Below are 56319 nucleotides of genomic sequence, written 5' to 3' on the forward strand. Positions count from 1 at the left end.
CGTACCACGCACGCTGCTGCTTCAAGAGGCGGTGCTCGATCGCAGCATCGAGAACACGCTGCGGCGCATGGCCGGCGGCAAGCTCGAGGCGATGGGCGTCGGAGATCGCTACATCTTTGAAATCGGTTCGCGCGACCAGATCCACGACGCTGCCGGCATCGGCCGCGCGCAGGTGCTCGATCGCATCCTGCAACATCACGCCGCGCTCGCCTGAGGGGACTGCCATGATCATCTGCCGGACCCCGCTCCGCATTTCATTCTTTGGTGGCGGCACCGACTACCCGGTGTGGTACCGCGAGCACGGTGGCAAGGTGCTCAGCACCTCGATCAACAAGTACAGCTTCATCACGCTGCGCTATCTGCCACCCTTCTTCGACTACAAGTACCGCATCCGCTACTACAAGCGCGAAGAGGTGAATTGCCTCGACGACATCAAGCACCCGGCGATCCGCGAGTGCCTGCGCTACATGGGCATCGAGCGTGGCATCGACATCGTGCACCACGGCGATCTGCCCGCGATGTCCGGGCTAGGATCGAGTTCCAGCTTCACCGTCGGCATGCTGCATAGCTTGCATGCGCTCACGCACAGCATGCCGACCAAGCGCGAACTGGCGGTCAAGGCGATCCACATCGAGCAGAACATCCTGAATGAACAGGTCGGCTCGCAGGATCAGACGGCTGCGGCCTTTGGCGGACTCAACCTGATCCACTTCGGTGGCCAGCAGGAAGTGATGGTCGAACCGGTGATCCTGTCCGCATCCCGCCTCGCCGATCTGCAAAAGCACATGCTGCTGTTCTTCACTGGCCTCCAGCGCCAAGCCAGCGAGATCGCCGCCGAACAGGTCAAGGCGACGCCGAAGAAGGCGAGCGAGCTGTCACGCATGGGCGAGATCGTCGACGAATCGGTGCGGATCCTCGTCGATGTCGAGCGCCCGGTGACTGCGCTCGGGCAATTGCTGGATGAGCAGTGGCAAGTCAAGAAACAGCTTTCGCCACTGATCAGCACGTCCACGATCGACCAGATCTATGAAACCGGTATCAAGGCAGGGGCCGCTGGTGGCAAACTGCTCGGTGCAGGCGGTGGCGGCTTCATGCTGTTCATCGCCGAACCCGAGCGCCACGCCGCCATCCGCGAGGCGCTCAAGCATCTGCTGTGCGTGCCTTTCCGCTTCGACACGCAGGGCAGCCAGATCATCTACTACGCGCCCTTCGACGATGAGCTCTCATGAACTGGCAACACTCGATGCAGTGATTCTCGCGGGCGGACTCGGTACCCGCCTGAGCAGTGTGGTGGCGGATCGGCAGAAAGCCTTCGCCCCGATCGCGGACGAACCCTTCGTCGCACGGATCGTGCGGCAACTGCGCCGAGCTGGCGTGAAACGCATCGTATTCGCGCTGGGTCACATGGCGGACTCCGCGCAACCTGTGCTGGCTGCGTGGAGCAAGGAGCCCGGCCCCGAGATCGTCGCGTCGGTCGAACCCGAAGCGCTCGGCACCGGCGGTGCGCTCAAGCATGCGCTTCCGCTGCTGCGCAGCAATACCGTGCTGGTGCTCAATGGCGATTCCTTCGTCGATGCCGACCTCGCCGCACTCCTCGCGACGCATCGCGCCGCAGATACGCCGATCACGCTGTGCGCAGTACAGGTCACCGACATCGCCCGCTATGGCGCACTCGAATTCGACCGCGATTGCCGCCGTGTGCGCGCCTTCCGCGAGAAACAGGCGAAAGAGGGCTGCGGCTGGATCAACGCCGGCATCTACCTGATGGAACGCAGCGTGCTCGAAGCGCTGCCCGAAGGTCGCCCGGTGTCGCTTGAACGCGAGATCTTTCCGCGCTACACCGACGGGCGCATCGCCGTGCGCTGCGAATCGCGCCCCTTCATCGACATCGGCACGCCCGAGTCCTATGCGGCGGGAGCAGACTTCTTCGCGCGGGTGGCATGAGCAGCCGGGCCGCCCTGTTCCTCGATCGCGACGGCGTCATCAATGAAGACCCGGGCTATGTGCACCGCATCGACGAGGTGCGTTTCATCCCCGGCATCTTCGAACTGGCGCGCGCCGCGGTGCAGGCGGGCTACCGCATCATCGTCGTTACGAATCAGGCTGGCATCGGCCGCGGCTACTTCAGCGAAGCGCAGTTCCAGCAACTCACTGTGTGGATGTGCGAGCAATTCGCCAGCGCCGGTGCGCCGCTCACGGCGGTGTACCACTGCCCACACCACCCCGAACACGGCATCGGCGAATTCCGCCGCGACTCGCACGACCGCAAGCCCGCGCCCGGCATGCTGCTGCGCGCGCGCGACGAGCACGGCATCGCGCTTGAAGATTCGCTGCTGATCGGCGACAAGCCCAGCGACACCGAAGCAGCGCTTCGCGCAGGCGTGCCGATTCGCCTGCTGTACGATCCGGTCGGCAAGGCACCGGATACCGCCAGCGCGACGGCGCACATCACCTCGCTGCACGATGCAATCTCATATCTGACCGCCCCATGTCCAGCCACGCTTCACTCGATCTGAGCGGCCGCATCGCCCTCGTTACCGGCGCCACCGGCGGCATTGGCGGCGCGATTGCGCACACGCTGATCGCCCACGGTGCGCGCGTGGTGCTCTCTGCCCGCAACGCCGAGCGCCTTGCCACGCTATCCGACACGCTGCGGGAAGCCGGCCTGACGCCGCTCGGCACGCTCGCCTACGACCTGCAGGACGCCACGGCGATCAGCACGGCGCTCAAGAGCTTTGCGGCAGAACACAAGCGGCTCGACATTCTGGTCAACGCCGGCGGCCAGATGCAGGATGCACCGCTGGGCATGATCAGCGCAGCGGCAATCGACCAGACCCTGCAGGTCAACGTCGCCGCGACGCTGCACCACATGCAGTACGCCGCGCGCCTGATGGCCCGGCAGGGCAGCGGCAGCATCATCAACATCGCCTCCATCGTCGGCTTGGTCGGCAGTGCGAACCAGACGCTGTACGCTGCGAGCAAGGCGGCCATCGTCGGCGCGACCCGTTCGGCGGCCAAAGAACTCGCGCCCAAACACATCCGGGTGAACGCCCTCGCACCCGGCTTCATCGACACCGCCCTAACCGCCCACTACACCCCGGCGGTGCGCGACAAGGTCATCGCGGGTATTGGCATGGGCCGCGCCGGGACGGCGGAGGAAGTTGCCGACGTCGCGCTTTTCCTCGCATCCGACCTCGCACGCTATGTCACCGGGCAAGTCATCGGCGTGGACGGCGGCATGCTGCTATGAGTTTCTGGGATCTCGGCGCCGATCCGCAGGCACCCGCGCTGCTGTACGGTGACCCGCTCAAGACGGTGCGCTACGGCGAACTGCGACAGCACAGCGACGACTTCGCATCGCAGCTCGGCCCGCGTCGCGGCAAGCGGCTGGGTTTCGTGCTTTGCCGCAACGATCTGCCAAGCGTGGCGGCCTACCTGTCGGCACTGCGCGAGGGTGACTGTGTTGCGCTGCTTCCCGAAGGCCTCGCGCGTGAGGCGCTGGAGGCGCTGATTGCGCGTTACCAGCCAGACTGGCTCCTCGGTAAAAGCGATACCCCGTCACCCGCCTCGGCGCATGCATCCCGGTGGCAAGGTCGCACCCTGCTGCGCTTTGCACACGCTACCGCAACGCCGCTGCATCCGGATCTCGCGCTGCTGCTGTCCACCTCCGGCACCACCGGCAGCCCACGCATGGTGCGGCTCTCCTGCGCCAACCTCGGAGCGAATGCCGAGTCGATTGCGGACTACCTTGAACTCGATGCGCGCGAGCGGCCGATCACGACCCTGCCGATGCATTACTCGTACGGGCTGTCGGTGCTCAACAGCCACCTGCAAGCGGGCGCCGCCATCGCGCTAAGCGACGACGCGGTCACGTCGCGGCCCTTCTGGAACCTCTTCGCCACGGCGGGCGCCACCTCGCTTGCTGGCGTGCCGTTCATCTGGCAGATGCTCGCGCGCCTGCGGCTTGAACGCATGGCGCTGCCGACCCTGCGTACGCTGACGCAGGCCGGCGGCCGGCTCGCGCCAGACCTGATCGCGCACTTCCGCGAGATTTCCGAAGCGCGCGGCTGGCGCTTCTTCGTGATGTACGGCCAGACCGAGGCCACTGCGCGCATCGCCTACCTGCCGCCGCAGCAGCTTGCCGAAAAGTGCGGCGCGATTGGCCGCGCGATTCCCGGCGGTGCGCTTTCGCTATCCGACGATGGCGAGCTGATCTATCAGGGCCCGAATGTGATGATGGGCTACGCCGAGCAGCGCGCAGACCTTGCGCTCGGTGACGAGATGCACGGCCGGCTGGCCACCGGAGACCTCGCCCGCGTGGACGCAGACAGCTGTTACTGGCTGACCGGCCGCATCAAGCGCATCGCCAAACTGTTCGGCAACCGCATCAATCTCGACGAGGTCGAGAGCTGGCTTGAATCGCGTTTCGGTCCGGCGGCCGCGCTCGACGAAGACGACGCACTGCGTATCGTCGTCACTACCCACGCGGATGTCGAAGCACTGCGCATCGCCCTGCGCGAATCCCTTGGCGTTCATCCCAGCGGGCTGCGCATCAGCCAGGTCGAGGCCCTGCCGCTCACCGCATCGGGGAAGAAGGACTACCCGGCGCTGCGTAGCCGCCTTGCCACACCGGAGGCCAGCCATGTCTGAGTGGCCGACCGAGCCGGACTTCAGCGCGCCTTTCGGTGAAACGCAAGCGGCGAAGCGCGCGCGCCTCCTGCCCCGACTGCGCGCGCTGACCCTCGCCCACGCACACGCCTGCCTGCCCTATTCGCGCATGCTTGACGCGCTGCATCCGGGCGCACGCGACGCGACCACGCTCGAATCGCTTGCCTGGCTGCCGGTCGGCGTCTTCAAGCATCTGCGCCTCGCCAGCGTGGCCGATGCCGATGTCGTGCGCGAGTTGCGTTCATCCGGCACCAGCGGCAGCCAACCCTCACGCATCCTGCTCGATCGCGCCACTGCGGCGCGGCAGACGCGTGCGCTGGCCGCGATCGTCGGTGACTTCCTCGGCAAGGCACGCCGGCCAATGTTGGTGATCGATCGCAACGATCTGCTGCGCGGCAGTGAAGCGCTCTCGGCGCGCGCGGCGGCGGTGCTCGGCTTCGCCAACTTCGGCCGCCAGCCGGCCTGGGCGCTGACACCTGACTTGGCGCCTGACTTCGATGCGATCGACGCCTTCTCCAGACAGCACGGCGACCAGCCCGTCCTCGTCTTTGGCTTCACATTCATGATCTGGCGTCTTCTCGACGCGCTCGAAGTGGCCGGTCGTCGCTTGACCCTGCCCCGCGGCAGCATCCTGATCCATGGTGGCGGCTGGAAGAAGCTCGCCGATCTCGCCGTCGACAACGCACGTTTCAAGGCACGTATCGCGTCGCTCACCGGCCTTACCTCAGTGCACGACTACTACGGCATGGCAGAGCAGGTCGGCTCGATCTTCATGGAATGCGAGGCGGGGCGCCTGCACACGCCCCGTTTCGCCGATGTCATCGTGCGCGATCCGCTCACGCTCGCCCCTTGCGCCGCCGGCGAAACCGGCGTGATCCAGGTACTCAGCGAATTGCCCACCAGCTACCCCGGTCATAGTCTGCTGACGGAAGACCTTGGCAGCATCACAGGCGAGGACGACTGCCCCTGCGGTCGTACCGGCCGTACGCTGCACGTCGTCGGGCGCCTGCCGCGTGCCGAGCTGCGCGGCTGCAGCGACACCCGCGCCGGATGAATCCGATGGAATTCCTGATCCCCGCCGCAACGAAGACCCCTGAAGCCGCGCTGGATGCGCTGGCCGACGCGCGCTTTGCTCCTTTCGACCCGCGTGTCACCGCCTTCCTGGCTGACTTCTCGGCCCGCATGCTCGCTGACCCGGTGCTGCGCGCGTTTCCCGAGCTGGTCGCGCTCGGCTACTGGTTCCGCCCGGCCGCCGTGGCGGCGCTGGCGGCGAGGCATCGCGCACTGTCGGATACCGCCCTGCTGCGCCCGCGCGGCGTCGTCCTCCACATCGCGCCGGGCAACGTCGATGCGGTCTTTGTCTATTCATGGCTGCTCGCGCTGCTGTGCGGCAACCGCAACATCGTGCGGCTTTCGCGCCGCGACAGTGCTGCCCGTAGCGCCCTGCTCGCGCTGCTCGCCGTTGTGCTGCACGCGCACCCCGAAGTCGCGGCAGCGAACGTGCTGCTGAGCTACCCGCGTGATGACAGCGTCAGCGCGGCGCTATCGGCACGCTGCCAGCTGCGTGTGGTGTGGGGCGGCAACGATACGGTGCAGCACTTCCGCCGCGTGCCGCTGCCGCCGCTCTCGACCGAGCTGGTCTTCCCGGATCGGCAGGCCTGGGCGGCCTTCCATGCCGGTGCCGTGTGCGCAGCCGACGACGACGCGCTGGCAAGGCTCGCCAGCAACTTCCACAACGACGCCTTCTGGTTCGGCCAGCAAGCCTGTTCATCCCCGCGTGCGGTGCTTTGGATCGGCGAATCAGGCGACATCGCCGCGGCGAAGCGGCGCTTCTGGCCGGCGCTCACCGCTGAACTCTCGCGGCGTAGCGTGCGCGACGAGCCGGCCGAACTCGCCGCCCGGATCGTGGCCGCGCACAGAATGGCCGCAGCAGACGAGATGCGCACGGCAACGCCGCTATCTTCGTGGCCCTTGCGTATCGAAGCGGACAGCTTCAGCGCCGCGGCCCGCGACGCACACTGCGGCTATGGGCTCTTCATCGAAATCGAGCGGCCGGACCTGGCGGCCGCGGCAAGCCTGTTCCGTGACGCGGACCAGACGCTCGCGCAGTTCGGGTTCGACACTCAAACGCTGCGCGCCTGGGCAGCGACGCTCGACGACCGTGCGCTCGACCGTATCGTGCCGCTCGGCCAGGCACTGCAGTTTTCCGACCGCTGGGATGGTCACGACCTGTTGCTGGCGTTCTCTCGGCAGGTGGTGATCGGATGAGCACGCAGGAAACGCGGCTGCGCCGCGCCACAGAGAACGACCTCGCAACGATCCTGCGCTGGCGCAATCACCCGGAAGTGCGCCGGGTGATGTTCACCGATCACGAAATCACCGAAGCCGAGCATCTCGCCTGGTGGTCGCGGGTGCACGACGACCCGGCCTACCGGTTGCTGCTGATCGAACATCGCGACACGCCCTGCGGTGTGGTCACCTTTTCACGCATGGACGTGGCAGCAGCGACCTGGCTATGGGGCTTCTACCTCGACCCCGAGGGTTTTGCCGACGGGCTGGAGCGACTACGCGCCTGGAACGGCATGGAGCTGGCGTCGCTGGCCTGGGCGCGCAGCGAACTCGAATGCGTCGAGCTGCGCTGCGAAGTCTTCGCGTTCAACACCGCAGTGCTACAGATGCACCTGCGTCATCGCTTCATCGAGACCGGCCGCTACATGCGTCAGCGCGGCAGCGAATCGCTCGAGGTCATTCAGTTGTCGCGAAAACCATAGAGCCGTTCGGCGACCCTCTCAGCGCCGCGCCCATCACAGCGCAGCCGCAGCGCGGCGGACATCTGACGCAGGCCTTGACGATCCGACACCAGTTTGCGGAAAGCCGCCGGCAGACGGCCAAGTGCCTCGTCACCAAAGTCGCCCAGGTCAACGCCTTCACCAGCGACCGCCAGGCGCCGCCCCAGTTCGCGCTGGTTATCCGCAATCGCGATCGTGATGCCGGGCAGACCCACGCAGGCACGCTCCCAAGTCATCGAACCGGCGGCACCGATGAACAGATCGGCAGCGCGCATCCGCGCCGCCATATCCGACACCGCCACACTCAGCGTCACGCCCGGCAGTGCCTTGCAACGCTCTGTCAGTGCATCCAGATGCGGATACCCGGCGCCAACGACAACTTCAAAGGCATATAGACGGGTCAATGGCTGCAGGGTCTTGAGCACCCGCGCGGTCGCGTCCGACGCGTCGCCACCGCCAAAGCAGATCAGCACCCTGCGCACCGAGCCATCGCGTTCACGCGGCGACATGGCCGCAAACTCGGGCCTGAGCAAGGCCCATCCGGGCCCGAAACACGCAAGGCATCCGGCGGGCAGCAGGCCGGCATAACGGTGGTGCGGCGCGTCGTGCCAGTTCTGATCAAGGAACATGTCGCAGTGATGCCGGCGGTCGGCGAGGTCGTCGATCGCCATGACCCGACATCCACCCGCCTGCACCGCCACTTCCCAGCGCGCATCGAGCCGGTAGTGATCGACGATGATCCAGTCCGGCAGCGCCGCGCCTGCCAGCATCGCAAGCGTCGCCTGCGCATCTTCGGCAGGTGACGTCACGTACGACGGCAGCACCCGCAGATCGAAACCGGCGGCGCGGATTGCCGCTGCCGCACCATCGCCTTCCGTCGCGCACACGAAGCGGCAGCTGGCACCACGCCGCGCCAGCGCAGTGGCCAACGCCAGGCAGCGCATCACATGGCCGTGGCCGATACGGGTCGAAGCGTCGGCGCGAAAAACGACCCTCATTCGCCGGCTTCTTGCATCGCGCGGAACAGCCACTCGGCGCGACGCCAGTCCTCTTCGGTATCGATGTCCTGCACCCGGTGGCGCGGCAACAGGAACATGCGCGAACGCGGCCCGAACATCGGCACGTTGTCGCGCCAGTGCCGGGCGTCGCCAAAGTAGAACTGGCCGGCGTCGTGGAAGGCTTCGGGCAGATCCTGTGAACGTTTGCCGATGTGCTCCGGGAACATCGGGCCAAGTTCTCCGTGGGCGTCCACCGTCAACGAGCGCAGGATCGGGAACGGAAAGGTGGTGGCAGTGAATACGAAGCAGGCGCCCGACTCGCGCAGCGCCGCGTGGGCGGCGACCAGATCGGCCCCGCGGACGAAAGGCGCCGTGGCATACAGGCAGCACACTTCGCCGGGCATCTCGCCCGCTTCGACGTACCAGTCGATTGCGTGCACGACCACCGGTGCGGTACCCACGTGATCGTCTGCCAGCTCGGGAGGACGAGCGAAGGGCACATCGGCACCCCACTCGCGCGACACCGCGGCGATGCCGGGGTCGTCCGTCGACACCACGACCTGGTCGAAGAGACCGCTTTCGCGCGCGGCGCAGATCGACCAGGCGATCATCGGCCGGCCGCAGAACGAGCGGATGTTCTTGCGCGGAATGCGCTTGCTGCCTCCGCGTGCGGGAATCACACACAGCCTCATGACAAGGCCTCCTTCAGGGCTGCGACAACCTGATCCTGCGACGCATCTGAGAGATCGGCATAGATCGGCAGGGACAGCGTCCGCTCGGCATAGTCTTCGGCCACCGGGAAATCACCAGGCGCGAACCCGAGACGGCGGTAGTAGGGTTGCAGATGCACTGGAAGGTAGTGCACCTGGACACCGATGCCGCTTGCGCGCAGGCGCTCGAAAACCTCGCGCCGTTGCACCTTGTCGCGCAACAACACCGGATACAGGTGCCGGGCAGATACGCCGCCCGGTCGCTGCCATGGGGAGATCAGAGGCAGTTCGGCGAGAAGCGTGTCATAGCGCTGTGCGAGTGCGCGGCGACGGGCCAGAAAGCCATCGATGCGCGCGACCTGGCTGGCGCCGAGCGCCGCCTGGAGGTCGGTGATGCGGTAGTTCCAGCCGAGCGCCTGCTGTTCGTAGTACCAGGCCCCCTCGTCGGGGCATTCGAGCAACACTGGATCGCGTTCGATGCCATGACTGCGCAAACGCCGCGCGGCCGCGGCGAGTGCCGGGTCCGCCGTGAGCAACATGCCGCCCTCTGCCGAGGTCACGATCTTCACCGGATGGAAGCTGAAAACGGTGATGTCAGCGACTGGCAAGGCTCCGACGCGAACATCCGAGCAAGTGGCGCCAATCGCATGGGATGCATCGTCGATCAGCCTGAAGCCGTACTCCGCTTTCAGTTGTGCAATCGCTTGGTAGTCACAAGGCTGCCCGGCGAAATCCACGCTGACGATCACGTCGGGCAAGCGCCCCTGCCCGCTTGCGACTTCGAGGCGGCGCGCCAGATCGTGTGGATCAAGGCAATACGTACGCGGATCAATATCGACGAACCCGACTTCGGCCCCGCAGTATCGCCCGCAGTTCGCCGACGCCACAAAGGTATTCGGAACCGTCCACACCCGACTGGCGGCACCTACGCCCAGCGCTGCGCAGGCCAGATGCAGCGCGGACGTTGCACTATTGACCGCGACGGCATGCGGGGCGCCAACGTAGTCGGCCACCGCCCGTTCAAATCGCGGAACCGCAGGCCCCTGCGTCAACCAGTCGGAGCGCAGCACCGCCTCGACGGCGGCGAGGTCTTCGCCTGAAATGCTCTGGCGGCCATACGGGATCATGTCGCGTGGTCGAACAATCGGCGGATTTCATCGACCGTCAGGAAGCGCGGATTTGTCCCCGAATTGAACTCGAAGGTGTCTGCGACCGCCACGCCGCGGTCGCCGGTGGCGTCAATCGCAAAATCCGGCTCGGTGACAAACTGGATGCTCGGCTGGATCACGTAGTGGTCGGCGAACTCGAGCGTGTGGAAGGCATCGTCGACCGGCACCATCACTTCATGCAGTTTCTCGCCGGGACGAATGCCGATGATGCGGTGGGCGAGGCCCGGCGCGATCGCTTCGGCAAGATCGCCTATTCGCGCAGAAGGAATCTTCGGCACGAAGACTTCACCGCCATGCATGCGGGCGAAGCTGTCGAGCACGAAATCCACGCCTTCCTGCAGCGTGATCCAGAAGCGCGTCATGCGGATGTCGGTGATCGGCACTTTGTCCGCGCCTTCGGCCACAAGTTTGCGGAAGAAGGGGACGACAGACCCACGGGACCCCACGACATTGCCGTAGCGCACCACCGAAAACCGCGTGCGCTGACGCCCGGCGAGGTTGTTGCCGGCAACGAAGAGCTTGTCGGAAGCGAGCTTGGTGGCGCCGTAGAGGTTGATCGGATTGGCGGCCTTGTCGGTCGACAGCGCGATCACCTTCTCGACCTCGTTCGTAAGCGCCGCCTCGATCACGTTCTGCGCGCCGTGGATATTGGTCTTGATGCACTCCATCGGGTTGTATTCGGCCGCGGGCACCTGCTTGAGCGCTGCGGCATGCACGATGAAATCGACATCGCGCGTCGCCTGGATCAGGCGCTGGCCGTCGCGCACGTCGCCGAGGAAGAAGCGCATGCACGGATCGGTAAAGTGCTGCGCCATCTCGTACTGCTTGAGCTCGTCACGCGAAAACACGATCAGGCGGCGCGGCTGGTAGCGCTGTAGTACCGTCGCGATAAAACGCCTGCCAAAGGATCCGGTACCCCCGGTGACCAGAATGCTCTTGTCGTGGAACATCAATCAGCCCTCCGCCTGTTCCGGCAGTTTCCCCGTACTAGCGAGTGCATGCAACGCCACTAGGTTTTCGCGCCCGGCGTTGAGAAAGTCCACAAACAGTTCGAAGACCTCGCGACCATATTCGATCGCAGCGGCTTCATCCTTCATGAGTGCGAAGCAATCGTTGGCGAATCGCCCCATATGTTGCATCGATCCCCGGACGAGAGGGAACACCTGGCTTTCCTGGTGTTTCGTCTCAAAAAGGTAGGCATGCATGTCAGCCAAGCGGACAAACAAATCCGCCTTTCTTCGTAACGGCCGGGCGAAGAGCATCCGAAGGTCAGCGATGACCGCGTCCAGCTGCGCCACCAAGTTGGCGATGTTTGCGGGCATGTCATCCAGCACGCCGCGCATAAACGCCCGATTGACCGCCGCGATCGCCTGCTGGCGCGACTCCAGAGTGGCTTCTACCCTGATATCGTCCGGACGTATCCTCTCGGTCCAGGCGATACGCGCGCCATCGTTCGGGTTATAGACAACCGCATCGGGATGAGCGGCAATCGAAACCTGCAAGATGTCCCGGGAGTATGTCAGTTGGTCGGTAGAAAGTACGGTGTCACAAAAATTGCCGGGCACCGGTTTGCCGCTGTGGTGAAGCCTGTGTGTACCAGCAACAACGCCGGCCAGGTAACCCTCCTTCGCCTCACCGTTGTAGTAGATCGAGTTTTTAGAGTGATGGGCGCCGTCCGGATGAAAACCAAGGTCGACACCGAAGAGAAACACCTTCCTGAAACCCATCTTCAGGGCAAAATCCAGACCGCCATTCGTGCAAGTGGGATTGGTACGAATTCGAGGTAAGCGCCGATCGAAATCAAGCATGTTCGATCCAAAGTCGATGTCCTTGAGGAACATCGCCGGTTGCGGTGACAGATCGAAGACGCCGGGATACATGATCGCCGAGGTCAGCAGCGGAGTACGCGCAAGCACGGCGCGTGTGCGCGGCGTGTCCAGGATTCGGTACGTCGCCGCGGTGCGCTCGATCTCTACGTGGAAGTCAGGATCAATACCGGCATTTGCGAGCGCAGATATCGCGGTGCCACACGAAAAGACCACCACCCGCTCGCGACAATTGCGGAGCACCGGTAACAGCACATCTAGCGAAGGCCCTGCTCCGACCACCACCGCAACCGCATCCGCGGGAACCGAAGCTCCGCCAACGTACACAGGGCGCCGCGCAAGAGCGTTCTCAACCGCGTGCCGCAGCCCGAGAACTTCATCGTCGAAGAAGCCCCAGCCACGAAAGAGCTTGCCCATATCGGCGCTGATCCGCTCCCAAAGGTCACGTACGCGGTCCGAGTCGTAATCGTGAAAAAACAACGCGGCGCCTTGCACCATGTATGGCGCGGCGTGTTTTTGGATTGTTGCGAGCACGCTCGCTGCTAGCAACTCGTTGTCATCATGCAACGCAATCGAGAAGCTGCGGCCGTGACGTTCGAAACGTTGATGCAACGCGATGAAGTCGACGAAATACAGCGACATGTTCAACCGTTCAACGTCGGTGTCCACGATGAACAGGTGAAATATCTCGTACTCATCTACGAGTCGCTCGAGATGCCAGCCGAAACCACTCCCGAAAACGATGACTAGCGGCTGTACGTGATCGCCGAATACCGGACGCCGGTGACGGTGTTCAGGCGTCGGACAGCGCTCCTTGAAGCGTCGGACAATCTCCCCTCGGAAGACGTGCTCGACGGGCCTGAAGAAATCGGGGTTGCTGGCGTAATCGGTGATCTCCGCCGGTTTCTCCAGGTAGCCGGCCTCCACCCACACACGCGTCCCATCGGTGGCGCGTTCGAACTCATGCAACAACACGCGCCCCAGATCAGTGAAGTCCCGAACGCTGCCTGCGTGTTGGCCACTAAAGATCGTCATGCTCCCATCGGCATGGATTTCAAAAGGTGCCCGCAGCTTAGAGGCCATCAAGGTATCGAAGACCGAAGGAAACCTCTCCCGCAGGAAATACAGATTTGCCTGGTAGGTTGCAAACAGCTTCCGGATATAGGCCTCCTGCAGAGGCGTCCAATCAGGGTGCGCGGCGCTTTCCGATTCGTTCATGTTGTTGGCATCACTCCAGATACGCCACGGAATCTGACAGGAACGACACCGTAGCCAGGTCGGATTGTGAGCCAGAACGAGGCATTTGTAATGCTGGATTACGCAGGCAAAGGCCCGGCTTTCCTTGACTTGCTGAGTATCGCCGCCCCTCAGGTCTGTCTGCCCCTAAACCTTGACTGTCGTCGGCCGTAATAGCACTTAATGCGGCGCACAAAGCTTGGTAAGCCGAAGAAATTCCTAAAGTTTTCCAAGCAGACGCCGCTAACAGACACAAGCGCAACGACGCTTGAATCAACCGGCAAAGCCGGTTGCCAAATACATACGGAAACGGAACGACAAGGAGTTTCATCATGGCACTGACGATCAATACGAACGTCTATTCGTTGAACGCTCAACGTAACCTGACGACGACCCAAACCCAGTTGGCCAACCCGCTGCAGCGCCTTTCATCTGGCCTGCGCATCAACAGTTCAGCGGACGACGCAGCCGGCCTCGCAATTTCCGAGCGCATCAATTCGACGATTCGCGGCCAAACGGTCGCGGTGCGTAACGCAAATGACGCGATCTCGATGGTGCAGGTGGCCGACGGTACAGCAGCGAAGATCAGCGACAACCTCCAGCGGATGCGCGAACTGGCCGTGCAAGCAGCCAACGGGACCTACACATCAAGTGACCGCTCGAACATCTCAGTTGAATTCACCGCGCTGCAAAAGGAAATCACCCGGATTGCGCAGAACACCAAGTTCAACAATCTGGCTCTGACGAACTCCTCTGCCCAGACCTTCAGCTTCCAGGTTGGCGCGGCGACCAGTTCGGACAACCAGATTTCGGTCACAACCAAGAATCTGATGGCCAGTAGTGGCCTGTCAGTCGGATCAACCAACATTAACGTGGGTGGCGCAGTGAAGGCCTCGCTCGGTGCAGCGCAAGCGCTCAAAGCGATTGCGGCTATCGACAAGGCGATCAACACCGTTACGACCAACCGCGCAGATTTCGGTGCCGCAATCAACCGCACTCAGGCGGTTATCAGCAACCTGTCGATCGCAATCGAAAACCAGTCTGCAGCACGTGGCCGGATCGTCGACGCTGACTTCGCGGCAGAAACCGCGAACCTGACCCGCCTGCAGATCCTGCAACAGGCTGGCACCGCGATCCTTGCGCAGGCGAATGCGGTTCCGCAGCAGGCACTGAGCCTGCTCCGCTAACCCTGAAATTGAATCTCACCGGCTTGGGCGATCCTGACTGGATCGCCCAAACCGGTCAGGGTAGGAGAAGGCAACATGACGACAATTCCATCGATAGGGTCTTCGCCTCCAGGGGCGCTCCCGCCGTCGTCGGGTTCGCCATTACGGAACACCGCAGAAGCAAGACCCACCGCCCAGGCAAACCCTGCTGGCGGCGTTGTGCCATCGGAGTCCGTCAAGGCTGCGAACGCTGAGAGTGCCGCACAGGCAGCGTCTCAGACACAGGCCGAACAGAAGCAACCTGATCGGCAAGCCGTCGAGCGGGCACTTCAGGAGGTCAAGAAGGCCGTCGACCCGATGGCACGCAATTTGCAATTCTCGATTGACGAAGACACTGGCCGCACGGTGGTTCGCGTCGTCGATACCGCAACCAAGGAAGTGATCCGCCAGATCCCGAGCGAAGAAGTCCTGGCGATCGCTAAGGCGCTCGACAACATGGACGGTGAGAAGAAGGCAAGTGGCGTGTTTCTGAAACAGAAGGCCTGAGGCGCCGAGCCAACGGCTCGGCACTCTGGACAAGGTGAGCAGCATGGCGTCATTCAGTAGTCTGGGAATCGGATCAGGGCTAGACCTCAACACCCTGCTGACAGGGTTGGTGAACGTCGAAAAGCGCCCGATCACGATCCTGCAGAATCAGCAGAGCGACCTGAAATCGCAATTGTCGGCGATGGGGCAGATCAAAAGCGCCGTTTCGTCACTGCAATCTGCCTCCGATGCGCTGAAGACGTCGGCAAGCTTTGCCGCCTACACGGCAACAAGTACCGACAGCTCGGTCGTTTCTGCCAGCGCCACCACCGGCGCAGTCGCCGGTTCCTACAAGGTTGAGGTCACCCAGCTGAGCCAGGCTCAAAAGGTCATGGCTGCGTTCGCTTCCGGCACCACCTTCAGCGGGACGCTCAAGCTTGAACTCGGAAAGGCGGACGCGGCCACAGCGACCGGCTTTACCGCCAACAACTCGGTCGACATCGATTTGACCGGCAAAACGCTTGCCGGCGCCCGCGACGCGATTAATGCGGCTGGTCTGGGCGTAACAGCGACGATCATCAATGACGGATCCGGTACCGGAACACCTTATCGGTTAGTGGTGACGTCACAAAACGGCGGAACCGGAAACCAGATTCGCATGACGGGCGTAGCCGGTCTCAACTACTCCGCCTATGCCGGCACCGGCGGGCCCGGATCGAAGGATGCCAACGTCGCGCAATCTGTTGCCGCGCAGGACGCGCAATTCAGCATCGATGGCGTGACCATGTCACGTTCTGGCAATTCTGTGACAGACGCGATCGATGGCGTGACGCTCAATCTCGCCAAACAGACCACCGGTACGCCGGTGACGGTCACCATCGCAAAGGATCCAAACTCGGTCTCGACGAAGATCAATACCTTCGTCAAGGCATACAACGACCTCAACAAGCTGCTGCACGACGTTACTGCGTACAACGCGACCACCAAGACTGCGGGGGATCTGAGCGGCGATTACTCGGTCAGGTCGATCCAGCAGCAAGTACGTACGGCAGCGATCAATACCGTGTCGGGATCTGCGGGTGGCTATTCCCGTCTCGGTGACATCGGCGTTTCGTTGCAGGCAGATGGTTCGCTCTCTGTCGACAGCACCAAGTTAACGGCTGCTATTTCAGATCCGGCCAAGGACATATCGAAACTTTTCACCGGCGCAAGCGGTGTGGACGGCGTCGCCACTCGGGTTTCCCAGACCGCCAAGGCGTTGCTCGATATAAGCGGATTGGTCGCAACGCGCACCGACGGCATCAACAAAAGCATCCGCTCGCTCGATGACCGGATCAGCGCGCTCCAGGATCGAGTGTCCGCGATCGAAGACCGCTATCGCAAGCAGTTTACGGCGCTCGATACAACGATCGGCCAGATGAACGTGACGAGCCAATACCTCACACAACAGCTTGCTCGCCTCAAGTAGCGGGTAGGCAACACGACGGAACGAAACGAGGATGTATCCCACCATGCAATCACCCGCCAATGCATACAGCCGCGTCGGTCTTGAATCGAACGTGGCCGCCTCGAGTCCGCACCTGCTGATCGTCATGTTGTTCGACGGCGCGATTCTCAACGTGAACAGCGCCGCAGTGTCGATTACGCACGGCGACGTGGCCGGCAAGGGGCAGGCACTCTCGAAGGCGATCGAGATCATCAGCAGCGGACTCAAGGCGAGCCTGGACATGAACGCAGGCGGCGAGCTCGCGCAGCGTCTTGCAGCGCTTTACGACTACATGGTGTCGCGGCTGCTCTATGCAAATCTGCACAACAGCGAGCCGGCACTCAAGGAAGTCGCCACCCTGCTGATGGAACTCAAGGGCGCCTGGGAAGCGATCCGCGACCATGCGGACGCGGCTTGATGGAGGCCGACGTGACGACGCTTGCACTCTACGAAAAGATGAGCGGACTCTCGGCACAGATGGCCGAGGCCGCACGCGCCAACGACTGGGATCAGGTCACCGCACTCGAAGGCGAAATCACCCGCCTGCGCAAGGATCTGCAGGTGCAAGATCCGGTCGAGCGCCCCGCTGCAGCACTGTCTGACGCCGAACGTCGCCGCAAGGCTGAATTGATCAAACGCATCCTTGCGGACGATCGCGAAGTGCGCCGTCACACCGAGCCTTGGCTCGATAGCGTGAAGATGATGCTCGGCGGCACTTCGCGCGGACGCGCCGTGCGCGCTGCGTACAGCGCTGTCGCCGATTAGGGCGCACCGTAGTGGACGCAGGCGCCAGGTTATTGCTGCATGATCCCCAATGACCTTGCCACGCGCCTGAGAGCCTTACTTGATCTGCCCTTGCCGCAGGTCGGCAGCGTCACGCCGACCCGTGCCGTATCCCCTGAGCTATCGCCGGGCCAGCGCTTTACCGCGCAGATTTCACAGCCTTTGCCCGACGGAACCTTCAAAGCCCTGGTCGCCGGGCGAACGCTGACACTATCGCTCCCACAATCGGTCAAAAACGGTGACGTGCTTGAACTGGTCGTTACCCACACGACCCCGCAGGCGGTGTTTGCGCGGGTGCTGGAAAACACGGCGCAAGAGACACCCAAACCGACGCTCTCTGTCAGTGCGCGCCTGATCAGCCAACTCCTTACCGGTCGTGAAAGCGCAGCGGCGCCCGCCGCGTTGAACGAAGGTTCGCCGCTGCTGCCCGGCCCACCGCAAAACGGTGCCCAGCTTGCACCACTGCTGCAGCGAGCGGTCGCACAAAGCGGCATGTTCTATGAAGCGCATCAGGCGCAATGGGTGGAGGGAAAGCTTCCGATTTCGCAACTGCTCGCCGAGCCTCAGGCGAAGCTCCTCAACTCGGGCGCCCCGCCATCGCAAGCTACTAGCCTTGTAATGCCACAGGCTGAGGAACGACTCGCATCAAGAAATCTCGCCACAATTGCCCTGACCGACGCAGTGGATCAGCTCGCGCCTTCGCAAGACCCACGAAGCGACACGGCGACTGCGACGACGGCGGTGCCGGCCGCACCTTCGCAATTGCTGCGCGGAGACACGACAACCGCTTCGACAACCGAACAGGCCACACCTTCGCAATTGCAGCGTGGCGACGCTGCAACCGCTAAGACGCCCGAACAGCCCACAACGGTTGCGAATGCCAACACGGCTCAGAGCAATGAAAAGGGCCTCGTCTCGCAATTGGTCCCACGCGAACTTGCCCCTCTCGTGCTAAACCAACTCGATTCACTCGCGACGCAACAACTCACGTGGCAGGGCCAGATCTGGCCTGGCCAGACAATGCAGTGGACGATTGATCAGCCCCCCGACGACGCCCATGGTCGCGGCGCGCCAGGCGAAGAGACCGAGTGGCGCAGCACGCTGCGTGTAACCTTGCCCTCACTCGGCGGTGTCGAAGCATGCCTGTTCCTGACCCCAGCCGGCGTGGCGATCCGCTTTGCCGCGCAGGACGCGTCTTCAGTTGCGCGGCTGAATGACGCCCTGCCCGCACTCGGCGATGCGCTGGACGCGGTTGGCGTACCGCTGACCGGCGCGGCAGTTGCCCATGAAGCGCCCCACTGACTCCCCCTCGCGCGCGCAAGCGATTGCACTCGCTTACGGGACTGGCGACACCGCGCCGAAGGTGGTCGCCAAGGGCCGTGGCTTTGTCGCGCAAGAAATCATCGAGCGTGCGCGCGAAGCAGGCGTGTTCGTGCACGAGTCACCCGAACTCGTGTCGCTTCTGATGGATGTCGATCTCGACGCGCAAATCCCGCCCAGGCTCTACGTCGCCGTCGCCGAACTGCTGGCCTGGCTTTACCGCGTCGAGCAAGGTGGCAACCCAGCGTCCAAGCCCTGATTACACGCAGGCTGCGTGCTATATTCGAGCATCGAAATCCGCTCCCGGAACCTGTCTCGTGTCGAACTCCGCCAACGTGCGTTTCGAACTGCTCGAAGCCGACCACGAATACAGTCAGTACCTTGTTCGAGATCCCCGCGAGGTGCGCTTCGTCCTCAAGCAACTGGCCGCCAAGCACGCGCTGATTTCCGCCTATCCCGATGATTCGCCGCATTTCGGTCTGGTGTCGGTGCTCGAAGCCGACAAAGACGGGCAACAGTTCGTCATGGACGTCGCCGCCGATGCGAGCATCAACCAGGCGCTCGAAAGTGCCGGGCGGATCATCTGCATCACCCAGCTCGACCGCGTAAAGGTCCAGTTCCAGCTCGAAGGCGTCACGCGGGTGCTGCACAAGAACACGCCCGCTTTTGCCGCTGATTACCCTGAAAGCCTGCTGCGCCTGCAACGGCGCGAGTATTTCCGCTTGGTCGCACCGGTTGCCCATGCGATCACCTGCTTCATTCCGATTCCGGGTGCAGGCGGCGGAGAGCGCATCCACGAGGCACGCGTGCTCGACATTTCCGGCGGTGGTCTTGCCGTGGTGGCGCCACCCAACGGCACGATGCTGCATCCGGACATGGAAATACCGAACTGTCGCCTTGAAATTCCGGACAGCCCGCCGATCCAGATCACGTTGAAGGTTCGGAACATCTTCCGGGTCACCATGCGTAACGGCATTGAAGTGCTGCGGGCGGGTTGCCAGTTTGTCGGCCTGCCGACCTCCACCGCCAACATCATTCACCGCTACATCCTCAAGGTCGAACGGGATCGCGCCTCGCGCGCGGTCCAGTAACGCCCGATGGCCGACATCGCCGAGTCCGAACGCAGCGCGCATCACTTCGCCTGGCTCTCGATCGCTACGGCAATCGCCACGATCGGTTTGAAGACCGGCGCCTGGTGGGTGACCGGATCGGTCGGCCTGCTCTCGGACGCAATGGAGTCGGTGGTGAACCTTGCCGGCGCGAGCTTCGCGCTGTGGATGCTGCTGATCGCCAGCACGCCGCCAGACGATCGCCACCCTTGGGGGCATAGCAAGGCAGAGTATTTTTCAAGCGGCTTTGAAGGTACGTTGATCTTCATCGCAGCGATCGCAATCGCCGCCACCGCAATCCCGCGCCTGCTGCATCCCGAACCGCTGGTCAGTCTCGACATCGGGCTGGCGCTGTCGGTCCTCAGCACCCTGCTCAACTTCATCACCGCGCAAATCCTTGCGCGCGCCGGCCAACGCCTGAATTCGGTCGCGCTGGATGCAGACGCCCGCCACCTGATGACCGACGTGTGGACCACCGGCGGCGTACTGGTCGGCATCGTGCTGGTTCCGGTGACCGGATGGCTATGGCTGGATCCGGCGATTGCGCTGGTGGTGGCGGCGCATATTCTGAAGGAAGGATTCCGGCTGATGCGCGGCGCGGTCGGCGGGCTGATGGACGAAGCGATGGAGCCCGAGGAGCAGGCCAAAGTCGTTGCCGCGCTCGACCGCTTTGGAGGCCATGGCGTGTGCTGGCGGAACCTGCGGACCCGCAGCGCAGGGCGTAATCGCTTCGTGCAGCTGGACCTGCTCGTGCCGCCCGACTGGACGGTTGAACGCGCGCACCAGATGGCCGACGACTTCGAGGACGCCGTGCGCGCCGAGATCCCCGGCGCCCATGTCACAACGCACGTCGAACCCTTGAAATTGCTCTGAACCCCGGCGCTGGCCTTACTTCTTGACGGGAATCTCGAACTCGACCCTTTGGCGCCCGCAGGTGTTCCTTACCGATACCGCCTTGCCCGGCAAAAGGTAGGGTCGGAACTCGCCCGCCGACTGCGGTAGCGCGAAATGCAGCACCGCACGCTTGCCCGCCAGTGACTGGGCCGTCAGGTAGCTGATCAGCGCGTGTTCGAAGGAGTGGTATCCACTCTTCCATTGGTGAATCCGCAGGCTGTTAGGTGGCGGATTTCCCTCCGCATCCACCCACCCGTAGATCTCGCCGCCTCCCGGCGCAGTCATCTTTTCGAGCCAGAACCGCCAGCTCGACTTCAGACGCTCCGCGCGTTGCGGCTGCTCCATTGCCAGAAAGCTGTTCATCTGATCGAGTTCGGCGAAGATCCACCAACTCTTCGACAGATCAAGACCTGATTCACGCCAGCCCGAGGCCCAGGCACCGCTCTTTTCATCCCAGGCGCGATCAAGGATGGCCGCGCCACCGTCCCGCCCGAAGCGCTCCAGTTCGACATCGCCCAGTTCCCGGCCCGCCAGCATCAGCATCCAGTAGGCCTTGATCGTATGGCCGAAGTCGTTGTGCCGCGCGCCTGCGCGGCGACTCTCCGGGCCGCGTTCGAGCGTACCGAAGAAGGTGCCGCTCGCCGGATCGTGGAACTGCCGGACCAGCGTGTCGGCAACCCTGCGAATGTCGGCATGCCAGGCGGCGCGCGCAGCCGGCGGCAGGTAGGGCACCACCAGCAGCATGTAGGCGTTGAGTTGATCGAGCTGTGCCACCAACTCCTGCTTCGCCGTCTCTGTCGCCGGGCCGTCCTTGGGCACCCAGCGCAGCATCTTCCAGTCTTCGTCCCAGTAACGCGCGAACACGAAGTGCTGGTGCGTGATCAGCGCCTTCTCGAGCGCCGGATCGCGGGTCAGGTAGTACAGCATCGCGATGCCGACCACCGCGTAGGACTGATCCTGTGCGGTTCTTGCCGAAGGTTCCGGCATACCTCGCCCCTGCTCGAACCAAGTCGGCGCACCGCCTTCGCTGTCGAGCAGTGCAAGGGTGCGGCGCGCACCGGCCCTGGCGAGATCCAGCCAGCGGGTATCGCCCGTCAGGTTGAACGCCACGCCATAAGCGTAGGTTTGCCGTGCCTGCATGCGGACAAAGTCGCGCCCGATTTCCTGCCGTATCCATGCCGGCGGCGATTGCAACTCCGCGCACGGGGCATCGGGCACATAGGCTGAGCCATCGTTGCAACGGAAAGTCGGGAAATTCCCGATCGGGTGCCCGAGCGCCGCCCGTCCGGACCAGAACGGCAGCAAGTCGCGTTCGACATGGCGCAGCCAGATGTCGCCACCTGCCAGGTCGGCGGCCATGCAGGCGCCCGTTAGCGCCAACACGCATACACCCATCAAAGCCCGCAGGCATCCTTTCAGCCGCTCAGTCATGTCGTGCCCCTCCGGATTGGACTGTCGCGAAGCCTAACGTCTTTCGCATCTCTTGGAGAATTCGCCAATGCATCCATTCGGAGCAGATTTGGCGCCGATCAAGTGCACAACCGGCGCAATTTCGCCACCGGACACAAGCGCCCCGACGCGGTAAAATTCACGGCATGTACTCACTTGCACGCCCCTTTTTCTTCCTTCTCGACCCCGAAGCCGCGCACGACCTCACCATTTGGGGCATGCATCACTTCGGGGGTTTCATCCCCACGGTTTGCGGCGCACGCGGCAAGCCGGTCGAAGTGATGGGACTGAGCTTCCCGAACCGGATCGGACTGGCTGCCGGCCTCGACAAGAACGGCGAAGCGATCGACGCGTTTGCGAACTTCGGCTTCGGGCATATCGAAATCGGCACCGTCACGCCGCGTCCGCAGCCGGGCAACCCGAAGCCAAGGCTGTTTCGCCTGCCGCGCGCCGAGGCGATCATCAATCGCATGGGCTTCAACAACGCGGGTGTCGACAATCTGGTCGCGAATGTTCGCGCAGCCAAGTTCAAGGGCATTCTCGGCATCAACATCGGCAAGAACTTCGACACGCCGATCGAACGCGCAGCAGACGATTACCTTGCCTGCCTCGACAAGGTCTATCCGCACGCAAGCTACGTCACCGTCAACATCTCTTCGCCGAACACCAAAAACCTGCGCCAGTTGCAGGGCGCGTCGGAACTCGACGCGCTGCTTGCGGCCTTGAAGGCCCGGCAGGCCATGCTGGCCGATGAACACGGTCGCTATGTACCGCTGGCTTTGAAGATCGCGCCCGACGTCGAAGACGAGCAGCTTGGCGAGATGGCCGACGCGTTGCGCCGCCACCGCATCGATGGCGTCATCGCAACGAACACCACATTGGCGCGCGATACCGTTGCGTCGCTGCCGCACGCGCAGGAGACCGGCGGCCTTTCAGGTGCGCCGCTGCGCCAGCGCTCGACCGAAGTCGTTGCCAAGCTGGCAAGACTGCTCGCAGGCGAATTGCCGATCATCGCGGTGGGGGGTGTGAGTTCGGGCGAGCATGCCCTCGAGAAACTGCAAGCGGGCGCCGAACTGGTCCAGATCTATACCGGGCTGATTTACCGTGGCCCCAGCGTCATATCAGAGGCAATCCGGGCGACAGACAACTTCGAACGAGGCTGAATGTCGGCAGCGCGCGGGTATTGACGTGACGCAAAGCGCCACGCCTTTCCCCGCGCGGCTTGAGCATCGCCCCACGAAACGGCGATAATCCGCGGGTTTCGCTCCCGCCTTTGTCCTGAAAGCCCATGGCGCACTACATCTTCCTGCTGCTTGGCGCGGTTCTGGTGAACAACGTCGTCCTCGTCCGGATCCTCGGCATGTGCCCGTTCATGGGCGTATCGAAGAAACTCGATACCGCCATCGGCATGGGGCTGGCGACCACCTTCGTGCTGACGCTCGGCTGCGGCACCAGCTACCTGATCGACCACTACCTGCTCGCACCGCTCGACGTGGTGTATCTGCGGACGCTTTCTTTCATCGTCGTCATCGCGGCGATCGTGCAGTTCACTGAACTCGTTGTACAGAAAACGAGCCCTGACCTCTACCAGGTGCTGGGCATCTACCTTCCGCTGATCACAACGAACTGCGCGGTGCTCGGCATTCCGCTACTGTCGGTGGCACTCAAGCACAATTTTCTTGAGGCGCTGCTCTTCGGGTTCGGCAGTTCGGCGGGGTTCTCGCTGGCGCTCATCCTGTTCGCCGCGATCCGCGAGCGTATCGATGGCGCGGACGTTCCGCTGCATTTCCGGGGCACCCCGATCGCGCTGGTGACCGCCGGTCTGATGAGCCTCGCGTTCATGGGCTTCTCCAGTCTCGACCGTTTCAAGTGAGCGCTGACTTCCGATGCTGAGTGCGATTCTGGTGATGGCCGGACTGGCCATCGTGATTGGCGCGGCACTGGGCTACGCGGCCGTGCACTTTCGCGTCGAAGGCGACCCGCTCGTCGAGAAGATCGACGCAATCCTGCCGCAGACGCAATGCGGCCAGTGCGGATTCCCTGGCTGCAAACCTTATGCAACGGCCATCGCTGGCGGCGAGGCCGACATCAACCAGTGCCCGCCAGGTGGCGAAGAAGGCATCCGCAAGCTCGCCGACCTGCTTGGGCGCGAGTTCAAGCCCTTGAACGCCGAGAACGGTGCCGAGAAACCCAAGTCGGTCGCACTGATCGACGAGAACACCTGCATCGGCTGCACGCTGTGCATCCAGGCCTGCCCGGTCGATGCAATTGTCGGCGCCGCCAAGCAGATGCATACCGTCGTCGATCGACTTTGTACCGGTTGCGAACTGTGCATCGCACCGTGCCCGGTCGACTGCATCACGATGGAAGTGGTGGCAGAGACCGTCGACACCTGGAAGTGGCACTACCCCGTGTTCCCGATCAAGACGGCCGCCTGATGCTCCGTAAGCTCTTCAAATTCAATGGTGGCGTGAAACCGGCGACCAACAAGGCCGACTCGACCCGCGACCCGATCAAGCCCGTGCCGATGCCACCGCAACTGGTGGTGCCGCTTCATCAGCATGTCGGCGGTACGCCACATCCGCTCGTCGCCGCGGGTGAACAAGTGCTCAAAGGGCAGCGCATCGGTGCGGCCGATGGCAACGTATCCAGCGCCGTGCATGCGCCGACATCCGGCCGCGTGCTCGCAATCGAACACCGGGTGATGGCCCACACCTCGGGTCTGACGACGCTCAGCGTCGTCATCGAACCCGACGGCGAAGACCGCTGGATCGACGCACAACCGCTGCCGTGGCGATCGATGGGGGCTGACGAACTGCGCGACGAGATGCGTGACGCGGGTGTCGTCGGGCTGGGTGGCGCGGTCTTCCCGAGTCACCTCAAACTCAAGCCGGGCAAAAGCGGCACCGACACGCTGGTGATCAACGGTGCGGAGTGCGAGCCCTTCATTACCTGCGACGACCTGCTGATGCGCGAACGCGCAAAGCAGATCGTGCGCGGTGCCGAGATCATGCAGCACATGCTGCAGGCCCGGCGGGTGCTGATCGGCATCGAGGACAACAAGCCCGAGGCAGTTGCCGCGATGAACCAGGCGATTGCGGCGCGCGGTGCGAGCACGATGGAAGCGGTGGCGATTCCGACCCGCTATCCGGCCGGTGGTGCCAAGCAACTGATTCGTGTGCTCACCGGCATCGAAGTGCCACACGGGCATCGCTCAACCGACTACGGCGTGCAGTGTTTCAACACGGGCACTGCCTATGCGATTGCCGATGTCGTCGATCGCGGGCGCCCCCTGATCTCGCGTATCGTGACCGTCGCCGGCAACGTGGAACGCCCGGGCAACTACGAAGTCCTGTTCGGCACGCCAATGGACCACGTAGCCGCACTCGCCGGCGTCAAGGCCGACACCGATCGCTTCATCATGGGCGGCCCGATGATGGGGTTCCGCATGCCGGCCTACGATGTGCCGGTAGTGAAGGCGACCAATTGCATTCTGGTCGGCAGTGAAGCGCTGTTCCCCGCGCCGGCACCCGAAATGGCCTGCATCCGCTGCGGCGAGTGCGCGCGCGCCTGCCCGGCCGACCTGCAACCCTTCGAGCTCTACTGGCATTCGCGCGCCAAGAATTTCGGCAAGGCGCAGGAATACCACCTGTTCGACTGCATCGAATGTGGCTGCTGCGCCTACGTGTGCCCTTCCCACATCCCGCTGGTCGACTACTACCGTTTTTCCAAGAGCGAGATCTGGGCGCGCGAGCGCCAGAAAGACGCCGCCGACCTCGCGCGAGAGCGTTTTGAGTTGCGCAATGAGCGTATCGAACGCGAGAAGCGCGAAAAAGCGGAAAAGCTTGCTGCCAAGACCGCGGCTGGCCGTGCTGCCGCCACCGCGGACAACGCCCCCGCGCCCTCCGCGGAACCAGCAGCCGCAAGCAGCGACGATTCGAAGAAGGCGTTGATCGCCGCGGCGATGGCGCGCGCCAAGGCGCAGCGTGAATCCGCTGCCGCTCAACCCACGCTGGCGCCGAACAACAACATCGCGCCGGCGACGCCGACTGCAACGTCCGCAGAAGAGGCACCTTCCGCCTCTTCCACCGAAAAACCGCTCTGACCGCAGGCCACGATGTCACTTAATTCCCCCTACCTGCGCAAACCCACCAGCGTGACCCGCGTGATGGGCGAGGTGCTGCTGGCCCTGCTGCCCGGCATCGCCGCCTATGTCTGGTTCTTCGGCATTGGCATCCTGGTACAGCTGGCACTCGCAACCGTCGCGGCACTCCTGGCCGAAGCGGCCTTCCTGATGCTCCGCGGGCGGCCGGTTACGCGGTCGTTGTCCGATCTGTCGGCCGTCGTGACTGCATGGCTGATCGCCCTGGCCTTCCCGTCCATTGGCCCGTGGTGGCTTGTCACCGCCGGTACGATCTTCGCGATCATCGTCGCAAAACATCTATACGGCGGCCTTGGCCAGAACCCGTTCAATCCGGCGATGGTGGCCTACGCAATCATGATCGTCGCCTTCCCGGCCTTGATGTCGCAGTGGCCCGGCGCGGGCCGACTCGACGCTGCAACGCAGCTCGATCTCATCCTCGGCGGCGCACGCAAGATCGACGCGATCACCTCTGCAACGCCGCTCGATGCGCTGCGCACCGGCCTGCGCACGGAAGGCAACACCGTCGCTGCACTGCTGCAGGGCGAGGGTTTCGGACTCTTCGCAGGACACGGCTGGGAGTGGGTGGCGGTCGGTTTCCTTGCCGGCGGCGCCTACCTGCTCGCACGGCGCATCATTACCTGGCACATTCCGGTCGCCTTCCTCGGCGTGCTGGGGCTGCTATCAGCCGGCGGCGCGTGGGCGTCACCGCTGAATTTCCCAGGTCCGGTGTTCTCGCTCTTCTCGGGCGCGGCGATGCTCGGCGCCTTCTTCATCCTCACCGACCCGGTTTCGGGTGCCACAACGCCGCGGGGCAAGCTGATCTATGCCGCCGGTGCCGCGCTGATCACCTGGATCATCCGCCAGTTCGGCGCATTCCCAGATGGCGTGGCCTTCGCGACCCTGCTGATGAATCTTTGCGTACCGCTGATCGATATGAAGACCCAACCGCCGGTGTTCGGCCACAAGACGAAGGACTGAGCGCGCGATGAGCGAACATTCAGCCGGCGGCCTTTCCGTCCGCAGCGCACTCGCGATGGTGGTATTTACCGTGGTCTTCACCGCGGTCATGGCAGCGGTCTACCTGCTGACGCTGGCGCCGATTGCCCGAAGCGCCAAGGCGGAAAAACTGCTCTTGATCGATCAGATCCTGCCGCGCGAGCTGTACGACAACGCCTTGCTCGATGACGTGCTCGCGCTGCCCGCCACGCCGGAGCTTGGTCTCGAACAAGGCGGCAAAGTGTGGCGTGCGCGTCGTGGCGGACAACCCGCGGCAATCGTGATCGAAGCGGTCGCACCGGATGGCTACTCGGGCAACATTTCTCTGATCGTTGCGGTGAGCGCCGACGGTCATCTGCTCGGCACCCGCGTCACCGAGCACCGGGAAACACCCGGCCTCGGCGACTATATCGATCCGAAGAAGGACAAGAACAAGGCGCATCCCTGGATCGCGCAGTTTGAAGGCAAGTCCGCCGATCTGCCGCCAACGGCATGGTCGGTGAAGAAAGACGGCGGTGTATTCGACTATTCCACCGGCGCGACGATCAGCCCGCGCGCAGTCACCCACGCCGTCGGCCGCGTCGTGGCCTACGTCAGCGCCCACCGCGATACGCTGTTCCGGTAAGGAGGCCCTGCATGAACATCCAGCACCTTCGTCAGATTGCCCATGCCGGCCTGTGGAAGAACAACACCGGCCTGGTGCAATTGCTGGGCATGTGCCCGATCCTGGCGGTATCGACCAACCTCATCAATGGCGTGAGCCTCGGTATTGCGACCGCGATCGTGATGGCGCTGTCCGGTGCGGTCGTCGCGGCGCTGCGCAACGTCATCCCCTATGAAATCCGTATCCCGGTCTTCATCCTGATCATCGCGGCCCTCGTGACGGTGATCGATCTGGCGATGAACGCCTATGTCCACAGCCTTTATCTCGTTCTGGGCATCTTCGTTCCGCTGATCGTGACCAACTGCATCGTGCTGGCACGCGTCGAAGCCTTCGCAGCCAAGAACGGCGTCATCTCCTCGGCGGTGGACGGTTTCGCGATGGGTGGCGGTCTGGTGTGGCTGCTCGGGCTTCTGGGCGGCATCCGCGAAGTGATCGGCACGGGCATGCTTTTCAACGGCATCGAAATGATCATCCCGTCTGCGCAGCCGCTGCGTGTTTTGCCGGAGCACTATCCCGGTTTCCTGGTCGCGATCCTGCCGCCGGGGGCCTTCATCACCCTCGCGTGTCTGATCGCCGGCAAGAGCTGGCTCGACAAGCGCGCTGCCGCACGTGCAGCAGCTGCGCCGCAAACGGCGAGCCCGGTCAGCGCCTGAGCCCTGAGCGACATGGCGAAGCTCATGCCGCGCGCGTCGGTCGCCGAGGCGTTCCGCCGCTGGCGTGAGGCCAACCCGGAACCGACAACTGAACTGGAATACGGCAATGCGTTCCAGTTGCTGGTTGCGGTCGTGCTATCGGCGCAATCGACCGACAAGGGCGTGAATCTGGCGACACGCCGGCTCTTCCCGCTGGCACCTGACGCAGCCGCAATGGCAAGCCTCGGTGAAGAAGGCATTGCCGAACAGATCAAGACGATCGGCCTGTATCGCAACAAGGCGCGGAACGTCGCAATGCTGTCGCGCATGCTGCTCGAGCGACACGCCGGCGAAGTCCCGCCCGATCGCGCGGCGCTGGAAGCCTTGCCCGGCGTTGGCCGCAAGACCGCGAACGTGGTCCTCAACACCCTCTTCCGGCAGCCGACGATGGCAGTCGACACCCACATCTTCCGCGTCGCCAATCGCATGGGGCTGGCGCCGGGCAAGGATGTGGTCGAGGTCGAGCAAGCCTTGCTGCGCCGCGTTCCCAAGGACTACCTGCTGGATGCCCATCACTGGCTGATCCTGCACGGACGCTATGTGTGCACCGCGCGCAAACCGGACTGCCTGAATTGCGTGGTCCGCGACCTTTGCGAATGTCGCGACAAGACCGCCTGACACGGCGGCGCAAGCGGCAAGCACTTACGCCATACGCTCCATCACCACCAAGTCGAGGCCCAGGTGTTCAACCCATCCCGTGACCAAGCCCGCCGCTTCTTCATCGATGCCTGGCAGAAGTACCGCGCGCGCGGCGTTCTGACCCCGCTGGAACAGATTGCCGCCGATCTGGTGAAAGAGCACCCGGAATACCACACCGTGATCGAGGATCCTGAAGCCGCCGACAAGGACTTCTCACCCGAGGACGGGCAGATCAATCCCTTCCTGCATCTTTCATTGCATCTGGCGATCCACGAACAGCTCTCGATTGACCAGCCTCCGGGGCTGCGAGGCGCTTACGACGACTGCTTGGCGGTGCGGGGTGATCGCCATGCGGCGCTGCATGACGTGCTGGAAAGCCTCGGCGAGACAATCTGGGAGGCGCAGCGCAGCGGTGCGCCGCTCGACGCTGCTGCGTATGTCGAGCGGGTCAAGCGACGGGCGCGCGTGGCCTGATCAGCCTTCCGTCAGACAAGCCGGGCGACTCAAAGGGTGCGCCTGGGTGAGCGCACCCTCGATCAACGTTTGGCGATATTCAAGCCCTTCTGCGCCGAAAAGTAAGCGGCAACGTCGGCCACGTCTTCCTTGGTTAGCGGAGCCGCCATCCCCATCATGATCGGGTTCTTGCGCTTGCCCGCCTTGTAGTCGGTGAGCGCGCGCACGATGTAGTCCTCGTGCTGGCCGGCGAGCTTGGGAAAATCGGGCGATGCAGAATTGCCGTCGGCGCCATGGCACGCGGCACACATTGCCGATTTCTCCTTGCCCTTGATCGCATCGCCGGCTTGGGCAGGCAGCGCGAGCATCGCCAGCGCGGTCAGTGCCACCAGATCGAATCGTGTGAGCTTCATTTCTGCGCTCCGAAGTAGGCGGCGATATCGGCCATGTCTTGCTCGCTCAGGGTCTCAACGATGCCTTTCATGGTTGGGTGGCTGCGATCACCGCTCTTGTATGCCTGCAACGCTTTCACGAGGTATTCCGGATGCTGCCCGCCGAGCTTGGGCACGTGATACACGCTCGGGAACGTGGCCTTGTAGTCCGGGATACCGTGACAGCCCAGGCACATCGAGACCTTCTTGCGGCCCGCGTCAGGATTGCCCTGCACCGCGAAGGCCGTGCCGCAGACAAGCAGCAGCACCGAAACCAACAGCCCCTTCGTTATTTTCATGAGTCCCCTCTGGTGGTATGGATTGGGAGGCGTTGTAGCGGACCGATTCTATGCCGGGCCGTTTTCAGGCGTCAAAACTCCTTTCGGATCGCGCATTTTGAGCCTCGTCAACGCTTTGTCACCCGGTCGTTTTGTTGCACAGGCAGACTTTGCAACGCATGATTCAGACTTCCGATTCAGCAACAGAGCGACCATGACCCAGCGCTTCGAAGGCACCGACCAGTACGTTGCCACCCCCGACCTGATGCTGGCGGTGAATGCCGCCATTCGCCTGCAGCGCCCCCTGTTGATCAAGGGTGAACCGGGCACCGGCAAGACCATGCTGGCGGAGGAAGTCGCGACCGCGCTCGGCCTGCCGCTCTATCAGTGGCACATCAAGTCGACCACCAAGGCTCAGCAAGGTCTGTACGAGTACGACGCGGTCTCGCGCCTGCGCGATTCCCAACTCGGCGACGACCGCGTCAAGGACATCGGCAACTACATCGTGCAGGGTGTGCTGTGGAAGGCCTTTGCCCACGACGCACCGTCGGTGGTGCTGATCGACGAGATCGACAAGGCCGATATCGAGTTTCCGAACGACCTGCTGCGCGAACTCGACCGCATGGAGTTTCATGTCTATGAGACCCAGCAGACCATCCGCGCACTGCACCGCCCGATCCTCTTCATCACGTCGAACAACGAGAAGGAACTGCCCGACGCCTTCCTGCGCCGCTGTTTCTTCCACTACATTAAGTTCCCGGACAGGGACACGATGGAAAAGATCGTTAGCGTGCATTTCCCGGACATCCACGAAAAACTGCTGCGCGCTGCCCTCGAAGTATTCTTCGAGTTGCGCGAGGTGCCGGGGCTGAAGAAGAAGCCGACCACTTCGGAATTGCTCGACTGGCTGCGCCTGCTGGCGGCCGAAGAGGTATCTGCCGAGAGCCTGCGCGCGCCCGGCAACAAACCCGTCGTTCCACCGCTTGCCGGCGCGTTGCTCAAGAATGAACAGGACATCGCACTGTTCGAGCGCCTTGTCGCCATGGCCAAGCAGAATCGCTGACGCGGCTCGATGCTCACCGACTTCTTCCTGCACCTGAAGGCCAGCAAGATTCCGGTTTCGACCACGGAATTCCTGACCCTGCTCGAAGCCCTGCAGGCCGGTGTGACCGCACCCAGCATCGACGATTTCTACATTCTGGCGCGCGCCACGCTGGTCAAGGACGAGTCCCATTACGACAAGTTCGATCGCGCCTTCGGTGTCTTCTTCAGGGGCGTCACCGAACTTCCGGGGCTGGAAGCCGACATTCCGGAGGATTGGCTGCGCCGCGTGATGCAGCGGCACCTGAGCCCCGAGGAAAAGGCCAAGCTGGAGAAGTTGGGCTGGGACAAGCTGATGGAAGAGTTCCGCAAGCGGCTCGAGGAGCAGAAGGAACACCACTCAGGCGGTAGCAAGTGGATCGGCACCGGCGGCAGTTCGCCGTTCGGCGCCCACGGCTACCATCCGGAAGGCATCCGCGTGGGCCCCGAATCAGCCGGTAACCGGACGGCGGTGAAGGTGTGGGAACAGCGCCAGTATCGCAACCTGGATGATTCGGTCGAGTTGGGCACCCGCAACATCAAGGTTGCCCTGCGGCGGCTGCGGCGCTTCGCGCGCGAGGGCGCAGCCGAGGAACTGGATCTCGACGGCACGATTTCGGCCACCGCCCGCAACGCGGGCTGGCTTGACCTGAGAATGCGGCCGGAACGCCATAACACCGTCAAGGTTCTGATCTTCTTCGACGTCGGCGGCTCGATGGACGACCACATCAAGGTCTGCGAAGAGCTGTTCTCCGCCGTGCGCGGCGAGTTCAAGCACCTCGAGTACTTCTATTTCCACAATTGCGTTTACGAATCGGTGTGGCGCGACAACGCGCGCCGCTTTGCAAGCAAACGTCCCCTGCTCGACGTGCTTCACACCTACGGGCCCGACTACAAGCTGATCATCGTAGGGGATGCAACCATGAGCCCTTATGAGATCATGGTGCCGGGCGGTTCGGTCGAGCACTACAACGAAGAGCCCGGCGCGGCATGGCTGCGACGTCTTCTGGACGCCTATCCGAGCGCTTGCTGGATCAATCCAGAACATGAACCTGGCTGGTCGTACCGCCAGTCGATTACCCTGATCCGTCAGATCATGGCTGACCGCATGTTCCCCCTCACCATTGACGGCCTTGAACGCGCGATGCGGCAGTTATCCCGCAAGCGTTAGGTCAGTGCGAGCAAAACAATGTCCCCCTTACTCGTTGATGTCCTTGGCTACATCGCCGCCACGCTGACTACCGTCGCCTTCGTGCCACAGGCCTGGCTGACCTGGAAAACGCGCTCCGCCCATGGCGTCTCGCTCGGCATGTACTGCGTATTCGTCGCTGGCATCGTGATGTGGCTGGTCTACGGCCTCTTCATTTCTGCCTGGCCTGTCGTCATCGCCAACGTCGTCACGCTCGCGCTGGCTTCTTTCATCCTTGCGATGAAGATTCGCTACGGCTGAGCATCTGGCAGCCGTACCTCAGCCACAAGAAACGGCGCTATGATCCTCGCAACCAACGGTGAGGGGAGCAGCCAGAATGGGTTTCAGCGTCCACAGACTCGTCGTGCTGGCAAGGTATCTGGGCCTGTTCTTCCTGTTTGCGGCCAACGTGGCCCTGGCCGCCACCGCCTCTGCGCCGCCCGCCGCAGTCGAAGCGACACTGACTGTCGCCAACCGCACGGTAGCCACCTTCAGAACGAACTTCAGCGGAGCGACACCCGAGGTTCGCGCCGCTCGCGCCGAGAGGCGCATCAAGGAACTTGGCGATCAAGGCGTCACGCCCGAGGTCGAACTGGTTCCGTACTCGGTCGACGGCACAATGGGAATCGCGATTCGAGCCGGCGATCAGATCCTGTTCGCGTTGTCGCCGGGAGACCTGGATCCCGAGGCCAGCCTGTCGCTGAATGACACGGCCGAAGAATCGGCAAAACAGGTACGCGAGGTACTCCAGGCCTATCAGGAACAGACAACGCCACGCATGCTGCTGCGCGGCATCCTGCTGACGCTGCTCGCAACCGCGATCGCATGGGGCCTGCTGTGGTTGCTGCTGCAAATCGGGCGCAGAGTTACCGCGCGTGTCGCCCTGCAACTTGAGCGCCGCCTCGAAAAGACCCGCGGCGTGGGCTGGGCCCGCTATACCTACGGGCTGATCCTGCGGGTTGCGCAGCTCGTTCTGCTCGTCGTCGCACTGTTCGTGCTCGACCTCTGGCTGACCTTTGTCCTCAAACAGTTCCCGATCACGGCCCCGCTGGGCGACCACCTGATCGAATATCTTTTCGTCTATGCCGCCCACTTCGGCGAAGCCATGCTGGGGGCGCTGCCGGGACTGGTCGCGATCGCGATCATCGTGGTCATCTCGCAGGCTATTGCCGGCGTGGTTCGAAGCGTGTTCGATGCAGCGCAATCCGGCAATATTTCCCTTCCGGGAATCCATCCAGAAACCGCCTCCGCGACGCGGCGCATTGTCATCTGTGGCGTATGGGCCTTTGCGTTTGCGCTTTGTTACCCCTACATCCCGGGTTCAAATTCGGATGTCTTTAAGGGTGTCAGCGTATTGCTGGGTTTCCTGCTCACGCTCGGTTCGGCCGGCGTGGTCAGCCAACTCATGGGCGGCCTGGTGCTTACCTATTCCCGCGCCTTGCGGGTCGGCGACTATGTGCGCATTGGCGAGGTCGAAGGTGTGGTGCAGGAATTGAGCACGCTGTCGATCAAGATCGTCAATGTGCGCAACGAGGAAATCACCATTCCCAACGCGGCGCTGGTATCGAGCGCGATCTACAACTACTCCAAGCGCGCGACTTCCCAGGGCACGATGCTATCGACCAAGGTAACGATCGGCTATGACGCACCTTGGCGGCAGATCCACGCCCTGCTGATCGAGGCGGCCCATCGCGTGCCGGACATCCGCGACACGCCAGAGCCTTACGTCTACCAGCGCGCGCTCAACGATTTCTACGTCGAGTACGAGCTGTTCTGTCAGATCAGCGAGGCGAAGCAGCGCGTGCCGATCTTGTCCAAGCTGCACGGCGCGATCCAGGACTGCTTCAACGAATACGGCGTGCAGATCATGTCGCCGCATTTCTTCTCGCAACCTTCGCAGGCGGTACTTTCGCCGAAAGAACAGTGGTTTGCGGCGCCCGCCCGCAGCGCAGAGGAAAGTGCTCCTGCTGCTTGATCCGCGCCGAAAAGCATTGATTGCAGCGCGCCGTACGTAGAACTACGGAATCCTGCAGACCCAGTCTTCCGTACAATGCTGCGGTCATTTTCGGGCAGTGGATAGGCCGCTGCCCGAACCGTGGACGGACCACAAGTCCTCCTGAACCAAGGCCCCTTCCCCATGCTTTCGTTTGTTCGCAGTACCGTCGGCATTGCCATTTGCCTGGCCGCGCCGCTCCTACACGCAGAATCCACCGCAGCGGATACGCTGGAAAAGATCCGCCAGACGCATACCATCACAATCGGCAACCGCGAAGCGGCACGCCCGTTCTCCTTCCTGAACGACCAGAAGCAGCCGGTCGGATATTCGATCGATCTCTGTCTCAAGGCGATCGATCAGATCAAGAAAGATCTCAAACTGCCGGAACTCAAGGTGCAGTACGTCACCGTGAGCGGCGCCGAGCGCATTCCAAAACTGCAGGAAGGCGCGATCGACATCGAATGCGGCTCCACCACCAACACCAAGGCACGTCAGGAGAAGGTCGACTTCAGCTACACGATCTTCGTTGCAGGCATGAAGCTGCTGACGCGCACAAATTCAGGCGTTGCCAACCATGTCGCCCTGGCCGGCAAACCGGTAGCACTGTCGAAGGGCACCACTTCAGAGAAACTGTTCACGCAATTGCGCGACTCTGAACTGGGCTCGATGAAGCTCGTGCAGTTCCCGAGCAACCTGGATGCGATCAAGGCGCTCGAGTCCGGCTCGGTGGCCGCATTCCCGCAAGACGATGTGTTGCTCACAGGCCTGCTCAGCACCCGCGCGGATGCATCGCGCTTCGCACTGGTCGGCGACTACCTGTCGGTGGAACCGTACGCCATCATGGTCCGCAAGTCCGACGATCGCCTGCTTGCCATCATCGACAAATCGCTCAAACAGATTTACGCGAGCGGCGAAATCAACGCGATCTACGAGCGCTGGTTCAATACCGAAACCCTCAAGCTGCCGATGTCCCGCCTGATGCGGGATTCGGTGATGCGCCCGAGCAAGGAGCCCGGCATCGCACGCGTGCTGGGTTACTCGCTGTAAGCCGAGACGGCAAAGAAAACGCCCCGCCGCATCACTGCGACGGGGCGTTTGCGTTTTCACGCTCAGCGGGGTCAGCCGAGCATCAGCTGGTTGATCCGCTTGACGAATCCAGCCGGGTCTTCCAGCGTTCCGCCTTCAGCCAGCAATGCCTGATCGAGCAGCACGCTCGCCCAATCGTCGAAACGATCGGTGCCGGCCTTGAGCTTGAGCAGTACCTGATGCTTTGGGTTCACCTCAAGAATCGGCTTGGACGAAGGCACATCCTGCCCCGCCGCCTTCAGCAAGCGCGCCAGATTGGTACCCATTTCATGTTCGTCGGCCACGACGCAGGCAGGGCTGTCGGTCAGGCGATGCGTGATCCGCACGTCCTTCACCCGCTCACCCAGCGCGGTCTTCAGCTTCTCGACCACGTCCTTGAAATCACCCGCTTCGGCTTCGGCGGCTTTCTTCTCGGCCTCGTCTTCGAGCGTACCCAGATCCAGATCACCGCGGGCAACTGACACCACCTGCTTGCCTTCGAACTCGTGCAGGTGGCTCACCAGCCATTCATCCACGCGCTCGGCCAGCAGCAGCACCTCGACGCCCTTCTTGCGGAAGATCTCCAGGTGCGGGCTGTTCTTCGCGGCGGTGAAGGTATCGGCCGTGACGTAGTAGATCTTGTCCTGGCCTTCCTTCATGCGCGCGACGTAGTCGGTCAGCGACACCGTCTGCTCCGGCGTGTCGGCATGGGTTGTCGCAAAACGCAGCAGTTTGGCGATACGCTCCTTGTTGGCGAAGTCCTCGCCCACGCCTTCCTTCAGCACCTTGCCGAACTCGCCCCAGAACTTGGCGTACTTGTCCTTGTCGTTCTCGGCCAGATCTTCGAGCAGCGACAGCACCTTCTTCGCGCAACCGGCGCGGATGGTGTCGATATCCTTGCTTTCCTGAAGGATCTCGCGCGAGACGTTCAGCGGCAGGTCGTTCGAATCGACCACCCCGCGCACGAAGCGCAGGTAGAACGGCAGCAGCTTCTCGGCGTCGTCCATGATGAAAACGCGGCGCACGTAGAGCTTGAGGCCGTGCTTTACATTGCGATCCCACATGTCGAACGGTGCATGGCTCGGTACGTAGAGCAACTGGGTGTACTCGTGGCGGCCTTCCACCTTGGCATGCGACCAGGCCAGCGGTTCTTCATGGTCGTGCGCGACGTGCTTGAAGAACTCCTTGTACTGCTCGTCGGTGATATCGGACTTCGAACGGGCCCACAGCGCCGAGGCCTGGTTGACCGTCTCTTCCTCATCACGCAGGACCTGCTCGCCCTTCTCCTGGTCCCACTCTTCCTTGCGCATGCGGATCGGTTGCGCGATGTGGTCGGAGTACTTGCGGATGATCGAACGCAGGCGCCAGCCAGACAGCAGATCGTCCTGATCCGCGCGCAGGTGCAGGATGATTTCGGTGCCACGCGCTTCACGCTCGATCGGCTCGATCGTGTACGCGCCGGCGGTATCGCCGGTCATCGAGCATTCCCACTTCACCGCCTCATTGGCCGGCAGGCCGGCGCGGCGGGTCAGCACCGTCACTTTGTCCGCCACGATGAAGGCCGAGTAGAAGCCGACGCCGAACTGGCCGATCAGGTGAGCGTCTTTCTGCTGGTCGCCGGTCAGACGGGAGAAGAACTCCTTGGTGCCCGATTTGGCGATCGTGCCAAGGTGAGCGATCACCTCTTCACGGCTCATGCCGATGCCGTTGTCGGAAATCGTCAGCGTCCGCGCGGCCTTGTCGAAGCCCACGCCAATCGCCAGCTCGCCAGCGCCTTCCAGCAGATGCGGGTGATCCAGCGCCTCGAAGCGTAGCTTGTCGCACGCGTCCGACGCGTTGGAGATCAGCTCGCGCAGGAAGATCTCGCGATTTGAATAGAGGGAATGAATCATCAGGTGCAGCAGCTGCTTCACCTCCGCCTGGAAGTTAAGGGTCTCCCCCTTGGGTGCCGCTGCGGTCTGTGCCTCACTCATGGATTTCTCCTGTGTCTCGATTAACATGCCGCATATGTGTCCGACCCAGCACATTTTCAAGCGTGGCCGATAACCGCCCAAAGGCATCCGACAGCGCACTGGCGGACGAGGTGCTTGTGCCGCCGCGCCGTCCCCGCAGCCTGCGCCGTGTCGCCATTGCGATTGTCGGTACCTATGTGCTGCTCGCCACGCTGATCATCGGCGGTACTGCCACCCTGATTGCCCGCGACCGGGCGCAGGAATTGAGGCGAGCAGAGGCGGAACTCGGCAGTCTCGCCCGGGCACTGGAAGAGCATGTCGCGCGCAGCTTCGGCCAGATGGACACCGTGCTCGACGCGCTCGGCAAGCAGGTCGGCGAAAACGGCGGCCCGGAGCGATTCGGCGAACGGGCAATGCATGACCTGACGAGCGAATGGCTGTTGCGAGTGCCGCAGGCTGCGATGATCATGTCTTACGACGCCGATGGTGCGCTGTTCTCGGCCACCTACAAGTACCCGCTCACCGCCCGTGACCGACTGCCGGACGCGACAAAGCACAAGCTCGCGACGGGCGGCAACGTGCCGATGCGTATCGACCTGCCACGGCGCGCGCCGGATTCGGAGCGCTGGATCATTCCCCTGACGCGGCGCATCAATCACTTCGACGGCAGCCTGGCCGGTTACCTTACCGCCGCCTTGAGCACCAGTTTCTTCGAGTACTTCTATCAGGACATCCGCCTGACCAGCGACGACGCGATCAGCGTTCTGACCAGCGATGGCACCTTGCTGATCCGTTATCCGAGCAACGAAAAACAGATTGGCGCCGACTTTTCCCGCAATCCGGCGCTGTTGAGGCCGACAACGCATGCCACGCGCTTTGCCGAACGCGTATCGTGGATCGACGGTCGCACTCGGATCATCGCTGCGCGCGGGCTCGACAACTATCCGCTGATCGTGCAGGTCAGCCGCCCCCGCGAAACGGCGTTGCGCAACTTCTACGCAAACACCGAGCGCATCGTCTGGGGCATCACCATGCTATGCGGCCTGCTCGCCGCGCTGGCCTGGGTCGTGTTCGAAGACGTACGGCGTCGCGAGCGCGCACGGCGCACCCTGCAGCGCCTCGCGCAATCGCTTGAAGTTCGGGTCAAGGAACGCACGGCTGAACTGGAGAATTCAAACCGCGAACTGCTTGCGTTCAGCTATTCGGTATCGCATGACTTGCGTGCGCCGCTGCGTGCCATCAATGGTTTCTCGCATGCGCTGCTCGAGGACTACGCCGACAAATTCGACGGTACCGGCCGCGACTACCTGGTGCGGGTGGCGCGGGCGAGCGTACGGATGGGCGAACTGATCGACGAGCTACTGAAGCTCGCCAATGTCGCCCGTCAACCACTGGACGTCCGCACGGTGGATTTGAGCGCCTTGGCCTCCGACATTGCTGCCGACCTGCAAGCGGCCGCGCCGGACCGCCAGGCTAGTTTCAACATTCAGCCCGCGATGCTGGTCGATGCCGACGAGCCCTTGCTGCGAAACGTTGTCGGCAACCTGCTCGACAACGCCTGGAAATTCACCCGCCAACGCGAGTCCGCCCAGATCCGGATATCGCTCAGCGATCAGGAGAACGCGCAGTTGATCGAGATCGCCGATAACGGCGTCGGTTTCGACATGGTGTACGCTGGCCGCCTCTTTCAGCCCTTCCAGCAACTGCATTCGGGACAAGGCTACGCCGGCACCGGAATCGGTCTCGCCTCCGCGCGCCGCATCATCGAACGACACGGCGGCAAAATCTGGGCGGAGTCCGCGCCCGGGGAAGGCACCACGGTAGCGTTTCTATTACCACGCCGGGCCGCGGTGGTCCGCAAGCGCCGCAGCGCGCATCACTCGTAACGCACTTCCACGATTTCGATCTCGCGCAGCCCGGCCGGGCTGGCGAACCGCACACAGTCACCCTCTCGCGCTTTCAGGATGGCTCTGGCAATCGGCGCAATCCACGATACCCGCCCGCTGCTCGCATCGGCTTCGTCGACGCCGACGATCTGGAAGGTCTGCGTTTCGTCGCCATCCACGTCACACACCGTGACCGTCGCGCCAAAGAAGACTTGCTCAGCGTTCTCCTGATCCGACGGATCGACGACGGTGGCACTCTCGAGTCGTTTGATCAGGAAGCGGATACGGCGGTCGATTTCCCGCAGGCGCTTCTTGCCGTAGATGTAGTCGCCGTTCTCCGAACGATCACCATTCGAAGCCGCCCATGACACGACCTGGACGACTTCGGGGCGCGTGACCTTGATCAGCGTCTCAAGTTCGGCTTTCAAGGTCGTGTAGCCGCGCCGCGTCATGTAATTGCGGGTGCCGGCCGGCAGGGCAAGGCCCGGCGGTGTGCCGTCGTCCTCGTCCTGATCGGTTTCCTTGGTAAACGCCTTGTTCATGGAAGATTCGCGCCAAGCTGAAGGCCGCGGATTCTACCAATCAGCGCGGGAAAATCAGTGGCGCACCGCCGGATGCACAATCAGCGCATCGAAATGCTCGATGAAGTCGGCGATCGATTCGCCATCCTCGTCGTCGAATTCGATCGCTTCGGCCAGTTCGCGCTTGAAGCGCTCGGCCGCGGCGTCGGTCATGAAGACGCCCCGCCCTTTGCGCTTGTCGATGACCTCGATCCCGTTCAGCGTTGGGTACGCCACGACATACAAGAACGGATTGTTGAACATAACGTGCATGGCCGCCTCCTCCGGTGAAGCACGGGGCAAACAGCCCCCGAGCACCTGCATGGTGGAACTACCCCCGATTCAACCCCGCACTGCACGCCGGTTGTCATTTGATCCGGCGACTAATACGATTCTCCTTGGGTGGACTAACGGCACGCGAGATCGTTCCTGAAGTGTCCGGTCGACCCAGGGAGGCTTATCGATAATGGCGCGCCGACCCGAGGCGTCTGCATTGATCGGGCTGAGACAACGCAAGGCTCTGACTGTGGTGCTATGAACGACACCTTCGACAGCGTCACCAGCCTGCGTGCGCGGCTGGACGCACTGTTAGCCGAGCATCGCGACCTCGACGAGGCCATATCCAGACTCGTTGAATTGCCGCCTACCGACGATCTCCTCATCCGCCGGCTCAAGAAGCGCAAGTTGTTCGTCAAGGATCGCATCCTGATGATCGAACGCATGATCGAGCCAGACGTCCCCGCGTGAATCGCGCACCCCGCACGACAGCATCGACCAGCAGGCACCACCGGTTCGCCGGGGGGCAGCTCCACTTTGCCATGCGGCTGCACTGTTCTGATTTCGATCACCCGCCGTAGTACCTTCCGCGTTGTTCCGAGGCAGGCAAAACATAAGAATCCATACGGAGGAGACATGCCCGAGCAAGAGAGCGAACCCCAGCAGGAGACGCCGCGCCCCAGCACGGATATCCGGATCGAAGAAACCCAGACGCTGATACCGAAGCTGCGCAGGGTGCATATCGGCGCAGCCTTTGTCTGGCTCGGCCGCGGTGCCCAGGACATGCAGGCCTGCCCCGTGCCAAGCCTTTTCTATGGCTTCTGTTTCGCAGCGATGGGGCTGGCAGTGACCATGGTGTTCGAGCACGCCTACCAGTACACGTCGGCCATGACCTCCGGCTTCCTGCTACTGGGGCCGTTTTTCGCGATGGGCTTGTATGAATTGAGCCGGCGCCGGGAGCGCGGCGACGGCTGCCGGTTTGCGTCCTCGCTGACGATCTGGCGGAGAAACGCCTCGAATATCGGCGTCTTCGCGCTGGTGCTTACGGTCATCTTCCTGATCTGGGCGCGGGCTTCACTCGTGATGTTCGCGCTGTTCTACACGAACGAGATCCCCAACCTCTCCGGCTTCCTGAATCAGGTGCTGCGAATGGAAAACCTTGATTTCATGGCGGTGTACATCGGCGTCGGACTGGTATTCGCGACCCTCGTCTTTTCGGTCAGCGTGGTCGCGATCCCGATGATGCTCGACCGCAAGGCCGATGCGATCACCTCGATGTTCACGAGTGTTGCAGCCGTGGCCGCGAATCCCGGCGCCCTGTTTGTCTGGGCGGCGCTGATCGTGCTGCTGACCGTCGTCGGGTTCATGACCTTCCACATCGGACTGGTATTCCTGATGCCGATGATCGGACACGGCACCTGGCACGCTTACCGCGGGCTGGTTGAGCCGGATTCGCCTGCAACTTCGAGCAGGTCGAGCACGACCGGCTGATGATCCGAGGCGTCGGTGCTCGCCTCTACGAAAACCGACGCCACACCCGGCAACAGATTCCGACTGACGAAGAAGAAGTCGCAGCAATAGGGCGCTGCGGGCCACTCAGCGCCGTGCAGCCCGACCGAGTGGGCGTGCGGACTGCTGCCATGAACTGTCGCCCATGCATCACACCACGGGTGTAGCGGGCCGTCTGCGAGCACGGTGCGATAGGCATCGCCCCCCGGCGGCGCATTGAAGTCGCCGCACAGCACGGCACGCGAAGGCCGCGGCCTCGACGCGAATGCCGCACTGCTCTCCTTCCCGGCAGGCGGCGTCACTTCAAGCGCACAGGCCTCGCACTGAAGATCGACCAAGCGCTGGGCTTGGGCGACACGTGCCGCGGCTGAGTAGTACTCCAGATGCGTCGTCAGCACGCGCAGCGGAGCACCGGCGTAGTTGACCACCACTTCCACACAGGCCCGCTGCATGGAAGGCACGCCCGCCTCTGCCGGCCACGGCAGCATGTGTCGCCAGATCTGGGTAACGGGCCTGCGCGAGAGGATCAGATTGCCAAAGCTTGCGCGACCACCCGCGGCAGCGGCCACGTCGACTGCGGGCCCGTGCGCCGCGGCGTAACCGGGCAGGCCCTCGCACAGGCGCGCAAGGCCGTCTTCCACCACCCCGCCAGGCAGCCCGTCCAACCCGATCGCCACTTCCTGCAGACAAATGACGTCGCCATCGAGGCGGCGCAGCACATCGATCGTGCGCGCCAGATCGACATGCCCATCTGCGCCACGCCCCCACTGGATATTCCAAGATACAATCCGCATCTTTATGCCTTTCGAATAATCATTCGACGCATCGCTCTGGAGCAGAGATTGTGACCGCGCAAAGTTTTGGACGTCTGCGTAAGCGCCTGACCACTCCGATCGCCCTACCGCGCTTGAAGATGGTGCGGTCCGCGCTCAGCTCGGATCTTCCGGCCTTCGAAGCCTGGATGGATGGCCTGCCGCTCGACCGCCCCCTGATTTGCTGCGAAACCATCGTATCGCGCCTGCGCGCCGCCATTTCCACGATCATTGCGCCGGCCGATCGTTACGAAGCGATGGAACGCCTGCTCGACCACGTGTCGCCGATGCTCGCCCGCCTCGAGGCCGTTCCGGACGGCCGCGCGGGCAGTTCGCGCGATGTGCGCGAGACCATCGCGATCCTCGATCGAGCGCTCGAACGGCTGGCAATGACCTTTGCCGAAATCGCCATCAACGAGGCGCGCGCACGCCCCGACCGCCGTTTCCAGGTACCGAAGTTCTGCCGGATGGCGGCTCTGCGCGCATGCCAGATCGCCCATCGGCGCGTGTTGCTGGCATGCCGCGGTTACAACGAACTCAATGGCGGCCACTGGCGTGTCCTCGCAGAACTCTACCTCGCCGCATCGTCGCGCGGCTTCGAAAACATCGCGCTTGACTCGAACACCGGTGACACGATCGGCCGATTTTTCGCACGCACCTTGCTGCTTGTGCTGGCCGACCCGCACCACCTCTCGCGCGCTAACCTGGAACATGTGCGTTTCTACATCGAACGCTATGGGCATCTGGCATTGATCCGCACCCGCAGCGACTGGACCGGCGATGCCGAGGGCTGGTTCCCTGCCTGGCCCGCGCATGGGGACATCCGCCGACCGGTCCGGCGCGATGAGCTCGTCCGCGGCGAAGCAGATCTGCTGCTCGACGTGCATCCCCTGCTCACCAAACTCGATGCTCATTGCGACGGGCTCACTGCGGGGACTTCGCCAACGCGCCTTGGCCTGCCGCTGATCGCGCGCGACCCCGAATACCGGCGACTTCTCGGCAAGCTTCGGACGTGCTGGGGCACACCGCCGCAGCGCAGGCACCTGCGACGCCGCGCGCACCCGAGCGCAGCGCTGGTGTTCGGCTTTGATCAGACGCGGCAATTGATGAAGCGCATCGCCGGAAAGCGTCAGGCGGCCGCCTCTGAAGTCATGCCGGCGTTTCCATGCACCGAATGGGCGATCGTCGATCGCAGCGATGAAGGGCTCAAGCTCCATCAGGAGTCGGAAGACCCGAATGCTGTCGAGGTCGGTGAACTCGTGGCGCTCTCGCAAAGGGAAGACGGCGAAGTCCACCTGGCCGTGGTGCGCCGGACCCTGCACCGCAACAGCCACGAAACCGAAATCGGCGTTCAACTGATGTGCGGTCCGGGTATCGCCGCGCGCTTCAAACCGCCTTCGCGCGATGCGCGCGGGCGCGAACGCGACTCGATCCCCATCATCTTCCTGCCACGCGTACCGGCAATCGGTGACACACCGGCCCTGCTCGCCCCGCTCGATCAGGTCGAACCCGGCTTGATCGTCGCGCTACCGCATCGCAACGGTGTCGCGCGCTTTGAAGCGACGGCGCGGGTCGAACGTCTGAGCGGCTGCGAACTGATCGGGCTCAAGCCCTTCACCGGCACGACGGAATCCGCTTAGCACCACGACGGCCAAAGCACGCAGCAAGGCTTCACGCGCCGCGCGTTAGAATTCGGGGCTCGGCCCCCTTGCGTCAATCGGGGGCAGCCTTGTGAAACGCGAACGATGCCGCCCGACACTGCAGCTGACCATGCACCGCATTCCCACGCCCATGCGTGCGGCCACGACCATGATCACGACTGCCATCATCCCGAAGCGGGGGGGCATCACCACACGCACGACGACGACCACGACCATAACCACGGTTTTGGCGCCGGGCATCATCACCACGGCGCGAACAGCAGCGCCCGCACACTCACACTCGCGCTTCTGCTGACGCTCGGCTTTGCGATCGTCGAAGCGCTCGGTGGCTGGGTCACCGGCTCGCTCGCGCTGCTCGGCGATGCCGGACACATGCTCTCCGACAGCCTGTCGCTGGGTCTGGCGGCCTTCGCCGCACGTCTCGCGCAGCGACCGCCCAGTCTGAGGCATAGCTACGGCCTGGGTCGGATCGAAGCACTGGCGGCCTTGGCGAATGGTGTATTGATGCTGGTGATCGTCGCTGCAATCTGCTGGGAGGCGATCGACCGCCTGCGCCACCCCTCCCCCATCCAGGCGCTTCCGGCCGCTGCGATTGCATGCATCGGGCTTGCCGTGAACGTTCTGGCTGCATGGCTGCTGATGCGAGGGGAACGTTCGCTCAACGTGCGGGCCGCGTTGCTGCATGTGATGGGCGATCTGCTCGGGTCGGTTGCCGCCATCGCCGCGTTGCTGCTGGTGTATTTCGCCGGCTGGCAGGCGGCGGACCCGATCCTGTCGATCCTGATCTGCCTGCTGATCCTCGGCTCGACGATCTCGATCCTGCGCGAGACACTGCATGTGCTGCTGGATGGCGTGCCGCACGGCTTGTCGCTTGACGCTATAGGTCGGAGCATCGCTGCCGTTAACGGGGTACGCTCGGTGCACGATCTGCATGTATGGCACTTTGCGCCCGCAAAGGTCGCGCTGTCGGCGCACCTGGTGCTCGATGAGTCGGCGCAATGGCCTGCCGTACTGGTTGCGGTGCGCCAGCGCGTTCAGAACGAATTTGCGATTGAACACCTGACCTTGCAGCCGGAGTTGCAAGGCAACGACCGTTTTCCGCTCGACCGCCTGATCCGGCGGGCGGCACTTCGAAAAGACTGAGAGGAGTTGGCCATGCATCTTGCGCAAGAACTGGTGGCATACGTCGATCGGCTTGCAACACTGCCTGACGTGTACCTGAAGGTGCGCTCGGCGCTGGATGACCCGGATGTATCGATCGCCGAGGTCGCCGACGTGATCGCGACCGACCCCTCGCTCACCGCCGCCCTGCTGCGCCTGGCGAACAGCGCCTTTTACGGCTACGCGCGCAAGATCGAGTCGATCCAGCGTGCGGTCAGCCTGATCGGGCTGGAGCAGGTGCACGATCTGGTGCTCGCGACCTCGGTTACCGCCATGTTCTCGGGCATCCGCCCGCAGCGCATGGACATGGCCCGTTTCTGGCGCGACAGCGTGCGGCGCGGCATGCTGGCCCGGGAAGTCGCGCGCACGCTGCGTGGCGTCAGCCCGGAACGCCTCTTCGTGTCGGGCCTGCTGGCCGATGCAGGCCACCTTGTCATGTATGTCGCCGTGCCAGACCTGATGGCGCTCGTGCTCGATACGCCACCCGGCGACGGTGACACCCTGCCGGATGTCGAACGCCGCATCATCGGTTGTGACTTCGCCGAAGTCGGCGCCGCGCTCACCGCCAAATGGCAGCTGCCGGTGACATTCGGCGTGCTGATCGGGGCGCAGCTGCAACCGGAAACGGCCGGTGACAACGCACCGGCTGCCGCGCTGCTCAACCTTGTCAGCGCCGTCGCCACCCAGGCGGGGGACGGAAGTGACTATGAATACCCGTTGCACCACCGCTCGGAAGCGCTCGCGGGCATCACCCGCGACGAAGTCGAAGCCGTCCTTCCCAGCGTCGAAGCCCAGATGGAAATGATGATGGCGGTGCTGGCCAACGCCTGAGCCAGCCCCGAATGCGATGCCGTGCAACGCGGCATCGCGCGGCGCCTTGCCTGGCGCCGCTCTCAAGCGAATCACCTACCATCGCTTGATGAAACCATGTGACGACCTACAATATATTGTGGTCTAATCACCGCCTGCCGCCGTTCTGGCAAGCCGTCCAATCCCCTAATCCGGAGTTCGTCATGAGTCAACGCGAAGCCACCGTATCCCTCGATACATTGCTGCCCCAGGAAATCTCGGGCGAAGTCCTGCTGGAAAAGTACGCCAAGGGCTCGGAGCAATCGGTCGAGGATGTACGGCGCCGCGTGGCTCGTGCTCTGGCCGCCAACGAAGCCGAAGACCGTCGTGCGCACTGGGAAAGCAAGTTCGAATTCGCACTCGAGTCGGGTTTCGTGCCGGCCGGTCGTATCAACTCGGCCGCTGGCACCAGCCTCGCCGCGACCCTGATCAATTGCTTCGTGCAGCCGGTCGGCGATTCGGTGACCGAAGTCGTCGACGGCCGCCCCGGCATCTACACGGCACTGGCCGAGGCCGCTGAAACCATGCGTCGTGGCGGCGGCGTGGGCTACGACTTCTCGTCGATCCGCCCGTCTGGCGCATTGGTACGCGGCACGCAGAGCCGCGCCAGCGGCCCGGTCAGCTACATGCGGGTGTTCGACCGCTCGTGCGAGACGGTCGAATCCGCCGGCGCGCGCCGCGGCGCCCAGATGGGCGTGCTGCGCTGCGACCACCCGGACATCGAGGCCTTCATCCATGCCAAGGACGAAGGCGACCTGTCGAACTTCAACATCTCGGTCGGCGTGACCGACGAGTTCATGAAGGCGGTCGAGAGCGACGGCGATGTCGAGCTGGCACACAAGTCCGAGCCCTGCGTCGAGTTGCGCGAAGCTGGCAGCTACCAGCGTGAAGACGGCTCGTGGGTGTATCGCAAGGTCCGCGCGCGCGACCTGTGGGAACAGATCATGCGCTCCACCTACGACCATGCCGAGCCGGGCATCCTGTTCCTTGACCGGATGAACCGCGACAACAACCTGTACTACTGCGAGACGATCGAAGCGACGAACCCATGCGCCGAACAGCCGCTGCCGCCCTATGGCTGCTGCTGCCTGGGCTCGATCAACCTGGTCAAGTTCGTGCGCGACGCATTTGGCAAGAAAGCCAGCTTTGACTACGACGCCTTCGGCGAAGTGGTCGAGACCTCGATCCGCATGCTCGACAACGTGCTGGACGTGACCAACTGGCCGCTCGAGAACCAGCACCAGGAAGCCATGAACAAGCGCCGCGTCGGCCTGGGTTTCACCGGGCTGGGCGACGCGCTGATCATGCTCAAGCTGCGCTACGACACGGCCGAAGCGCGCGCAATGGCGACCAAGATCTCCGAATACATGCGCGACCGCGCCTACATGGCCTCGGTGAACCTCGCCAAGGAACGCGGCGCCTTCCCGCTCTTCAATGCAGACATGTACCTGTCGGGCGGCAACTTCGCCTCGCGCCTGCCGAACGACGTGAAGGACAAGATCCGCAAGCACGGCATCCGCAATTCGCACCTGCTGTCGATCGCCCCCACCGGCACCATCTCGCTGGCCTTTGCCGATAACGCCTCGAACGGCATCGAACCGCCCTTCTCGTATACCTACACCCGCAAGAAACGGATGGCCGACGGCACCTTCAAGGAATACGCGGTCGAGGACTACGCCTGGCGTGCCTACCGCCACTTGGGCGGCAACGTCGAAAAGTTGCCGGATTACTTTGTGACCGCGCTGCAGATCTCGGCCCAGGCGCACAAGGACATGGTCGCGGCCGTCGCACCGTACGTCGATACCTCGATCTCCAAGACCGTCAACGTGCCGGCCGACTACCCCTACACCGACTTCGAGGATCTCTACCTCGACGCCTGGAAGGCTGGCCTCAAGGGCCTCGCGACCTACCGCCCCAACAGCGTGCTGGGTTCGGTGCTGTCGGTCGAGCCGAGCAATACCGAGAAGAAACAGCCGCAGGACGTGGTGATCGCCGACGCCAACCGTCGCCTCTCGATCAAGTCGCTGCCGGCCCCGGTGCTGGCGAGCCTGCGCTGGCCGGGTCGCCCGTCGCTGCCGGACGGCAACAGTTCCTGGACCTACATGCTCGAGACGCCGCAAGGTGAATTCGGCATCTTCGTCGGCCACATGGAACCGAACGGCGACGCGGTGCCGCGTGGCGCCTTCCCGTTCGAAGTGTGGGTAAATGGTGCCGACCAGCCGCGCGGTCTGGGTGCCGTGGCCAAGACGCTGTCGATGGACATGCGCGCCAACGACCGCGCCTGGCTCAAGCTCAAGCTCGACACGCTGGCCCGCACGGTCGGCGAGCGCTCGTTCGAACTGCCCTTCCCGCCGCACGGCGAGCGCAAGATCGTCCCGGGCGTGGTCGCGGCCTTCGCCCAGATCGTCCGCTACCGCTGCGAGAAGCTCGGTGCGTTTGAAGTCGAAGCCCCGACCCCGGTGCTGGATGCGGTGTTCAGCCTGCAGGAGCCGAAAACCGGCACCGACGGCACGCTGTCCTGGACGGTGGATATCGCCAACCCGGCGACCGGCGAAGAGTTCGTCCTCGGCCTCAAGGAAATCATGCTGCCGGACGGTGTCACCCGCCCCTACTCGATGTGGCTCTCGGGTAACTACCCGCGTGCGCTCGATGGCCTGACGCAGATCCTCTCGCTCGACATGCGTGTCATGGACCCGGCCTGGATCGGCATGAAGCTGCGCAAGCTGCTGAACTACCCGGAACCGCTGGGCGATTTCATGGCCTTCGTGCCGGGCACCCGCCGCCAGCAGAACTGGCCCTCGACGGTCGCCTACGTCGCACGTCTGGTCATCCACCGCTACGCGATGCTGGGTGTGCTCGACGAGAACGGCTACCCGACCCGCGAGATGGGCATCCTCGAAGCGCCGCGCAACGAGCGCGACCCGGAGCTGATGCAGGGTTCGCTGTGTTCCGAGTGCGGCAACGCCTCGGTCATCCGCAAGGACGGCTGCGATTTCTGCACCGCCTGCGGCGCGGTCGGGACCTGCGGTTAAGTCTGCTAAGCGAGGCGCAGGTTCGGGCCTCACACGCGACAAAAAGAAACGGGGGCCAGTGGCCCCCGTTTTCTATTCTTACCGTCCCGATCGACAACCCCCCCGATCCGGAAGACCGGAATCAGGGGTGCTGCTGCCAGCCCCCTTACCTGATGGTTTCTGCCTTCCAGCCCCCGCCCAGCGCCTTGAACAGGGCGATCGACGCATTCAGCCGGGTTTCACGAGACTGGATGAAGGCAATCTGCACATCGTTGGTCGAACGCTGTGCATCGAGCAAGTCGATGAATGCCGCCGAGCCGGCGTCGTAGCGCGCACGCGCGATGCGTTCGGCCTTTTCCGCCGCGCTCAGCTGCGCTTCGCGCGCCTTCTCGGTTACCGCACTTTGCCGCAGCGTCACCAGCGCATCGAGCACTTCGCGGTAGGCCGTCTGCGCGGTCTTGCGGTACTGCTCCAGCGCTTCCTTCTGGACGGCGGTGGCTTGGTCCAGTTTGCCGAGGCGGTAGCCCGCGTCAAACACCGGAAGGTTGACCACGGCGCTCGCGGACCAGATCCGCGCACCGGAATTGAAGAGGTTGGAGAGGTCGAAACTCTCACCACCCAAAGCGCCAGTCAGTGAAATGCTGGGGAACAGCGCCGCCTTCGCGACACCGATCTGCGCGTTGTACGAAATCAGCGACTGCTCGGCCTGTCGAACATCCGGTCTGCGGTCGAGCAAGTCGGCCGGCAAGCCGGCCGGCGGCACCGGCGGAAGCGGAAGCTTGCGGACGTCGTCGCTCGCAGCGATCGACAGATCGGGGGCACCGACCAGCAAGCCGAGCTGATGCTCCTGCAAGGCGCGCTGCTGGGTCAGCAGCGACACCTGCGCCTCCAGCGCCGCGCGGGCGCTCTCGGCCTGCTGAACATCGAGCGCCGAGACCTTGCCCGCGTCGTAGCGACGTTGCGCGATCGCCGCCGCAGTCTCGCGGGTCTTCAGGCTGGCCTGACTGCTGGCAAGCTGGGTATCGAGACTGCGCAGCGTCAGGTAACCACTGGCAACACCGCCCGCGAGCGAGAGTCGCACCGTGTCGCGGTAGTAACGGCTGCCGGCGGCCTGTGCGATCGCCGCTTCGCGCGCCCGCCGGAACTTGCCCCAGAAGTCGAGCTCGTAGGCCGCCATCAGGCCCGTGAGCTTGAAGTCGTTGTAAGGCCGCGGCGTCAGCTTGTTCGAGGTCCAGGTGTCTCGGCTCGGCGAGATGCGCGAGGCATTGCCGTTCAGGTCGACTTCGGGAAACAGCGCTGCACCGGCCTGGCTCATCACCGCGTCCGCCTGTTCGATGCGCGCCAGGGCGATACGGACATCGCTCGAATCGCGCAGCGCGCGCTCGACCAGCGCATCCAGTTCCGCATCGCCAAAGGCTCGCCACCATTGGTCCGCAACCGCCACACCTTGCGGCGCACCGGTTTCAACTGGCGCGAACTGCGCCGGCAGCACGTCCGCCGGGCGCTTGTAGTCGGGGCCCATGGCGCAACCAGCCGAAAGCGCCGCCACTGCGGCCATGATCACAGGGAATCGGATTCTCATGCGTGTTCTCCGCCGGAACGTGCGGCACCTTGGCGGCGCCCGGTGAGCCAGATGAAGAAAAGCGGCACGAACAGGGTTGCAATGAAGGTGGCTGCGATCATGCCGCCGAACACGCCGGTTCCCATCGAACGCCGTGCGGCCGCGCCGGCACCGGTCGCAAACACGAGCGGCACCATGCCCAGCACGAACGCGAGCGAGGTCATCACGATCGGGCGGAAGCGCAGCCGGGCCGCTTCAAGTGCGGCATCGATGGCGCTCTTGCCCGCTTCCATTTGCTGCGAGGCAAACTCGACGATCAGGATCGCGTTCTTGGCGGCCAGCCCGACCAGCACCACGAGCCCGATCTGGAAGTAGATGTCGTTGGGGAAACCGCGGACCAGGATCGCGACCAGCGCACCCAGCATCGCGAACGGTATTGCCATCACCACACCGAGCGGCAGCGACCAGCGCTCGAACTGCGCCGCGAGAATCAGGAAGACCATGATCAGGCCGAACGCAAAGGCGGCGATGGAGGTCGAGCCGGTGCGCTTCTCCTGATAGGCCTGGCCGGTCCAGGCGAGCTGGAAACCTTCTGGCAGCACCTTCGCTGCAGTCTCCTCGACGATGCGGATGGCCTCGCCCGAACTCACCCCCGGTGCGCCATTGCCGAGCACCTTTGCAGAAAGGTATCCATTGAAACGGTCCAGCGTTTCCGCGCCCGTCATGCGGCTGACACGCGTCAGTGCCGACAGCGGGATCATCGCGCCGGTGCTGGCGCGCACCCACACCTTGCCGATGTCGTCCGGATTCATTCGGTAAGGCGCGTCGGCCTGCATCTGCACGCGGTAGGTCCGGCCGAACTTGTTGAAGTCGTTGACGTAGTAGGTGCCAATCGTGCTTTGCAGCGCGACGAAGACGTCGGCCACCGGCACGCCCATTGCCAGCGCCTTGTCTTCGTCCACCTCGACATGCAGTTGCGGCGCGGTGGGACGGAAGAAGGTGTTGATGCCGGTGAGATCCTTGCGCTGCTTGAGCGCGTCGACGAAGGCGTTCATCACTTCTTGCAGCTTCTTCGGGTCATCCGACGCGCGGCTCTGCACATAGGCCTCGAAGCCACCCGCGGTGCCCAGCCCGCGAATGGCCGGTGGGTTGAAGGCGATCGCGAGGCCATCCTTCTGCATCATCCCGGCGCCGAATACCGTTTTGACGATGTCGTCTGAGGTTGTGGTCCGCTCGTCCCAGGGTTTCAGGCGTACGAAGATCGTTGCGGCGTTGGCCTTGTTCCCGCCGCCGATCAAATCAAAACCGTTCACCAGGAATACATGCTCGACCGCCGGAAGCTTCTGCAAGGTCTGACGCAAGGCGTCGCCGGTCTTCGCGGTGCGTTCCAGCGAGGCGCCGTCAGGCAGGATCACCGCGCCGAACACGTAGCCCTGATCTTCCGGCGGTACGAAACTGCCGGGAATGCGCATCAGCAGGAAGGCGGCGATTCCGATCACGACGATGTAACCGCCAACGCTCGCCACCCGGTGCCGCAGCGTAAAGGCAACCGTGCCGGTGTAGCTGCGGGTGAAACGCGTGAAGAATCGATTGAAGCCGCCAAAGAAGCCGCGCTCCGCTTCATGCATGGGTTTGAGCAGCAGCGCGCACAGCGCGGGGGTAAGCGTCAACGCCACCAGGCCGGAGATCACCACCGACACCGCCACGGTCACGGCGAACTGTTTGTAGAGCTGGCCGGCAATGCCGCCGAGGAAGGCGACCGGCACGAACACCGAACACAGCACCAGCACGATTGCGATCACAGCGGTAGCCACTTCGCGCATTGCCTCGGCCGCCGCCTCGCGGGGCGATAGCCCCTGCTCCATCATCAGGCGCTCGACGTTTTCCAGCACCACGATCGCATCGTCCACGACGATACCGATCGCGAGCACCATCGCGAACAGCGTCAGTGTGTTGATCGAGAAGTTGAAGATCCATAGGCCGGCGAACGCGCCGATCAGCGACACCGGCACCGCCAGCATCGGAATCAGCGTTGCGCGCCAGCTTTGCAGGAACACGAAGACCACCACGATCACCAGCAAGCTCGCTTCGAGCAGCGTCATCACCACTTCGTGGATGGACGACTGCACGAACACCGTGGTGTCGTACGGGATCATGTACGCGACCCCCTTGGGTAGCTGCTTTGCGAACTCCGACATCTTGGCTTTGACCGCATTGCCGGTGTCCAGCGCATTGGCCCCCGTCTGCAGGAAGATCGCCATGCCGATTGAGGGGTTGCCATCGAGCGTCGTGTAGGCGTCGTAGTTCTGCGCAGCGAGTTCAACCCGGGCGACATCCTTGATCCGCAGGTAGCCATCCGGGCCACCGGCGCGGATGATGATGTTGCCGAATTGCTGCGGATCGAGCAGGCGGCCTCGCGCGGTGACGGTATAGACCAGTTGCTGCCCCGCCAGCGCCGGCGCTGCACCGATCTTGCCCGCCGAGTACTGCGCGTTCTGGCTGTTCAGCGCAGCAGCAATGTCGGTCGCCGTTACGCCCAATTGCGCCATGCGGTCTGGTTTGAGCCAGATGCGCATCGAGTAGTCCTGCGCGCCGAAGATGGTGACGCTTCCCACCCCCTTGACCCGCTTGATCTCGTCGACGATGTTGAGCGACGCGTAATTCGAAAGGAACAGCGCATCGCGAGACTTGTCGGGAGACACCAGCGACGCCACCAACAGGATGTCGGTGGAACTCTTCTGCACGATCACGCCATTGCGACGCACGTCGTCGGGCAAACGCGGCAACACCGCGTTGACCTTGTTGTTGGTGTTGATCGTGGCGTAGTCGGGATTGGTGCCCACCTCGAAGGTCGCGGTAATCGTCAGCGAGCCGCTGGAACTCGCACTGGCCGTGTAATAGATGAGCCCCTCAACCCCATTGAGCTGCTCCTCGATCGGCGCAGCCACGGTGCGTGCCAGCGTTTCGGCCGACGCGCCCGGGTAGGAAGCAATGATCTGCACGGTGGGCGGCGTGATCGACGGGTACTGGGAAATCGGCAGCGACACCGCTGCGACGATGCCGGCAATGACGATGACCAACGAGATCACCGTTGCGAAGATGGGTCTTCGGATGAAGAACTGAGCGAACATGGATCAGCCCCTCATCCCTGCTTCTTCGATGCGCCACCCGCCGGCGGCATGGCGCCCGGCGGCATGGGCTTGACCGGCATCCCGGGGCGTAGCTTGATCAGGTTGTCGACGATCACCTGGTCGCCGGCCTTGAGACCATCGAGGATGATCCAGTCCTTGCCATCCCAGTTGCCCGTCTTGACCGGTCGCGGCGCGACCTTGTCACCCTCACCCACCGTCATGACGACAAAGCCCTGATCGGTCTGGATCAAGGAAGACTGCGGCACGCGGAACACGCCTTCGCGGGTACCCACCTGCAGTCGCACGCGCACGTACTGCCCCGGCAACACGGCGGCTTCAGGATTCGGGAAAACGGCGCGCAGCGAACGCGTACCCAGCTTGGTGTCGATCTGCGTCGCCGCAAAGTCAAGCGTCCCCTTATCGGCATAGGCGCTGCCATTGGGGAGCACGATGCGCACGCCCTGGACCGCTTTGGGTACGAAGCGACCACCGGGGAACCCGGCTTCGTCCGATTCCGACAATGCGAAACGCACCTTGATCGGATCAACCTGGACGACGGTCGTCAGGCTGTCGCCTACCGCCACCAGGTTGCCTTCCGACTTCAGCGCGCGGCCGGTCATGCCCGCCACCGGGGCCGGAACTGCCGCGTAGCCGAGATTCAACTCCGCCGTCTTCAGACTCGCCTGCGCCGCCTGCAACTGCGCGCGGGCAGTGGCCTCAGTGGTGACCGCGTCATCCAGTTCCTTGCGGCTCACTGCATCCTGCGACGAAAGCCCACGGGTGCGGGCGAGTTCGCGTGTGGCCTGTTCAAGCTTGTTGGTCGCATCGCTCACCTGCGCACGGGCGCTGGCAAGCGCGGCTTCGAGCGGTGCGCGATCGAGTTCGAACAATGACTGGCCGGCGCGCACGCTGCCGCCCTCTTCATAGGCACGCTTCACCAGAATCCCGCCGACGCGCGCACGCACTTCGACCTCACGTGCCCCCTCTGCCTGGCCAACCGCTTCGACCATCACCGGCGCACTGGTCGGCTGCACTGTCAGTACGCCTACCGGCAACGCACCCGACGGCGGGCCCGCGGGCTGATCCTTCTGGCCGCAGGCCGCAAGAAGCGCCAGACAGACCAAGCTCGAAACAAGACGGACTTGCGAACCGCCCGGGAACGGCAGTGCGACGCGACGGATGGACATCCGGAACTCCTCGTGGGGTGGCACTGCGAATGATCCCAACACAGCCGGCGGGTGACTTCAGCATGACGGGCACGCAGCATACGATCTGGCCGGACCGAAGGGGCGCGATGAGCCTCCCCCTTTTGGCGAACCCGAGCCATTGAGCATTCGAATGTATCGCTACGCGCCAGATTTGTGAATTGACGCAGACGAAGATCCTTCGGTGACCCTGACGTTCTTGCCACCACATTCGGCCTATTGGCAAGCGGATGGCGCGTCGGCGGATCAAACAGGGCTGTCGCAGCGGGACCAGTATTTCGCGCAGGCCTCGCAGGATGAGCAGCCCGAAAGCGGACTTGCCGTAGATCTGGAGAGCCGAGGTCGGCGCTGAAGCCTTGCCCGCTTTGACCAAAGCGCGGGCAGCGCGCCGACTGACGTGACCATTGTTGGGGCAAACAAGACGGCGGCGCCAAGCAGCTCGACCACCTGCTCGGCGGGAAGCTGGGCGACGTACTCGATCAACTCGCCACCGGCATCTGGCCCGAGGCCGCCTGAACCTGAAACAAGCGCCGCCGTTGTTTTACTTTTAAGCCAAAAATAAAATAACATGCTCGCTTATTTTAACTTCGGGCCAGCCTAGCCATGCAACGCGGTCTTACCGGCAGCTTCACGCCCAGCATCGCGGGCGGCGTGCCCTGCCAGGCCTTCGTGCCCACCCCGCTGCCCCCGGTGCCGCCACTCGAATTCGGCGACAAGCTCCAGGCGCGTATCAACGACGCCCTGCTCGCCCTCGGCCGGCTCGACGCCATCAGCACCCTGCTCCCCGACGCCAAGCTCTTCCTATACAGCTATGTGCGCAAGGAAGCCGTCATGTCCTCGCAGATCGAAGGTACCCAGTCCTCGCTCAGCGATCTCATGCTCTACGAAATGGAAGGCCTGCCCGGCGTACCGATGGACGACGTGCAGGAAGTCTCGTGCTACGTGAAGGCGCTCGACCTGGGCATGCAGCGCATCCGCGAAGGCCAGCCC

56 protein-coding genes (2 of these 56 running past the window's edge) are annotated in these 56319 nt (G+C 63.4%); 41 read left to right on the forward strand and 15 right to left on the reverse strand.

Annotated features, from left to right (window positions below):
- The 9 genes in view from GGR36_RS06090 to pseH are tightly spaced (at most 10 nt apart) and all read left to right on the forward strand, a layout consistent with a single transcriptional unit that may run on beyond the window.
- Positions 1 to 214 carry the end of a transketolase family protein gene (locus GGR36_RS06090; protein WP_183633047.1) on the forward strand. It extends 725 nt beyond the left edge of the window, so the window shows 214 of its 939 coding nt (coding positions 726-939); the start codon falls outside the window, past its left edge; the stop codon is at positions 212 to 214.
- 10 nt (positions 215 to 224) lie between these two features.
- Positions 225 to 1229, forward strand: a complete 1005-nt coding sequence (locus GGR36_RS06095) for a GHMP family kinase ATP-binding protein (RefSeq protein ID WP_183633049.1) — start codon at positions 225 to 227, stop codon at positions 1227 to 1229.
- Positions 1216 to 1944, forward strand: coding sequence for a nucleotidyltransferase family protein (locus GGR36_RS06100; RefSeq protein ID WP_183633051.1), 729 nt, complete (start codon positions 1216 to 1218; stop codon positions 1942 to 1944). The genes GGR36_RS06095 and GGR36_RS06100 overlap by 14 nt, the downstream gene beginning before the upstream one ends.
- Entirely contained in the window at positions 1941 to 2516 is a 576-nt protein-coding gene (locus GGR36_RS06105; protein ID WP_183633053.1) for a D-glycero-alpha-D-manno-heptose-1,7-bisphosphate 7-phosphatase, read from the forward strand. The genes GGR36_RS06100 and GGR36_RS06105 overlap by 4 nt, the downstream gene beginning before the upstream one ends.
- Positions 2489 to 3250 (forward strand): SDR family NAD(P)-dependent oxidoreductase, encoded by a 762-nt coding sequence (locus GGR36_RS06110; protein WP_183633100.1) that lies wholly within the window; start codon positions 2489 to 2491, stop codon positions 3248 to 3250. The genes GGR36_RS06105 and GGR36_RS06110 overlap by 28 nt, the downstream gene beginning before the upstream one ends.
- Complete coding sequence (locus tag GGR36_RS06115; RefSeq protein WP_183633102.1) at positions 3247 to 4650, forward strand: AMP-binding protein; 1404 nt, start codon at positions 3247 to 3249, stop codon at positions 4648 to 4650. Before GGR36_RS06110 ends, GGR36_RS06115 begins: the two co-directional genes overlap by 4 nt.
- Positions 4643 to 5722 carry a LuxE/PaaK family acyltransferase gene (locus GGR36_RS06120; protein WP_183633104.1) on the forward strand — a complete coding sequence of 360 codons (1080 nt, stop codon included), beginning with the start codon at positions 4643 to 4645 and terminating at the stop codon, positions 5720 to 5722. The genes GGR36_RS06115 and GGR36_RS06120 overlap by 8 nt, the downstream gene beginning before the upstream one ends.
- Before the next feature lie 5 nt (positions 5723 to 5727).
- A complete protein-coding gene (locus GGR36_RS06125; RefSeq protein WP_183633106.1) occupies positions 5728 to 6936 on the forward strand; it encodes an acyl-CoA reductase in 1209 nt (402 codons plus the stop codon).
- Positions 6933 to 7439 carry a UDP-4-amino-4,6-dideoxy-N-acetyl-beta-L-altrosamine N-acetyltransferase gene (gene pseH, locus GGR36_RS06130; RefSeq protein ID WP_183633108.1) on the forward strand — a complete coding sequence of 169 codons (507 nt, stop codon included), beginning with the start codon at positions 6933 to 6935 and terminating at the stop codon, positions 7437 to 7439. The genes GGR36_RS06125 and pseH overlap by 4 nt, the downstream gene beginning before the upstream one ends.
- On the opposite strand, the gene pseG is transcribed toward pseH, so the two are convergent.
- Genes pseG through GGR36_RS06155 form a run of 5 tightly spaced genes read right to left on the reverse strand, consistent with a single transcriptional unit; the run spans position 7418 to position 13378 of the window.
- Positions 7418 to 8455 (reverse strand): UDP-2,4-diacetamido-2,4,6-trideoxy-beta-L-altropyranose hydrolase, encoded by a 1038-nt coding sequence (pseG, locus tag GGR36_RS06135; RefSeq protein WP_183633110.1) that lies wholly within the window; start codon positions 8453 to 8455, stop codon positions 7418 to 7420. The two genes, pseH and pseG, sit on opposite strands and share 22 nt — an antisense overlap.
- A complete protein-coding gene (pseF, locus tag GGR36_RS06140) occupies positions 8452 to 9147 on the reverse strand; it encodes a pseudaminic acid cytidylyltransferase (RefSeq protein WP_183633112.1) in 696 nt (231 codons plus the stop codon). Before pseF ends, pseG begins: the two co-directional genes overlap by 4 nt.
- Positions 9144 to 10292 carry a UDP-4-amino-4,6-dideoxy-N-acetyl-beta-L-altrosamine transaminase gene (pseC, locus tag GGR36_RS06145; protein ID WP_183633114.1) on the reverse strand — a complete coding sequence of 383 codons (1149 nt, stop codon included), beginning with the start codon at positions 10290 to 10292 and terminating at the stop codon, positions 9144 to 9146. Before pseC ends, pseF begins: the two co-directional genes overlap by 4 nt.
- On the reverse strand, positions 10289 to 11284 hold the full coding sequence (gene pseB, locus GGR36_RS06150; protein ID WP_183633123.1) for a UDP-N-acetylglucosamine 4,6-dehydratase (inverting): 996 nt from the start codon (positions 11282 to 11284) through the stop codon (positions 10289 to 10291). The genes pseC and pseB overlap by 4 nt, the downstream gene beginning before the upstream one ends.
- A gap of 3 nt (positions 11285 to 11287) precedes the next feature.
- Positions 11288 to 13378 carry a motility associated factor glycosyltransferase family protein gene (locus GGR36_RS06155; RefSeq protein ID WP_183633125.1) on the reverse strand — a complete coding sequence of 697 codons (2091 nt, stop codon included), beginning with the start codon at positions 13376 to 13378 and terminating at the stop codon, positions 11288 to 11290.
- Positions 13379 to 13728: 350 nt separating this feature from the next.
- On the opposite strand from GGR36_RS06155, the gene GGR36_RS06160 reads away from it, so the two are divergent.
- The 9 genes from GGR36_RS06160 (at position 13729) to GGR36_RS06200 (ending at position 20658) form a co-directional block, all read left to right on the forward strand.
- Positions 13729 to 14583 carry a flagellin N-terminal helical domain-containing protein gene (locus GGR36_RS06160; RefSeq protein WP_183633127.1) on the forward strand — a complete coding sequence of 285 codons (855 nt, stop codon included), beginning with the start codon at positions 13729 to 13731 and terminating at the stop codon, positions 14581 to 14583.
- 75 nt (positions 14584 to 14658) lie between these two features.
- Positions 14659 to 15108: a flagellar protein FlaG gene (locus tag GGR36_RS06165; RefSeq protein ID WP_183633129.1), complete on the forward strand. Its 450-nt coding sequence runs from the start codon at positions 14659 to 14661 to the stop codon at positions 15106 to 15108.
- Between the two features lie 43 nt (positions 15109 to 15151).
- Positions 15152 to 16555: a flagellar filament capping protein FliD gene (fliD, locus tag GGR36_RS06170; protein WP_183633131.1), complete on the forward strand. Its 1404-nt coding sequence runs from the start codon at positions 15152 to 15154 to the stop codon at positions 16553 to 16555.
- 43 nt (positions 16556 to 16598) lie between these two features.
- Positions 16599 to 16991, forward strand: coding sequence for a flagellar export chaperone FliS (fliS, locus tag GGR36_RS06175; RefSeq protein WP_338086631.1), 393 nt, complete (start codon positions 16599 to 16601; stop codon positions 16989 to 16991).
- An 11-nt stretch (positions 16992 to 17002) separates the two neighbouring features.
- A complete protein-coding gene (locus GGR36_RS06180) occupies positions 17003 to 17338 on the forward strand; it encodes a flagellar protein FliT (protein WP_338086632.1) in 336 nt (111 codons plus the stop codon).
- 39 nt (positions 17339 to 17377) lie between these two features.
- On the forward strand, positions 17378 to 18658 hold the full coding sequence (gene fliK / locus GGR36_RS06185) for a flagellar hook-length control protein FliK (protein WP_183633135.1): 1281 nt from the start codon (positions 17378 to 17380) through the stop codon (positions 18656 to 18658).
- Complete coding sequence (locus tag GGR36_RS06190; protein WP_183633137.1) at positions 18642 to 18935, forward strand: EscU/YscU/HrcU family type III secretion system export apparatus switch protein; 294 nt, start codon at positions 18642 to 18644, stop codon at positions 18933 to 18935. Before fliK ends, GGR36_RS06190 begins: the two co-directional genes overlap by 17 nt.
- 58 nt (positions 18936 to 18993) lie before the next feature.
- Entirely contained in the window at positions 18994 to 19767 is a 774-nt protein-coding gene (locus tag GGR36_RS06195; RefSeq protein ID WP_183633139.1) for a flagellar regulator YcgR PilZN domain-containing protein, read from the forward strand.
- A 6-nt stretch (positions 19768 to 19773) separates the two neighbouring features.
- On the forward strand, positions 19774 to 20658 hold the full coding sequence (locus GGR36_RS06200; RefSeq protein WP_183633141.1) for a cation diffusion facilitator family transporter: 885 nt from the start codon (positions 19774 to 19776) through the stop codon (positions 20656 to 20658).
- 15 nt (positions 20659 to 20673) lie between these two features.
- Here GGR36_RS06200 and GGR36_RS06205 read toward each other — a convergent pair whose 3' ends face one another.
- On the reverse strand, positions 20674 to 22038 hold the full coding sequence (locus GGR36_RS06205) for an AGE family epimerase/isomerase (protein WP_183633143.1): 1365 nt from the start codon (positions 22036 to 22038) through the stop codon (positions 20674 to 20676).
- 236 nt (positions 22039 to 22274) lie between these two features.
- Between GGR36_RS06205 and GGR36_RS06210 the strand changes: the two genes are divergently transcribed.
- From GGR36_RS06210 to GGR36_RS06250, 9 genes are all read left to right on the forward strand, one after another.
- Positions 22275 to 23291: a quinone-dependent dihydroorotate dehydrogenase gene (locus tag GGR36_RS06210; protein WP_183633145.1), complete on the forward strand. Its 1017-nt coding sequence runs from the start codon at positions 22275 to 22277 to the stop codon at positions 23289 to 23291.
- 125 nt (positions 23292 to 23416) lie between these two features.
- The gene (gene rsxA, locus GGR36_RS06215) at positions 23417 to 24001 is read left to right on the forward strand and encodes an electron transport complex subunit RsxA (protein WP_183633147.1); all 585 of its coding nucleotides are present in this window, start codon (positions 23417 to 23419) and stop codon (positions 23999 to 24001) included.
- A 13-nt stretch (positions 24002 to 24014) separates the two neighbouring features.
- Positions 24015 to 24566 carry an electron transport complex subunit RsxB gene (gene rsxB, locus GGR36_RS06220; protein WP_183633149.1) on the forward strand — a complete coding sequence of 184 codons (552 nt, stop codon included), beginning with the start codon at positions 24015 to 24017 and terminating at the stop codon, positions 24564 to 24566.
- Entirely contained in the window at positions 24566 to 26233 is a 1668-nt protein-coding gene (gene rsxC / locus GGR36_RS06225; protein WP_183633151.1) for an electron transport complex subunit RsxC, read from the forward strand. Before rsxB ends, rsxC begins: the two co-directional genes overlap by 1 nt.
- 12 nt (positions 26234 to 26245) lie before the next feature.
- Positions 26246 to 27250, forward strand: a complete 1005-nt coding sequence (locus tag GGR36_RS06230) for an RnfABCDGE type electron transport complex subunit D (protein ID WP_183633153.1) — start codon at positions 26246 to 26248, stop codon at positions 27248 to 27250.
- A gap of 7 nt (positions 27251 to 27257) precedes the next feature.
- Entirely contained in the window at positions 27258 to 27893 is a 636-nt protein-coding gene (gene rsxG, locus GGR36_RS06235) for an electron transport complex subunit RsxG (RefSeq protein WP_183633155.1), read from the forward strand.
- A gap of 11 nt (positions 27894 to 27904) precedes the next feature.
- Entirely contained in the window at positions 27905 to 28585 is a 681-nt protein-coding gene (rsxE, locus tag GGR36_RS06240) for an electron transport complex subunit RsxE (RefSeq protein WP_183633157.1), read from the forward strand.
- A 24-nt stretch (positions 28586 to 28609) separates the two neighbouring features.
- On the forward strand, positions 28610 to 29242 hold the full coding sequence (gene nth / locus GGR36_RS06245) for an endonuclease III (protein ID WP_183634917.1): 633 nt from the start codon (positions 28610 to 28612) through the stop codon (positions 29240 to 29242).
- Positions 29243 to 29305: 63 nt separating this feature from the next.
- The gene (locus GGR36_RS06250; RefSeq protein WP_183633160.1) at positions 29306 to 29737 is read left to right on the forward strand and encodes a DUF1841 family protein; all 432 of its coding nucleotides are present in this window, start codon (positions 29306 to 29308) and stop codon (positions 29735 to 29737) included.
- A gap of 62 nt (positions 29738 to 29799) precedes the next feature.
- Here the strand turns inward: GGR36_RS06250 and GGR36_RS06255 are convergent, their stop codons facing one another.
- The gene (locus GGR36_RS06255; RefSeq protein WP_183633162.1) at positions 29800 to 30129 is read right to left on the reverse strand and encodes a c-type cytochrome; all 330 of its coding nucleotides are present in this window, start codon (positions 30127 to 30129) and stop codon (positions 29800 to 29802) included.
- Positions 30126 to 30446: a c-type cytochrome gene (locus GGR36_RS06260; RefSeq protein ID WP_183633164.1), complete on the reverse strand. Its 321-nt coding sequence runs from the start codon at positions 30444 to 30446 to the stop codon at positions 30126 to 30128. Before GGR36_RS06260 ends, GGR36_RS06255 begins: the two co-directional genes overlap by 4 nt.
- Before the next feature lie 193 nt (positions 30447 to 30639).
- Between GGR36_RS06260 and GGR36_RS06265 the strand changes: the two genes are divergently transcribed.
- The 5 genes from GGR36_RS06265 (at position 30640) to GGR36_RS06285 (ending at position 35737) form a co-directional block, all read left to right on the forward strand.
- Positions 30640 to 31488, forward strand: coding sequence for an AAA family ATPase (locus tag GGR36_RS06265; protein ID WP_183633166.1), 849 nt, complete (start codon positions 30640 to 30642; stop codon positions 31486 to 31488).
- 9 nt (positions 31489 to 31497) lie between these two features.
- Positions 31498 to 32676, forward strand: a complete 1179-nt coding sequence (locus GGR36_RS06270; protein WP_183633168.1) for a vWA domain-containing protein — start codon at positions 31498 to 31500, stop codon at positions 32674 to 32676.
- Between the two features lie 18 nt (positions 32677 to 32694).
- The gene (locus tag GGR36_RS06275) at positions 32695 to 32955 is read left to right on the forward strand and encodes a SemiSWEET transporter (RefSeq protein WP_183633170.1); all 261 of its coding nucleotides are present in this window, start codon (positions 32695 to 32697) and stop codon (positions 32953 to 32955) included.
- 76 nt (positions 32956 to 33031) lie between these two features.
- The gene (locus GGR36_RS06280) at positions 33032 to 34669 is read left to right on the forward strand and encodes a mechanosensitive ion channel family protein (protein ID WP_183633172.1); all 1638 of its coding nucleotides are present in this window, start codon (positions 33032 to 33034) and stop codon (positions 34667 to 34669) included.
- Positions 34670 to 34831: 162 nt separating this feature from the next.
- Positions 34832 to 35737, forward strand: coding sequence for an amino acid ABC transporter substrate-binding protein (locus tag GGR36_RS06285; protein WP_183633174.1), 906 nt, complete (start codon positions 34832 to 34834; stop codon positions 35735 to 35737).
- 71 nt (positions 35738 to 35808) lie between these two features.
- Here the strand turns inward: GGR36_RS06285 and htpG are convergent, their stop codons facing one another.
- Positions 35809 to 37728, reverse strand: a complete 1920-nt coding sequence (gene htpG / locus GGR36_RS06290; RefSeq protein ID WP_183633176.1) for a molecular chaperone HtpG — start codon at positions 37726 to 37728, stop codon at positions 35809 to 35811.
- 62 nt (positions 37729 to 37790) lie between these two features.
- Here htpG and GGR36_RS22235 point away from each other — a divergent pair, with 62 nt between their 5' ends.
- Positions 37791 to 39593: an ATP-binding protein gene (locus GGR36_RS22235; RefSeq protein ID WP_183633178.1), complete on the forward strand. Its 1803-nt coding sequence runs from the start codon at positions 37791 to 37793 to the stop codon at positions 39591 to 39593.
- Here GGR36_RS22235 and greB read toward each other — a convergent pair.
- Together greB and GGR36_RS06305 are read right to left on the reverse strand one after the other, a co-directional pair.
- Positions 39584 to 40135: a transcription elongation factor GreB gene (greB, locus tag GGR36_RS06300; protein WP_183633180.1), complete on the reverse strand. Its 552-nt coding sequence runs from the start codon at positions 40133 to 40135 to the stop codon at positions 39584 to 39586. The two genes, GGR36_RS22235 and greB, sit on opposite strands and share 10 nt — an antisense overlap.
- 54 nt (positions 40136 to 40189) lie before the next feature.
- Positions 40190 to 40477: a BTH_I0359 family protein gene (locus GGR36_RS06305; protein WP_183633182.1), complete on the reverse strand. Its 288-nt coding sequence runs from the start codon at positions 40475 to 40477 to the stop codon at positions 40190 to 40192.
- 210 nt (positions 40478 to 40687) lie between these two features.
- Here GGR36_RS06305 and GGR36_RS06310 point away from each other — a divergent pair, with 210 nt between their 5' ends.
- Both GGR36_RS06310 and GGR36_RS06315 read left to right on the forward strand, forming a co-directional pair.
- Positions 40688 to 40900, forward strand: coding sequence for a YdcH family protein (locus GGR36_RS06310; protein ID WP_183633184.1), 213 nt, complete (start codon positions 40688 to 40690; stop codon positions 40898 to 40900).
- A 165-nt stretch (positions 40901 to 41065) separates the two neighbouring features.
- Positions 41066 to 41920 (forward strand): DUF2189 domain-containing protein, encoded by an 855-nt coding sequence (locus GGR36_RS06315; protein ID WP_183633186.1) that lies wholly within the window; start codon positions 41066 to 41068, stop codon positions 41918 to 41920.
- On the opposite strand, the gene GGR36_RS06320 is transcribed toward GGR36_RS06315, so the two are convergent.
- Positions 41857 to 42732 carry an endonuclease/exonuclease/phosphatase family protein gene (locus GGR36_RS06320; protein ID WP_183633188.1) on the reverse strand — a complete coding sequence of 292 codons (876 nt, stop codon included), beginning with the start codon at positions 42730 to 42732 and terminating at the stop codon, positions 41857 to 41859. The two genes, GGR36_RS06315 and GGR36_RS06320, sit on opposite strands and share 64 nt — an antisense overlap.
- Before the next feature lie 119 nt (positions 42733 to 42851).
- Here GGR36_RS06320 and GGR36_RS06325 point away from each other — a divergent pair, with 119 nt between their 5' ends.
- The 4 genes from GGR36_RS06325 to GGR36_RS06340 all read left to right on the forward strand — a co-directional run bounded on the left by GGR36_RS06325 (position 42852) and on the right by GGR36_RS06340 (position 49453).
- Complete coding sequence (locus GGR36_RS06325) at positions 42852 to 44390, forward strand: hypothetical protein (RefSeq protein ID WP_183633190.1); 1539 nt, start codon at positions 42852 to 42854, stop codon at positions 44388 to 44390.
- A gap of 105 nt (positions 44391 to 44495) precedes the next feature.
- A complete protein-coding gene (locus GGR36_RS06330) occupies positions 44496 to 45554 on the forward strand; it encodes a cation diffusion facilitator family transporter (protein ID WP_183633192.1) in 1059 nt (352 codons plus the stop codon).
- A 12-nt stretch (positions 45555 to 45566) separates the two neighbouring features.
- Positions 45567 to 46403, forward strand: a complete 837-nt coding sequence (locus GGR36_RS06335; RefSeq protein ID WP_183633194.1) for an HDOD domain-containing protein — start codon at positions 45567 to 45569, stop codon at positions 46401 to 46403.
- Positions 46404 to 46585: 182 nt separating this feature from the next.
- The gene (locus GGR36_RS06340; RefSeq protein ID WP_183633196.1) at positions 46586 to 49453 is read left to right on the forward strand and encodes an adenosylcobalamin-dependent ribonucleoside-diphosphate reductase; all 2868 of its coding nucleotides are present in this window, start codon (positions 46586 to 46588) and stop codon (positions 49451 to 49453) included.
- 145 nt (positions 49454 to 49598) lie between these two features.
- Here GGR36_RS06340 and GGR36_RS06345 read toward each other — a convergent pair whose 3' ends face one another.
- Genes GGR36_RS06345 through GGR36_RS06355 form a run of 3 tightly spaced genes read right to left on the reverse strand, consistent with a single transcriptional unit; the run spans position 49599 to position 55311 of the window.
- Complete coding sequence (locus GGR36_RS06345) at positions 49599 to 51014, reverse strand: efflux transporter outer membrane subunit (protein ID WP_183633198.1); 1416 nt, start codon at positions 51012 to 51014, stop codon at positions 49599 to 49601.
- A complete protein-coding gene (locus tag GGR36_RS06350) occupies positions 51011 to 54124 on the reverse strand; it encodes an efflux RND transporter permease subunit (RefSeq protein ID WP_183633200.1) in 3114 nt (1037 codons plus the stop codon). Before GGR36_RS06350 ends, GGR36_RS06345 begins: the two co-directional genes overlap by 4 nt.
- An 11-nt stretch (positions 54125 to 54135) precedes the next feature.
- Entirely contained in the window at positions 54136 to 55311 is a 1176-nt protein-coding gene (locus GGR36_RS06355; protein WP_183633202.1) for an efflux RND transporter periplasmic adaptor subunit, read from the reverse strand.
- A gap of 202 nt (positions 55312 to 55513) precedes the next feature.
- On the opposite strand from GGR36_RS06355, the gene GGR36_RS21610 reads away from it, so the two are divergent.
- The gene (locus tag GGR36_RS21610) at positions 55514 to 55681 is read left to right on the forward strand and encodes a hypothetical protein (protein WP_207064296.1); all 168 of its coding nucleotides are present in this window, start codon (positions 55514 to 55516) and stop codon (positions 55679 to 55681) included.
- Between the two features lie 251 nt (positions 55682 to 55932).
- On the forward strand, positions 55933 to 56319 hold the 5' portion of the coding sequence (locus GGR36_RS06365; RefSeq protein ID WP_183633206.1) for a Fic family protein. 774 nt of this gene lie beyond the right edge of the window; 387 of the gene's 1161 nt are visible here — the first part of the coding sequence; the start codon lies at positions 55933 to 55935; the stop codon falls past the right edge of the window.

The sequence above is a fragment of the Niveibacterium umoris genome (assembly GCF_014197015.1).
Lineage (GTDB): Bacteria > Pseudomonadota > Gammaproteobacteria > Burkholderiales > Rhodocyclaceae > Niveibacterium > Niveibacterium umoris.

Coding starts and splice junctions, on each gene's coding strand:
- GGR36_RS06095 (WP_183633049.1), top strand. CDS start 225: ATGATCATCTGCCGGACCCCGCTCCGCATTTCATTCTTTGGTGGCGGC.
- GGR36_RS06100 (WP_183633051.1), top strand. CDS start 1,216: ATGAGCTCTCATGAACTGGCAACACTCGATGCAGTGATTCTCGCGGGC.
- GGR36_RS06105 (WP_183633053.1), top strand. CDS start 1,941: ATGAGCAGCCGGGCCGCCCTGTTCCTCGATCGCGACGGCGTCATCAAT.
- GGR36_RS06110 (WP_183633100.1), top strand. CDS start 2,489: ATGTCCAGCCACGCTTCACTCGATCTGAGCGGCCGCATCGCCCTCGTT.
- GGR36_RS06115 (WP_183633102.1), top strand. CDS start 3,247: ATGAGTTTCTGGGATCTCGGCGCCGATCCGCAGGCACCCGCGCTGCTG.
- GGR36_RS06120 (WP_183633104.1), top strand. CDS start 4,643: ATGTCTGAGTGGCCGACCGAGCCGGACTTCAGCGCGCCTTTCGGTGAA.
- GGR36_RS06125 (WP_183633106.1), top strand. CDS start 5,728: ATGGAATTCCTGATCCCCGCCGCAACGAAGACCCCTGAAGCCGCGCTG.
- pseH (WP_183633108.1), top strand. CDS start 6,933: ATGAGCACGCAGGAAACGCGGCTGCGCCGCGCCACAGAGAACGACCTC.
- pseG (WP_183633110.1), bottom strand. CDS start 8,455: ATGAGGGTCGTTTTTCGCGCCGACGCTTCGACCCGTATCGGCCACGGC.
- pseF (WP_183633112.1), bottom strand. CDS start 9,147: ATGAGGCTGTGTGTGATTCCCGCACGCGGAGGCAGCAAGCGCATTCCG.
- pseC (WP_183633114.1), bottom strand. CDS start 10,292: ATGATCCCGTATGGCCGCCAGAGCATTTCAGGCGAAGACCTCGCCGCC.
- pseB (WP_183633123.1), bottom strand. CDS start 11,284: ATGTTCCACGACAAGAGCATTCTGGTCACCGGGGGTACCGGATCCTTT.
- GGR36_RS06155 (WP_183633125.1), bottom strand. CDS start 13,378: ATGAACGAATCGGAAAGCGCCGCGCACCCTGATTGGACGCCTCTGCAG.
- GGR36_RS06160 (WP_183633127.1), top strand. CDS start 13,729: ATGGCACTGACGATCAATACGAACGTCTATTCGTTGAACGCTCAACGT.
- GGR36_RS06165 (WP_183633129.1), top strand. CDS start 14,659: ATGACGACAATTCCATCGATAGGGTCTTCGCCTCCAGGGGCGCTCCCG.
- fliD (WP_183633131.1), top strand. CDS start 15,152: ATGGCGTCATTCAGTAGTCTGGGAATCGGATCAGGGCTAGACCTCAAC.
- fliS (WP_338086631.1), top strand. CDS start 16,599: ATGCAATCACCCGCCAATGCATACAGCCGCGTCGGTCTTGAATCGAAC.
- fliK (WP_183633135.1), top strand. CDS start 17,378: ATGATCCCCAATGACCTTGCCACGCGCCTGAGAGCCTTACTTGATCTG.
- GGR36_RS06190 (WP_183633137.1), top strand. CDS start 18,642: ATGAAGCGCCCCACTGACTCCCCCTCGCGCGCGCAAGCGATTGCACTC.
- GGR36_RS06200 (WP_183633141.1), top strand. CDS start 19,774: ATGGCCGACATCGCCGAGTCCGAACGCAGCGCGCATCACTTCGCCTGG.
- GGR36_RS06205 (WP_183633143.1), bottom strand. CDS start 22,038: ATGGCCGCCGACCTGGCAGGTGGCGACATCTGGCTGCGCCATGTCGAA.
- GGR36_RS06210 (WP_183633145.1), top strand. CDS start 22,275: ATGTACTCACTTGCACGCCCCTTTTTCTTCCTTCTCGACCCCGAAGCC.
- rsxA (WP_183633147.1), top strand. CDS start 23,417: ATGGCGCACTACATCTTCCTGCTGCTTGGCGCGGTTCTGGTGAACAAC.
- rsxB (WP_183633149.1), top strand. CDS start 24,015: ATGCTGAGTGCGATTCTGGTGATGGCCGGACTGGCCATCGTGATTGGC.
- rsxC (WP_183633151.1), top strand. CDS start 24,566: ATGCTCCGTAAGCTCTTCAAATTCAATGGTGGCGTGAAACCGGCGACC.
- GGR36_RS06230 (WP_183633153.1), top strand. CDS start 26,246: ATGTCACTTAATTCCCCCTACCTGCGCAAACCCACCAGCGTGACCCGC.
- rsxG (WP_183633155.1), top strand. CDS start 27,258: ATGAGCGAACATTCAGCCGGCGGCCTTTCCGTCCGCAGCGCACTCGCG.
- rsxE (WP_183633157.1), top strand. CDS start 27,905: ATGAACATCCAGCACCTTCGTCAGATTGCCCATGCCGGCCTGTGGAAG.
- nth (WP_183634917.1), top strand. CDS start 28,610: ATGCCGCGCGCGTCGGTCGCCGAGGCGTTCCGCCGCTGGCGTGAGGCC.
- GGR36_RS06255 (WP_183633162.1), bottom strand. CDS start 30,129: ATGAAGCTCACACGATTCGATCTGGTGGCACTGACCGCGCTGGCGATG.
- GGR36_RS06260 (WP_183633164.1), bottom strand. CDS start 30,446: ATGAAAATAACGAAGGGGCTGTTGGTTTCGGTGCTGCTGCTTGTCTGC.
- GGR36_RS06265 (WP_183633166.1), top strand. CDS start 30,640: ATGACCCAGCGCTTCGAAGGCACCGACCAGTACGTTGCCACCCCCGAC.
- GGR36_RS06270 (WP_183633168.1), top strand. CDS start 31,498: ATGCTCACCGACTTCTTCCTGCACCTGAAGGCCAGCAAGATTCCGGTT.
- GGR36_RS06275 (WP_183633170.1), top strand. CDS start 32,695: ATGTCCCCCTTACTCGTTGATGTCCTTGGCTACATCGCCGCCACGCTG.
- GGR36_RS06280 (WP_183633172.1), top strand. CDS start 33,032: ATGGGTTTCAGCGTCCACAGACTCGTCGTGCTGGCAAGGTATCTGGGC.
- GGR36_RS06285 (WP_183633174.1), top strand. CDS start 34,832: ATGCTTTCGTTTGTTCGCAGTACCGTCGGCATTGCCATTTGCCTGGCC.
- htpG (WP_183633176.1), bottom strand. CDS start 37,728: ATGAGTGAGGCACAGACCGCAGCGGCACCCAAGGGGGAGACCCTTAAC.
- greB (WP_183633180.1), bottom strand. CDS start 40,135: ATGAACAAGGCGTTTACCAAGGAAACCGATCAGGACGAGGACGACGGC.
- GGR36_RS06305 (WP_183633182.1), bottom strand. CDS start 40,477: ATGCAGGTGCTCGGGGGCTGTTTGCCCCGTGCTTCACCGGAGGAGGCG.
- GGR36_RS06310 (WP_183633184.1), top strand. CDS start 40,688: ATGAACGACACCTTCGACAGCGTCACCAGCCTGCGTGCGCGGCTGGAC.
- GGR36_RS06315 (WP_183633186.1), top strand. CDS start 41,066: ATGCCCGAGCAAGAGAGCGAACCCCAGCAGGAGACGCCGCGCCCCAGC.
- GGR36_RS06320 (WP_183633188.1), bottom strand. CDS start 42,732: ATGCGGATTGTATCTTGGAATATCCAGTGGGGGCGTGGCGCAGATGGG.
- GGR36_RS06325 (WP_183633190.1), top strand. CDS start 42,852: ATGGTGCGGTCCGCGCTCAGCTCGGATCTTCCGGCCTTCGAAGCCTGG.
- GGR36_RS06330 (WP_183633192.1), top strand. CDS start 44,496: ATGCCGCCCGACACTGCAGCTGACCATGCACCGCATTCCCACGCCCAT.
- GGR36_RS06335 (WP_183633194.1), top strand. CDS start 45,567: ATGCATCTTGCGCAAGAACTGGTGGCATACGTCGATCGGCTTGCAACA.
- GGR36_RS06340 (WP_183633196.1), top strand. CDS start 46,586: ATGAGTCAACGCGAAGCCACCGTATCCCTCGATACATTGCTGCCCCAG.
- GGR36_RS06345 (WP_183633198.1), bottom strand. CDS start 51,014: ATGAGAATCCGATTCCCTGTGATCATGGCCGCAGTGGCGGCGCTTTCG.
- GGR36_RS06350 (WP_183633200.1), bottom strand. CDS start 54,124: ATGTTCGCTCAGTTCTTCATCCGAAGACCCATCTTCGCAACGGTGATC.
- GGR36_RS06355 (WP_183633202.1), bottom strand. CDS start 55,311: ATGTCCATCCGTCGCGTCGCACTGCCGTTCCCGGGCGGTTCGCAAGTC.